Raw genomic sequence first — 57,671 nt, forward strand, 5'->3', positions numbered from 1 at the left:
TGCGGCGCTCACGGACGGGGCTGCGGCGATCACGGACGGGGCTGCGGCGATCACGGACGGGGCTGCGGCGATCACGGACGGGGCTGCGGCGATCACGGACGGGGCTGCGGCGATCACGGACGGGGCTGCGGCGATCACGGACGGGGCTGCGGCGATCACGAATGAGGCTACGACGGCCCCGAACGAGGCTACGGCGATGCCGAACGGGCCTGCGGTGATCCCGGACGGGGGTATGGCGGCCCACGGCAGGGGCGTGCCGGATCCGGAGCGGCTTCGCGCTCTGGTGGCGGCGGTGCTGCCCGACTACATGGTCCCGGCCGCCGTGGTCGTCCTGGAGTCGTTGCCGTTGCTGTCCAATGGCAAGCTCGATCGGGCCGCGCTCCCCGTTCCGTATATTTCCGGAAATGTCGGGCGGAAGCCTGAGGGGGCGCTGGAGGAGCGACTGGCGGCGGTGGTCGCCGACGTGCTCGGGATGGACGAGATCGGGGCCGACGACGACTTCTTCGCCCACGGCGGGGACAGCCTGCTCGCGATGCGCCTGGTCAGCCGGGCTCGGACGGCCGGGCTCACGCTGACCCCCCGGGAGATCTTCCAGCACCGCACGGTCGCCGCGCTGGCCCGCGCGATCACCACCGAGGGGAGGAGCTCCGCCACGTCCAACCGCGCAGCCGTCGCGCAGGCTCACGAGGCCACCGGCGAGGAACTCGTCCCGCTCACGCCGATCATGCACGACCTGCGCGAACGCGGCGGCCCGATCGACGGTTACCACCAGTCCGCCCTGCTCCAGACCCCGCCCGGCCTGGACGAACCCACCCTGACCACCATCCTGCGCACCCTGGCCGAGCGTCACCTCATGCTCCGCGCCCGCCTCGACCGATCGGACAACTGGTCCCTCCTGGCTCCGTCCGGCCCTGACGCGGCGACCTGGTTGACCCGGGTCGAAGCGGCTCCGGACCCTGCCATATCCGGCCCCGACGCGGCGACCTGGCTGACCCGGGTCGAAGCGGCCCCGGACTCTGCCCTGATCCGGCAGTGGGGCGAGCGGGCGCAGGCCGAACTCGACCCCGAAGCCGGGCGCATGGTCCGGGCGGTCTGGTTCGACGCCGGACCCGGCACGCCCGGCCGGCTGCTCCTGGTGATCCATCACCTGGTCGTGGACGGGGTCTCCTGGCGGGCGCTGCTCCCGGATCTCGCGGCGGCCTGGCGGGGCGAGCCGCTGGCCCCCGTGGAGGTGCCGTTCTCACGCTGGTCGCGGGCGCTGGCCACCAGGGCTGTCGATCCGGCGACCGTGGACGAGTTGCCGTACTGGACCTCGGTCCTGGCGGGCAGGACCACGCTCGCCGTCGATCCCGCGAGGGACGTGTCGGCGACGGCTCGTGAGGTGAGCGTGAAGCTCGGAGCGCGGGAGACCGAGGCCCTGCTCACCCGGGTGCCCGCCGCCTTCGCGGCGAGCGTCAACGACATCCTGCTGACCGCCCTCGCGCGGGCGATGGGCGACGGCGTCCTGGTCGACCTGGAGGGCCACGGCCGCGTGGGCGAGCTGCTCGGCGACGCCGACCTGTCCCGTACGGTCGGCTGGTTCACCAGCGTGGTCCCGGTCCGGCTGGACACCGGGCAGGGCACCCTGCCAGAGGCGGTCGCCCGCATCAGGACCCAGCTCGCCGCGCCACCTGCGAGCGGCATCGGATACGGCCTGCTCCGCCACCTCAACCCGGCCACAGCGCCGGCGCTGGCCGCGCTGCCCCGCCCCGGCGTGCAGTTCAACTACCTGGGCCGGTTCGGGGTCCCCGAGGCCACCGACTGGTCCTACGCGCCGGAAGCGGCGGACCTCCCCGACCACCCCGACCTGCCGCTCTCCCACGCGCTGACCCTGACCGCCCTCACCGAGGACGGTTGCCAAGGCCCCCGGCTCACCGCCACCTGGTCCTACGCCTCCCGCCTGCTCACCGAGGAGGAGGTACGGACCCTGGCGGACCGGTGGCTCCAGACCTTGCACGCCCTCGTGGACCTAACCGACAAGAGAGGAAATTCCGCATGAGCACCAACCCCTTCGAGGACCCCGACGGCGTCTACACCGTCCTCGTCAACGACGAGGGCCAGCACAGCCTCTGGCCCGAGTTCGTCGCCGTCCCACCCGGTTGGACGGTGGCGCACGGCCCGGGCGCACGCCAGGACTGCCTCGACTACATCGAGACGAACTGGACCGACCTCCGCCCGAAGAGCCTCCGCACCTGACCACACGCGCACCGGTGCCGGACGACACTTGTCCGGCACCACACAAAAGGGCCAGGCGGCAACCGCCTGGCCCTCTTAATATGCCGAAAAATCAGGATGTGGGCTGCTCGACCTCGGTGGACTTGTCCCCGTCCACCGCCTTGGCCAGCTGGGGCACCAAACGCTCGATCACATAAGGCAGGCTCAGCACCGTCACGAACGAGAACGCGATCCCGTACGGCGTGGACTCGCCCACGAACACCTCACGCCCCTCGGTGACCACCTTCATGTCGCCGTAGAGCTTGTCCTTGTGCAGGGCCGCCGGATCGGCGGTCAGGTCGGGCACAGTCCACACGACGGCATCCTGGTCCAGCAGATCGGCCCGCTCCCGGCTGATGCTGGTCCCGAACTTGTTCCCGATCACCTCGTCCAGGTCGGCGGGCATCACGAAGCCCAGCGAGGTCAACGTCCGGGAACGCGCGTCCTGGCTCCCGTACACGAAGAAGCCCTCATAGGGGGTCGCCACCACCGCGGTCTTCCCGGCGAACTCCGGGTGCTCGGTCCGGGCCGCGGCGAACTTGGCGTCCACCTCGTCGACCAGCGCCTTCGCCTCGGCCTGCTTGCCCAGCGCCTTCCCGGTGATCAACGTGGAGTCCTGCCAGGGAATGCCGTAGTCGTCGTACTGGGCCGGCTGCGCCACCACGGGCGCGAACTTGGAGAGGGTGTCGTACTGCTCCTTGGTGAGCCCGGAGTACAGGGCGAGGATCAGATCCGGCTTGAGCGTGGCGATCTTCTCCACCTGCGGGCCGTTGCCGGTGTCCTTGAGCAGGGTCGGCACCGGCGCGCCGTTCAGCTTGGGTGTGGCCCACGGCCCGATGGCCCCGGGGAAGTCGCCGAACCAGTCGGTCGTCCCGACCGGTACGGTGCCCAGCGCGAGCACCGCGTCCTGGTCGGTGAGCCCGACCGTGAACACCCGCTGGGGGGCGGCCGCGATCGTGGTGCTGCCGTACTTGTGCTCGATGGTCACCGGGAAGGCGCTGGGCGCGGCCGTCTCCGCGGGGGGTGCCGAGGAGGCGGCCGGGGCGGCCGTGTCGGGCGTGGTGCCGCAGGCGGCGAGCATGACCAGGGCGGTCGCGAGCACGGTGGCCCGGCCGCCTCTCAAGGAGCGGAACATGAAGGATCCTTCGATAGGGGATTGTCGGGGTCGGATGGTCTGAGACCGGCCCAAGCCGCCCACAGGGTGGCGTACCGGCCGCCGGAGGCGCGCAGGTCGTCGTGGTGGCCGCTCTCCACGACCCGGCCGCCGTCCAGCACGACGACCCGGTCGGTGGCGGCGGCCTGGGCGAGCCGGTGCGCCACGACCAGCGCGGTCCGGCCGTCCACGGCCCGGTCGATGGCCTTCTCCAGCACCCGCGCCCCGGCGCTGCCCGCCTCCGCGGTGGCCTCGTCCAGTACGGCGACCGCCGGGTCGGCCAGGATCAGCCGGGCCAGGGCCAGCTGCTGCGCCTGGGTCGCGGTGAGCCGGTGGCCGCCCTCGCCCACCACGGTGTCCAGGCCGAGCGTCTCGGCCCAGCCCAGCGCGTCCACCTGGTCGAGCGCGGCGCGCAGCTCCGCGTCGGTGGCCTCGGGCCGGGCCAGCCGCAGGTCGTCGGCGAGGGTCCCGGCGAACACGTGCACGTCCTGGGTGACCATGGCCACCGGTCCCGCGACCTGGACGGCGCCGGTGGCGGGCTGGTGCACCCCGGCGACCAGCCGGGCCAGCGTGGTCTTCCCGGCGCCGCTGGCGCCGACCAGCGCCACCCGTTCGCCGCGCCGTACGGTCAGGTCCACGCCGTGCAGCACCGGCCGCCCCGGCTGGTAGGCGTGCGCCAGCCCGGACACCCGCACCGCGTCGCCGGAGTCGGCGGGCGCCTCGGCGGCGCGCGGGGCGGACGCGGGCAGGTCGATCACGCCCACCAGCCGGGCCAGGCTCGCGGCGGCCGACTGCGCGTCGTCGATCAGCACCAGCGCGGTGTTGACCGGGCCGAACAACCCGTGGAAGTACAGCGCGGCGGCGGTCGCGGCGCCGATCGACACCGTGCCCGAGCGCACCATGAAGAACCCGGCCACCAGCACGGCCGCCAGGCCGGCGTACTCGGCCACGTGCAGGCGGCTGTAGAAGCGGAGCACCAGCCGCACGCCGCGCAGCGTCAGCTCGACCGCGTGCGCGGAGCGTTCGGTGACCTCGGCCAGGTGCTCGTCCTCCAGCCGGAAGGCCCGCACGGTCGCGGCCCCGCCGATGCTCTCCAGCAGTTGCTGCTGCTGGGCGCCCCCGGCGATTCGCTGCCGCGCGTACAGGGGGACCGCGTTCCGCACGTACCAGCGCGCGGTGTAGGCCTGGATCGGCACCGCCACCAGCGCGGCCAGCAGGAACCGCCAGTCCACCACGGCCAGCGCGACCAGGGTGAGCACGATCACCAGCACCGACCTGGCCAGCTCGGGCAGCGCGGTGCGCATGGCCTCCGCGACCTGGGACACGTCCCCGGTCACCCGTGCGGTGAGATCCCCGGACCCGGCCTTCTCCACCTGCTCAAGCGGAAGCCGTACGGCACGGGCGACGAAACGCTCCCGCAGCCGGGCCAGCATGGTCTCCCCGAGCCGGGCGATCAGCGTGAGACCGTACCCGGTGGCCAGGCCCTGCGCCAGCGCGACCACCGCCAGGGCCAGCACCGGCGGGGTGAGCGCCTCGGCCGGGTTTCGCTCGGCCACCAGGTCCACGATGTGACCCAGCAGCGGCTGGGTGAGCAGCCCGGCGGCGGTGCCGGCGACCAGCACCGCGAAGCCGGACAGGCCGAGGGCGCGCTGCGGCCGGAGCAGGCCGAGCACGACCGTCCAGGTACGCCGGGGGCTCGCGGTGGGGAGCAGTTCGCTCATGTCAGCACCGCCGCCCGGTAGCCGGGGTTGCGCCCGCACAGTTCGGCATGGGTCCCGGCGTCGGCCACCCGCCCGCCCTCCACCAGCACCACCCGGTCGGTCACGGCGAGCAGCGCCGGGCTGGTGGTGACCAGAACGGTGGTCCGCCCCGCCCGTACCGCGCGGATCCCCGCCGCGATCCGGCCCTCGGTGACCGTGTCCACGGCCGTGGTCGGCTCGTGTACGGCGAGTACCGCGCGATCGGCGGCCAGCGCCCGGGCCAGCGCCACCCGCTGCCGCTGCCCGCCGGACAGCGACCGCCCCTGCTCGATCACCGGCGCGTCGACGCCCTCGGCGAGACCGCGCGCCACCTCGTCCACCCCGGCGGCCACCAGCACCCGCTCGTCGCCGCCGCCGATGTTGCTCCGCAGGGTGCCCGTGAACAGGTCGGCGTCGTGTTCGGCGACCAGCACCGCCGTCCGCAGCGCCGCCGGGTCGAGCTCGCGGAGCGGGACGCCGTCCAGCTCGACGGTCCCGGCCTCCGGGTCGGCCTGCCGGTTCAGGCAGCGCAGCAGCGCGGTGGCCTGGGCCGGCTCGGGGACGACCACACCGAGCAACTCGCCCGGCGAGATGTCCAGATCCAGATCGCGGAGCCCGTCGTGGGTGACCCCGCGTAAGCGCATCTCCCCGCGCGGATCCGCGGGCGGCGCACCCCCGGTGACCAGCGGCGGCATGGCCAGCACGCCCGCGATCCTGGCCGCCGACGCCCGCCCCTGGGCCAGCTCGGCGTTGACCCAGGAGAACACCTCGAGTGGGCCGAGCAGGAAGGCCGCCAGCCCGACCGCCGAGACCAGCTGTCCCAGCGTGATGTCGCCCTGCGCGGCCAGCCGCCCGCCGACCAGCGCCACCACCGCGATGAAGACGCCGGTCAGCGCCAGCACCAGGCCGTACTGCCAGGCCTGGGCGCGGGCCGCGCGCAGGGTGGCGGCCAGGGAGGCGCGGCTGGTCCGCTCGTACCGGGTCACCGCCGCGGCCTCGGCGCCGATGCCCTTCAGCACCCGTAAACCGGCGACCAGGTCGGCCGCCACCCCGGAGGCGTGCGCGGCGCGTTCCTGCTGGGCCTCGCTCCGGCGCTCCAGCGGTCGGCTCAGCAGGTGCCCGGCCCAGAGCAGCAGGGGAGTGCCGAGCAGGACCAGCAGGCCGAGCGACCAGGAGACGCGGAGTAGCACCACGGCCGTGACCAGCACTCCGGCCAGCGCCGACACCCCCGACATCACGGCCATGTTGACCGCGCCCACCCGTTTGGCGTCCTCGGTGGCGATGGTGGCCAGTGCGCCGGGCAACCTGCCCCGCTCGGCGCCGCCGCCCGGGTGCAGGACGCGGCGGACCAGTTCCAGCCTCAGCCGGTGTCCGGCCTGTTCCGCCGCCCGTTCCCCGGCGCGTGCGCCGTACCGGAAGCTGAGGGACAGGGCCAGGTAGACGGCGGCGAGCGCGGCCAGCCAGCCGATCAGGGCGGTGACGTCGCCACGGGCGACGGCCTGGTCGATCACGAGGCCGATCAGCACCGGGACCATGACCTCCCCGGCCTGGTGACCCGCCCCGAGCGCCGCCCCGAGGGCCACGTCCCGTCGCTGGCCGTTGATCGCGCGCCAGAGCACATCCCGTCCCGACGGACCCACCCTTGCCCTCCAAGATCTTAGGTAAGCCTACACTAACTTAGGTCGCCCTAATTAGGCCACCCAGGGTGGGCGTATGACTGCGCGTTACCGGCTGCGGATCACCTTTCTCCATCCGAAGATCGCCGGTGAAACGCGCTCCGTCCGATGTCATGGGCTCAATCGTTAGTAAAGTTTCCTATTGACATGGTCTGCTGGGCACGTGTTATATGCGGGTTAATTTAAGAAGTGAACTTCTTAGGGAGAACCCCCATGCGCCTCCGCCCCCGATTAGCGCTCGCCTGCACGGCCGCGCTCGCGCTCGTCGCGACGGTCCTCACCGCCAGCCCCGCCTCGGCCGCCGTCGGCCAGATCACCGGATACGGCGGCAAATGCGTGGACGTGGCCGCCGCCAACCCGGCCAACGGCACCCAGATCCAGCTCTACACCTGCAACGGCACCAACGCCCAGCAGTGGACCACCGGTACCGACGGCACCATCCGCGCCCTCGGCAAGTGCATGGACGTGGCCGCCGCCAACAGCGCCAACGGAACGCGGGTGCAGCTCTACGACTGCAACGGCACCGCGGCCCAGGTCTGGACCGCCCAGGCCGACGGCACCCTGCGCGCCCTCGGCAAGTGCCTGGACGCCACCGGTCCCAGCTCCGCCGACGGCACCCCGCTCCAGATCTGGGACTGCTACGCCAGCGCCAACCAGCGGTGGACGCTCCCGGCCGGGAGCAACCCGCCGCCCCCGGCCGGGAAGATGCCGGGCGCGCCGTACCTGTACATGGGCTGGGGCAGCCCGCCCAGCGCCACCTCGGTGATGAGCTCCACCGGCGTCAAGTCCTTCACCATGGCGTTCATCCTGTCCAGCGGCGGGTGCAACCCGGCCTGGGACGGTAACCGGTCGCTCACCGGGGGTGTGGACCAGCAGACCATCAACGCCGTCAAGGCGGCCGGGGGCAGCGTGCAGGTCTCCTTCGGCGGCTGGTCGGGCAACAAGCTCGGGCCCAACTGCTCGACCCCGACGGCGTACGCGAACGCCGTACAGCAGGTCATCAACGCGGTCGGCCCCGCCGTGGTCGACTTCGACATCGAGAACACCGACGAGTTCTCCAACTACACCGTCCAGGACCGCATCCTGAACGGGCTGAAGATCGTCAAGCAGAACAACCCGAACGTCAAGATCGCGGTCACCTTCGGCACCGGGCTCAACGGCCCCACCGGCGACGGCATCCGCCTGATCAACCAGTCCCGGGCGCTGAACGTGCCGATCGACAACTACACGATCATGCCGTTCAACTTCGGCGGCCACGGCAACATGTACCAGGCCACGGTGAACGCCTCCGAGGGCCTGAAGAACGCCCTCAAGTCCGCCTTTGGCTGGACCGACGCCCAGGCGTACGCGCGGATGGGCATCTCCGGCATGAACGGCTCCTCCGACCAGGGCGAGATCACCACCACCGGGGTCTGGACCCAGATCCGCGACTGGGCCAAGTCCAAGGGCCTGACCAGGTTCGCCTTCTGGTCGGTCAACCGGGACCGCCCCTGCTCCGGCGGCCTGAACGACACCTGTAGCGGAACCCCCCAGGCCAACTGGGACTTCACCCGAATCACCGCGGGGTTCTGACCCATGGCCACCAGGCACATTCTCGCCGCCCTGGTGGTGGTCGCGGGGTCGCTGACCGGGCTCGCCGCCCCGGCCGCGGCGGCCCCGCCGACCGGTTTCACCACCGTGGTCAACCGCGGCAGCGGCAAATGCGTGGACGCCCGCGCCGCCGCCTCCGCCAACGGCACCGCCGTGCAGCAGTACACCTGCAACGGCACGGCGGCGCAGAGCTGGCAGTTCCAGGCCACCAGCGGTGGCTACTACCGGGTCAACAGCGCGCTCAACGCCGGCCAGGTCTGGGACGTCACCAACGTCTCGACCGCCGACAGCGCGCCGATCCAGCTCTGGCTGTACGGCGGCGGCAACAACCAGCAGTGGCAGGCGGTGGAGGAACCCGGCGGTTTCTACCATTTCGTCAACCGGCACAGCGGCAAATGCCTCGACATGCCGGGTGCCGCCACGGGAGACAGCGTGCAGTTCCAGCAGTACACCTGCAACGGCACCGCGGCCCAGTCCTTCAGCCTGGGCACGCCGCCGCCGACCGGGTCCAACCCCGACCTCGGGCCGAACGTGAGCATCTTCGATCCGTCGATGCCCGCCTCGACCATCCAGTCGGGGCTGAACACGGTCTTCAGCCAGCAGCAGACCAACCAGTTCGGCGGCAACCGCTTCGCGTTGCTGTTCAAGCCGGGCGCCTACAGCGTGGACGTGAACGTCGGGTTCTACACCCAGGTGCTGGGGCTCGGGCTACTGCCCGACCAGGTCACCATCAACGGGCCCGTACACGCGGAGGCCGACTGGTTCCAGGGCAACGCCACCCAGAACTTCTGGCGCGGCGCCGAGAACCTGTCGGTCACCCCGCCCGGGGGCAACGACCGGTGGGCGGTGTCGCAGGCGGCGCCGTACCGGCGGATGCACCTGCGCGGGAACATCCAGCTGGACGACGGCGGCTGGTCCAGCGGCGGGCTCTTCGCCGACACCAAGATCGACGGGCAGGTACGATCCGGCTCCCAGCAGCAGTGGCTGACCCGCAACACCGAGATGGGCAGCTGGACCGGCTCCAACTGGAACATGGTCTTCGTCGGGGCCACCAACGCCCCGGCCGGGAACTTCCCCAGCCCGCCGTACACGCGGGTGGCCACCGCCCCGGTGGTCCGGGAGAAGCCCTTCCTGTACGTCGACCAGGCCGGCAACTACCAGGTCTTCGTACCGGGCGTACGCACGAACTCCACCGGCACCAGCTGGTCCGGCGGCAACCCGGCCGGGGCCTCGCTGCCCCTCAGCCAGTTCTTCATCGTCAAACCCGGCCACACGGCCGCCAACATCAACGCCGCCCTGGCCGCCGGGCAGGACCTCCTGGTCACCCCGGGCGTGTACCACCTGAACGACACGATCAGGGTGACCCGGGCCAACACCGTCGTGCTCGGGCTCGGCCTGGCCACCTTCATCCCCGACAACGGCGTCACCGCGATGACCGTCGCCGACGTGGACGGAGTCAAGATCGCCGGAGTGCTCTTCGACGCCGGCACCGTCAACTCGGCGATGCTCCTGCAGGTCGGCCCGTCCGGTTCCACCGCCTCCCACGCGGCCAACCCCACCTCCCTCCACGACGTCTACTTCCGCGTCGGCGGGGCGGCGGTCGGCAAGGCCACCCAGAGCCTGGTCGTCAACAGCAACAACGTGATCGGCGACCACCTCTGGATCTGGCGCGGCGACCACGGCACCGGCATCGGCTGGAACTCCAACACGGCGGCCAACGGCCTCACCGTCAACGGCAACGACGTCACCATGTACGGCCTGTTCGTCGAGCACTACCAGCAGTACCAGACGGTCTGGAACGGCAACGGCGGCCGCACGTACTTCTACCAGAACGAGATGCCCTACGACCCGCCCAACCAGGCCGCCTGGATGAACGGCACCACCCAGGGCTACGCCGCCTACAAGGTCGCCCCCTCGGTCACCACCCACGAGGCCTGGGGCCTGGGCAGCTACTGCTACTTCAACGTCAACCCCGGCGTGGTGGCCGCCCGCGCCTTCGAGGTCCCCAACACCCCCGGCGTCCGCTTCCACAACATGGTCACCGTCTCCCTCGGCGGCGTCGGCACCATCCGCAACATCATCAACACCACCGGAGGCCCCTCCAACTCCACCACCAACGTCGCAAACCTCGTCAACTACCCCTGATCACCACCAAACACATCCTGCCCGCCGCCCGAGCGATCCTCGCGCGACGGGCAGGATGCCCAGATGAAAGACTGGTCGGTAGCGGCGCGCCCTGGCATCGGTGGCGGCCGGGGCCGTGGGCGCGGTCGGTGAGCTTCGGTCGCGCGGAACGAGGTCCTTCAAATGGATCGGATCAATGACGAGGTCGCCGGGCTGCTACAGGAGTACGCCGACCTGATCGCGATCACCGGGGGTGACGCGTTCAAGGTCCGGGTGTACGAGAAGGCGGCACGGTCGGTCGGCGGATACGCGCAGGACATCGCGCACTTCGATGAGGGGGAGTTGCGCCGGATACCCAACGTCGGCGCGTCGATCGCGGGCAAGATCGAGGAGTTCCTGCACACGGGCGTGATCCATCAGCTTGAGGAACTCCGGTTGAAGGTGCCGGCCGGGGTCCGGCGGCTGACCACGATTCCCACACTCGGGCCGAAAAGGGCGATGGTCCTGTACGAGGAACTCGGGATCGGCTCGATCGGCGCCCTCGCGGAGGCGATCCGGGCCGGGAAGCTGCAGGGCCTGCGCGGCTTCGGCGCGAAGACCGAGGAGAACCTGCTGCACGGGATCGACCTGATGCAGAAGACCGGCCAGCGGGTCCACACGGACGTCGCGATGGGCGTCGCCGAGGAGATCGTCGCGGAACTGTCGACGGTGGGCGGCTGCGCGCGGTGCACGTTCGCCGGATCGCTGCGCCGGATGAAGGACACGATCGGCGATGTCGACATCCTGGCGACGGCCGAGAACTCGGCGGCGTTGATGGCGGCGTTCAGCGGTTCATCGCTCGCGGCCGAAGTGATCGCCGGCGGCGGCACCAAGAGTTCGATCCGCACCGCCGGTGGCCTGCAGGTCGACCTCCGCGTGGTCCGTCAGGACGCGTGGGGGGCGGCGCTGCAGTACTTCACCGGTTCCAAGGCGCACAACATCCGCACGCGCGAGATCGCGGTGCACCAGAAGCTGAAACTCTCCGAGTACGGCCTGTTCGAGGTGGAGACCGGAGAGAAGATCGTTTCCGCCGACGAGGCGGAGGTGTACGGCAGGCTCGGCCTGCCCTGGATCGCCCCGACGCTACGCGAGGACAGCGGCGAAATCGAGGCCGCGCTGCGCGGCGAACTGCCGGAGCCGGTGACCGAAGCCGACCTCCGCGGCGACCTGCACACCCACACCGATCTCACCGACGGGCTGGCGCCGCTGGAGGAGATGGTCGCGGCGGCGGCCAAGCGCGGGTACCGCTACTACGCGGTGACCGACCACGCCCCCAACCTCTACATGCAGCGGATGACCGATGAGAAGGCGCTCGCCCAGCGGGAGAGGATCGACCGGCTGCAGGACTCCTACCCGGGGCTGCGGCTGCTGCACGGCACCGAGCTGAACATCGATCCGGAGGGGAACGTCGACTGGCCGCCGGAGTTCCTGACGGGCTTCGAGCTGTGTCTCGCTTCGGTTCACTCCCACTTCGGCCTGCCACGGGCGGAGATGACCCGGCGTATCGTCCGGGCCTGCGAGAATCCGCACGTCAAGATCATCGCCCATCCGACCGCCAGGATCATCGGCAGGCGTGAGCCGGTCGACGCCGACTGGGACGAGGTGTTCCGGGCGTGTGCCCGCACCGGCACGGCGCTGGAGATAGACGCCTTCCCGGACAGGCTCGACCTGCCCGCCGCGCTGGTCCGGCGAGCCCTCGGGTTCGGCGTGCTGTTCTCGATCGGCAGCGACGCGCACGCCGTACCGCATCTGGACAACATGCGGTACGGCATCGGCACCGCGCAGCGCGGCTGGCTCACGGCCGATCGGGTCATCAACACCTGGCCGATCGACCAGCTGACGGATTTCCTGCGGCGGTGACCACGAACTTTTGCTGTGGCTTTGCCCCGATTCGGGCAGGAGGTTCGCACAGGGAAGTCCGCTAGCGGGAGGCGCGACCATGAACGACGTCATCGTCGTGGGGACCGACGGCTCGCCGGACGCCGATGCCGCCATCGCGTGGGCAGCCGCCGACGCGGCGCGCAAGGAGCTCCGGCTTGAGCTCGTGCATGTGATCGAACGTGGCCCCTACGACCTGCCGCGTTACCCGGTCCCCGGCCTGCTGGAGGTACTCGGTGAGGCGGCCGAGGCGATGCTGGCGGAGAAGGTCAGCAGGGTCATGGCCGGCTGGCCCAGCGTCGAGGTCGCCACCAGAGTGATGGCAGGGTCGGCGGTGGCGGAGTTGCGGAAACAGGCGGAGTCGGCCACCGAGCTGGTGGTCGGCTCGCGCGGCCGGGGCGGATTCGCCAGTGCGCTGCTCGGCTCGGTGAGCCTGGGAGTGGCGGGTCACGCCCACGGCACGGTCGTCGTGGTCCGGTCGGCGCCGGTCGAACGCGGGCAGCTCGTGGTGGGCCTGAGCGAGAGCGATTCCTCCGAACCCGCCCTGGCCCACGCCTTCGCCGAGGCGTCCCTGCGCCGGGTGCCGTTGCGCGCGGTCTACGCCTACGCCGTCCCCATCCACGTGGTCTCGCTCGACCCGGACCGGCTACGACGGGCCCAGCGCGAGTTCGCCCGCGACCGACTCGCCCCTTGGTGGGAGAAGCATCCCGAGGTCAACGTGATCGTGGACGTCACCTCCGTGCATCCGGTGGCGGCGCTCACCGAGGCGTCCAGGGACGCGGACCTGCTCGTGGTGGGCAACCGAGGGCATGGCGGCATGGCGGCCGCGGTGCTGGGCTCGGTCAGCCACGGCGTCCTGCACCACGCTTACTGCCCGGTCGCCGTGGTCCGCTGCCAATGATCGATTCGCTCGGCCTGTGGCCTCATATCCGGCGACGCCCCTTTCAGGCCGCCCGGCCGAAAGCGGCGAGCAGTTGGGTTTGGTGGTCGGCGTCCGGTGGGACGTCGACGCGGTCGCCGATCACGCCCGATGAGCGGTAGGCGTCCTCCTCCTCGGGGAACCAGGTCAGGCAGGCGTCCACCAGGGCCGGGTCGAGGTGGGTGTCGCCGCCGGTCGCCTTCGCCAGGTCCCAGGTGTGGATCAGGAAGTCGGCGGAGAGCTGCATGGCGTACTCGGTGCCGGGGACGTCGCCGAAGGACAGGTGAACGGTGTGGTCCAGCACACCGGGTTGCCGGGCGGCGGCCAGGGCTTCCTCGGCCGAGTCGTCGAAGGCGCGGACGGGATCGTCGCCGAGCAGGTCGCCGTCGAGGGCGTGGCCCACGTCGGCGATGGTCATGCCGGCCAGTATGGGGGGAATCCAGCGGTTCTCGCCGGTGAGGTGGTTGACCAGGTCGCGGACGTTCCATTCGGTGCAGGGGGTGGGCAGCGACCACTGCTCGGACCCGACCTCGTGGACTCGGTCGGCGAAGCCGTGCAACGCCCGCGCGTACATCTCCTGCGCGTCCATCGGAGTGTCTTTTGCATCCATAGGGGTGGCGCTCCCCGGGAGAAACCCCCGCTTATCCCCGCAAGCGGGCAAGACTGCGCAATCGACGTAAGCAGGAGTGATTCGATCTTGGGAGTTGCGCGATCGGGACCGGGATGGAAGGGTCGTCACCACGAGTACTTGTCAGGCTCCAGAAGGTAGGCACCCCCATGCAGGCTTTCACGCTGCCCGACTTCTATCTGCCCTACCCGGCGCGACTCAGCCCCCATGTGGAACGTTCCCGCGCGCACAGCATGGCCTGGGCCAGGGAGATGGGCATGCTCGACGCCGCCACTCCGGACGGCGGCCTGATCTGGGACGAGGAAGCGCTGGCCCGGATGGACTATGCGCTGATGTGCGGCTACACGCACCCGGACTGCGACGGGCCCACCCTCGACCTGATCACCGACTGGTACGTCTGGGTCTTCTTCTTCGACGACCACTTCCTGGAGACGTTCAAGTACTCCCGCGACCTGGCGGGCGCCCAGGCCTACCTGGACCGGCTGGAACTGTTCATGTCGGACACCCCGCCGGAGGTCACCAGCCCCGCCGAGGCGGGTCTCAAGGACCTCTGGGAGCGGACCGTGCCCGCCATGTCGGAGGACTGGAAACGCCGGTTCATCGTCAGCACCCACAACCTGATGGTCGAATCCATGTGGGAGCTGGAGAACATCGACCGGGGCCGGATCGCCAACCCCATCGAATACATCCAGATGCGCCGCCGGGTGGGCGGCGCGCCCTGGTCGGCCAACCTGGTGGAGTGCGTGTCGGCCGAGATCCCGCCCGGCCTGGCGGGGGAGCGGCCGATCACCGTGCTCACCGACACCTTCTCCGACGCCGTGCACCTGCGCAACGACCTGTTCTCCTACCAGCGCGAGGTGCGCGAGGAGGGCGAGAACTCCAACGCCGTGCTGGTCTTCGAACACTTCCTCGACTGCTCCACCCAGGAGGCCGCCGACCTGGTCAACGAGCTGCTCACCTCCCGGTTGCAGCAGTTCGAGAACACCGCGCTGACGGAGGTCCCGGCCCTGCTGGCCAAGCACGGCAGTCCGCCGGACGAACAGCTCGCGGTCGGGGCCTACGTCAAGGGGTTGCAGGACTGGCAGTCCGGCGGCCACGAGTGGCACGCGCGGTCCAGCCGGTACATGAACGAGGGGGCGGTCACCCCCGCGCTGAAGCTGGCCCCCAGCGGGCTGGGCACCACGGGTTTCCTCACGCCCGGCCGGCTCGGGCTGCGGCGCAGGGTCAGCCAGCACTCGCATGTTCCCCACCGCCCCGTGGGCCATCTGCCGCTGCCCGACTTCACCATGCCGTACGAGGTGCGTACCAGCCCGCACCTTGAGGCGGCGCGGCAGCACTCGGTGGACTGGTGCCGCGCGATGGGCTTCTACGACTCGCTGCCGGGGGTGGAGGCCGGCGGCGTCTGGGACGAGCGACGCCTGCGCGGCATCGACCTCGCGCACTGCGCGTCCATGATCAACGCGGACGCCACCCCGGAGGAGCTGAACGTCTCCACCGACTGGCTGGCCTGGGGCACCTACGGCGACGACTACTACCCGATGATCTTCGGGACCGTGCACGACCTGGTCGGCGCCCACCTGTGCGGCGAGCGCCTCTCCCTCTTCATGCCGATCGAGGACGGCACGCCGGTGCCCGTCCCGGCCAACCCCCTGGAGCGCGGCCTGCTGGACGTCTGGCTCCGCACGGTCGCGCCGATGACCATCGAGGCGCGGCAGCTCTTCCGCGCCGGGATCGAGCGGATGGTCGCCAGCTGGGAGTGGGAGCTGGCCAACCAGGCCCAGAACCGCATCCCCGATCCGGTGGACTACGTCGAGATGCGCCGCCGCACCTTCGGCTCGGACCTGACCACCGCCCTGGCCAAGCTCAAGACCCTCGACGTGGTTCCCGGCGACATCTACCAGACGCGGGTCTTCCGCGAACTGGAGACCGCCGCGTACGACTACGGCTGCTTCACCAACGACCTGTTCTCCTACCAGAAGGAGATCGAGTACGAGGGCGAGGTGCACAACATGGTCCTGGTCGTGGAGAACTTCCTCGGCGTGGACCGCATGACCGCGCGCGACTTCGTGGCCGACCTGATGACCGCCCGCATGGAACAGTTCCAGCACCTGGCCGACCACGAGCTCCCCGCCCTGCTGACGGCCGCCGACCTCTCCGACGAGGCCCGCGCCGCCATCACCCGGCAGGTCGACAACCTGAAGGAATGGATGTCCGGCGTCCTCGAATGGCACCGCCGCTGCGTCCGCTACACCGAACCCGAACTCCGCCGCCTCCGCGCGGCCCCCGACCACCTCCCCACCGGCCTGGGCACCTCCGCCCTGCGCGTCCTGCTCGGCTGAGCCGGGGCCTGGGCACCTCCGCGCTGCACGTCCTTCTCGGCTGAGCCGGGGCCTGGACCACCTCCCCGGTGCCGGAACCAGCGGCACCGGGGAGATCGTCCGGCATACTGGCGGGCACTATGCGATGGATAATCTTCGACTTCGCGGGCGTCGTCGGCCGGCACCAGCCCCAGGCCGCCCGCGACGCGATGGTAACGATCTCCGGCGCCGGCGCCGACCCCTTCTGGACCGCCTACTGGACCCACCGCGACCCCTACGACCGCGGCCTCGTCACCGCCGAGGACTTCTGGGCCAGTACCGCCAAGACGCTGGAAACCGACTTCCCCGCCGAGGTGATCCGTGAGCTGATCCGCCTCGACATCACCAGCTGGCTGCACCCCGACCCCGCCACCCTCGACCTGATCAGCCGCCTCAAGGCCCATGGCCACGGCCTGGCCCTGCTCTCCAACGCGCCCCACGAACTGGCCGACGCCCTCGACGACGTCCCCTGGATGGAGCCGTTCCGGCACCGCTTCTTCAGCAGCCGCCTCGCCTGCTCCAAACCCAGCCCGGAGATCTATCAGAGCGCGCTGGCCGCCCTTGGTGCCACTCCGGAGGAGTGCGTCTTCATCGACGACCGGCAGCCGAACGTCGCCGCCGCCGAGGAGCTGGGCCTGCGGGGGCTGGTGTTCACCGGTGCCGGGCGGCTGGCGGCCGAGCTGGACGGGCTGCTCGGCTGAGGCGTCCTGCGGTGGTCGCTGCCCGGTCAGGGTGTGGGGCAGGTGCCGAGCATGGCATAGAGGGCGGATTTCTCGCGACTGGTGACGGTTAGCCGGTAGTGGTGCTTGACCGTGATCCAAGCCCGTGCGTAGGTGCACCAGTACTCGCGGCGTGGGGGCCGCCAGTTCGCCGGGCTGTGCCCGCCTTTGTCCAGATTGGCGGTTTCGCTAACGGCGACCAGCTCAGGCCGGGTCAGGTCATTGGCGAAGGCATGGCGCTTGGCCGCACTCCAGGTGTTGGCTCCCGAGATCCACGCATTGGCCAGCGGCACCAAGTGGTCCACGTCGATCTGACTCGCGTTGGTGAGTCGGCGCCCGTCGTACGGGCTGTACCAGATCCCGGTCGTGACGCGGCAGTCGGCGTTGGGGCGGACCCTTCGCGCGTCGCGTAGCAGCACGATCTCGCGCGTATCGCACGGGTTGTCACCGTGCCCCCACTCGGTCATGAACTTGTCGCGTTCGTAGGTGGAGAGAGGGCGCGGCGTGGCCACTCTCAGTTGCCGCAGTTCCGCGCGGGCGAGGGCGAGGGGGTTCGGGGTGGGCAGCTGGGCGGGTGCGGCGTTCGCCGGCAACGGGTACGCGACACCCGGCAGCAAGAAGATGGTCGCCAGTACGGAGGCCGTGCTCCGTGGCCAGATGGGGGTCATGGCACGGGCATACCCGATTGTCACTTAGTGTAGTCAAACAACTTCGTAAAGTGATATCGGGAAGGTGTGCGGGTGGTCGGCGCGCGGAAGCTCGCCGATGATCTCGCGGGACGTCCGGGCTACCGCATGGCGCAGGACTCGGCTTCCGTCCAGCGGTCCCCGCGCTGCCCCGTGCTGACCAACCGTATCGGAATGCTGCCGGATGGTTATCCACAGGGTGGATCCGGGAGGGGCGGGGGTTGCGTAGGGTGGGCGCGTGATTTCCCCCGAGGGCGGGCCGGTGGACGAGGCCGAGGAGTCGGCGACCACGGGCAGTGCCGCTACCCAGGTGTTGCGCAGGATCTTCGGCTACGACACGTTCCGGGAGGGACAAGGCGAGATCATCGAGCATGTCGTCGACGGCGGCGACGCGCTCGTCCTGATGCCCACCGGTGGTGGCAAGTCGCTCTGCTACCAGATCCCGTCGCTGGTCAGACCGGGTGTCGGCGTGGTGATCTCGCCGCTCATCGCGCTCATGCAGGACCAGGTGGACGCGCTCACCGCGCTCGGCGTGCGGGCCGGCTTCCTCAACTCGACCCAGGGCATCGACGAGCGCCAGGCGGTCGAGGCGTGCTTCGTGGCCGGGGAGATCGACCTGCTCTACCTGGCGCCCGAGCGGCTCCGGGTGGAGTCCACCCTGCGGCTGCTGGACCGGGGGAAGATCTCGCTGTTCGCCATCGACGAGGCGCACTGCGTCGCCCAGTGGGGGCACGACTTCCGGCCCGACTACCTGGCCCTGTCCACGCTGCACGAACGCTGGCCCGAGGTGCCCCGGGTGGCGCTGACCGCGACCGCCACCCCGGCCACCCACGCCGAGATCGCCTCCCGGCTCAACCTGGAGAACGCCCGCCACTTCGTGGCCAGCTTCGACCGGCCCAACATTCAGTACCGGATCGTCCCCAAGAACGAGCCCAAACGTCAGCTGCTCGACCTGCTCCGCAACGAGCATCGCGGAGACGCGGGCATCGTCTACTGCCTCTCCCGGTCCTCGGTGGAGAAGATCGCGGACTTCCTGACCCAGAACGACATCCCCGCCCTGCCGTATCACGCGGGCCTTGACGCGGGCACTCGCGCCGCCAACCAGTCCCGGTTCCTCCGGGAGGACGGCCTGGTCATGGTGGCCACCATCGCCTTCGGCATGGGCATCGACAAGCCCGACGTGCGCTTCGTCGCCCACCTCGACCTGCCCAAATCCGTCGAGGGTTACTACCAGGAAACAGGCCGCGCCGGCCGCGACGGCCTGCCCTCCACCGCCTGGCTCGCCTACGGCCTACAGGACGTGGTCCAGCAGCGGCGGTTGATCGAGACCTCCGAGGGCGACGACACCCACCGCCGTCGCCTCGGCACTCACCTGGACGCCATGCTCGCCCTCTGCGAGACCATCGACTGCCGCCGCGTGCGCTTGCTCGACTACTTCGGCCAGCGCGCCCGCCCCTGCGGCAACTGCGACACCTGCCTGACCCCGCCGGAGTCCTGGGACGGCACCATCCCCGCCCAGAAACTCCTCTCCACCGTCTTCCGCCTGCACCGCGAACGCCGCCAGAAGTTCGGCGCCGGCCAGGTCGTCGACATCCTGCTCGGCCGCAAGACCGACAAGGTCCTCCAGCACGACCACGCCTCCCTCACCGTCTTCGGCATCGGCACCGACCTCCGCGAGGCCGAATGGCGCGGCATCGTCCGCCAACTCCTGGCCCAGGGCCTCCTCACCGTGGAAGGCGACTACGGCACCCTCGTCCTCACCGACGCCAGCGCCGACGTCCTCCGCGGCCAACGGCAGGTCCTCTTCCGCCGCGAACCCGAACGCAAGCCCAAACCCTCAGCCAAGTCCACCGCCAAGTCCGCTGCCACTTCCACCACCCCCCGCACTGCCCCCACCGCAGCCGATCTCTCCCCAGCCGCCCTAGCCACCTTCGAACGCCTCCGCACCTGGCGCGCCACCACCGCCAAGGAACAGGGCGTCCCCGCCTACGTCATCTTCCACGACTCCACCCTCCGCGAAATAGCCACCCGCACCCCCACCTCCCTAACAGAACTAAGCCAAATAAACGGCATAGGCGAAAACAAACTAACCAAATACGGCCAACCCGTCCTAGACGTCCTCCACTCCTAGCACCTCCCATCCCAAATCCCGGCGGCGGACAAACCAATCCGCCGCCCACACCCTCCAGAGGCGCCCACAACAGCCCACAGAACTCCGGACTTTTAATCCGTAGGTTCAGGGTTCGAATCCCTGGCGCCCCACCACCTTTGCCCCGATTTGACCTGTCGATTCCTCCCGTTTTGAGCCCTCGACACCGAGGCGAGATCACAAGGTGTTGCTCGTTGGTTGCTCATGGGCACGATGTGGGCACGCGAGGGGCCGATCGTGAGTGGCAAAATGCCCGGATTGTCGGCCCGCGATCAGGCTCCCGGGACCCGGAATGGGGTTCAGGCCACGTTCATCCCATGCGACAGTCAAGGATCATGCAACCCCAAGCGTCGCGAGGCGATGGTGTCAAGCCTGTGCCGTGCCAAAACTCGCGCACCGGCTCCAACCTGGTGTTTTACAAGATCCCTAGGCTGCTCTCCGGTACTCGTTTATCAACCCTCCGACAGCCTGTCTGCGCTGGATCGGAGCGGTCAGGTCGATCACCAGGCCGACTTCATTCATCGGCGGCTTCTGGTCCAGGGCCTGATGAGGGCGATGATCGTTATAGTGCCGCGCATACTCGGCCAGTACAGCGCGCAGGTGCCGTTCTCCGTAGATCAGCAGTCGGTCGAGGCACTCACGGCGTAGTGTTCCCACGAACCTCTCCGCGTAGGAATTCGCACGCGGTGAGCGGGGCGGGGTCTTGATGATCCTTATGCCACTGCCGGTGAACACCTCGTCGAAGATCCGGGCGAACTTGCCATCCCGGTCTCGGATGAGGAACTTGAATCGGCCGGCTCGCTCGGCCAGGTCCATCACCAGATTCCTGACCTGCTGGGCGGCCCATGCCGCGGTCGGGTTGGCGGTGACACCGAGGATGTGGACCCGGCGTGTTTCGATCTCCATCACGAAGAAGACGTACAGCCGCTTGAGGAACACGGTGTCCACGTGCACGAAATCGCACGCCAGCAGGCCAGGGGCCTGGGAGACCAGGAACTGTCGCCAGGTCGGTGAGTCCCTGCGTGGCGCCGGGCCGACCCCGGCCGCGGCCAGGATCCGGCGGATCGTCCCCTCTCCTATGCGATGTCCCAGCCCGGCCAGTTCACCCTGAATTCTTCGATAGCCCCAGCGTGGATTCTCCTTCGTCAAACGTATGACCAGTTCACGCACATCGTCAGGTACCGGCGGCCGACCCGTTGGGTTCGGATATCTCCAATGTCGGCGGACCAGTCTGCGATGCCAGGCAAGAAAAGTGCCCGGCGTCACGATCCGATGCGCCCGGAGCCGACGTGGAAGGTGTCGCGCGAGCGCTGCCAGGATCGCTCGGTCGGCCCAGTCGAGCCTGGGACGAGCGACCTGACGGCGCAGTACCGACACCTCATGCCGAAGGACAAGGATTTCCGCTTCCTTGGAGGCGTCGCTGCGAGCCAGCAACATCAGCCAGCCCGCACCCCGAACAAAGATCAGATACAGCAAGCGGAAGCACACGAGAAGCGAGGATAAGCCGCAGGTCAACAGGCCTGTGCCGAGTATTGGCACAGCACAGGCTACCTCGACCAGCACGGCCGCTGCCACCGCACGGACGTGATCCCGCCCATCGACTTCTGGACCGCGGCCGCCGTCCACGCCCACCCGGGCGATCTGGCGGCGCTCGGGCGCGCCACCTGGGACCGCGGCCTGTACCGCGATGGCGCCCAGCTGCACAAACATGCCACCGCATACGGAGACGCCCACGCCGCCTTCGACAACCCGTCCGCCGTGGCCAGTCTGCTGGAAAGCCTGCGGAGGGTCGGGGCGCATGGCCAGCACACTGCACTGCTCGGCCGACTTCCTGGCGCGGGGCATCCAGGGCCCCGAAGGCGTCCCTTGCTAGGTAATGACTGTTCTTGTAGTTTATTAAGCTAATCAGAGCAGAAATCTGCATGGAGGTGTCAAGTGTCGTTCGTGGCTGAGGAGATCGAGAGTCAGCCTGTCTGCTGGGAGCAAGCCGTCTCGTTGGCAGACGCTGTGGAGGTGCTGCCCGAGACCGGTGAGCGGGTGGCGGTGGTCGGCTGCGGGACGTCGTTGTACATGGCGATGGCTTACGCTGCGCTGCGGGAGGAGGCCGGGCTCGGGGAGACCGACGCGTTCGCCGCGTCAGAATTCCCCTATCACCGGAAATACGAAAAGGTAGTGGCGATCTGCCGGTCCGGCACCACGACCGAGGTCCTCACGCTGCTCCAGCGGATCGACGCGCCGAGCGTTGCGGTGATCGGCAGCTCAGGCACACCCATCGTCGATATTGCCGACGCGGTGGTCTGCCTGGACTTCGCCGATGAGAAGTCGGTCGTGCAGACGCGGTTCGCCACGACCGCGTTGACGATGCTCCGTGCCCACCTCGCTCGCAGCGTGCCGTCGGTTCTGCCCGCCGATCTCGTGGCGCAGTCCGAGGCCGCAGTCGTGGCGCCGTTGCCTCCGGGGGCGGTGCTGCGGTCTCAGTTCACGTTCCTCGGCGCGGGTTGGACCAACGGCATCGCCCACGAGGCGGCGCTGAAGGTGCGCGAGGCGGCGGGAGCGTGGACCGAGGCGTACCCGGCGATGGAGTACCGTCACGGCCCGATCAGTGTGACCGACGAGCGGAGCTTGACCTGGTTCTTCGGGACGCCGCCCGGAGGTCTGGACGAGGAGGTCGCCGCTACCGGTGCCCTCGTGTCGGTGTCTGGGCTCGACCCCGTCGCCGACCTGATCCGTGCCCAACGGCTGGCTGCGGCGATAGCCGAGGCCAAGGGCCTCAACCCCGACGAGCCTCGCAACCTCACCCGATCGATCATCCTGTCGTGAGGACGGCATCCGGGATCGAGGCCGACCGATGATCCTTACGGTGACGCTCAACACGGCCCTCGACGTCACCTACACCGTCGACAAGCTCGCGCCGCACACCTCGCACCGGGTCCGGTCGGTTCGGCGCAGGGCAGGCGGCAAGGGCGTCAACGTGGCGAGCGTACTGCAGCGGCTCGGCACAGAGGTCCTGGCCACCGGCCTGTGCGGCGGATCAGCGGGAATTCACTTCCTCGCCGACCTCCACGAACGTGGCATCCCCAGCGCTTTCCTGCGGACGGCGGGAGACACTCGGCAGTCCATCGCCGTCATCGACGGTGATGCCACGGTGTTCAACGAGCCCGGCCCCGAGGTGACGCCTGCGGAATGGGCGGCCTTCCAGGATCACTTCCGTGAGCTATGCGCCGGTGCGGACGTGGCCGTGCTTTCGGGTAGCCTCCCGCCCGGGCTAGGCGGGGACGCCTACGCCGTACTCATCGCGCACGCGCACGCCGCCGGGGCCGCAACCGTCCTCGACGCGAGCGGCGCGGCATTGCGCCTCGGGGCCGCGGCCGGGCCCTCCGTCGTCAAGCCGAACGCTGCCGAACTCGCCGGCTCCGGACTCGACCCGCGCACGGTCACCGGCCTGCTCGCCGTCTCTCGCGGCGCCGCCGGCCTGACGGCGGTAACACCGGCAGGCTGCTGGCTGGCACGCCCCCCGGAAGTCGTCGAAGGCAACCCCACCGGTGCCGGCGACGCTGCCGCGGCAGCGCTCGCGCTGGCCCTGGCCTCGAAGACCTCGTGGCCTGATGCACTGTCCGACGCAGTGGCGCTGTCGGCGTCCGCGGTTGCCACGCCCGTCGCCGGCGAGATCGACCTCCCCCTGTACCAGCGGCTCAGGCCGCACGTCATCGTGAGGGAAACTCCATGCCCCTGGTGAAGACCGCTTCCCTCATCGCCCCCGGCCGAGGGGTCGCCGCCTTCAACGTCATCACCCTCGAGCACGCCGTGGCCGTCATCTCCGGCGCTGAAGCGGCGGGCGTCCCGGTCATCTGCCAGATCAGCGAGAACGCCGTGGCGTTCCACGGCGGACGCCTGGCCCCGATCGCGGCCGCCACCGCGGCCGTCGCGCAGGCCTCCACCGCCCGCGTCGCGCTTCACCTCGACCACGTGATGGACCTCGATCTTCTCCACCAGGCCGCCGACCACGGCTTCAGCTCTGTCATGTACGACGGCTCCCGCCACCCCTACGACAAGAACCTCGCACGGACCGCCGAAGCGGTCTCGTGGGCCCACGCCCACGGTTTGTGGCTGGAGGCCGAACTGGGCGAGGTCGGCGGTAAGGACGGCGCCCACGCTCCCGGAGTCCGTACCGACCCCGCCGAGGCGCGTGCCTTCGTCGAGGCCACAGGGGTTGACGGCCTTGCCGTGGCCGTCGGCAACTCCCACGCCATGACCGACCGCTCCGCGACACTCGACCATGACCTGATCTGCCGACTACGCGACGCGCTCTCCGTCCCTTTGGTCCTGCATGGCTCCTCCGGCGTGCCCGACGACGAGCTGCGCCGGGCCGTCCGCTCCGGCATGACGAAGATCAACATTGGAACCGCTCTCAACATCGCCTTCACCACCGCCGTCCGCACCCACGCTCCCACACACGTCGACCCGCGCGCCTACCTGGCGCCTGCACGCGATGCGATGGCCGCGACCGTCGCCCACCTGCAGACCGTGATCGCAGGCGCATGAGGGGCGCAATGCGACATTCGAACGTCTCAATTCTGAGCCGTCGCGATCCTCGCTGCCCAGCGCTTCACCGACCCCCCGTCGGCAGAACCACTACCGCGCGATCGGCGGTCGCTCCGGCGGCGCGCACCCCTTAGAGCAGAGGTCGCGCCATCACGCGCGAACCACGTTGACGCCCGCGTTGGCGAAGGGCTTGATCTGCTCGGGGGTCGCGGTCTGGTCGGTGACGAGGGTGTCGATGTCGCCGACGGGGCAGATCCGGAAGAGCGCCCGCTTTTCGAGCTTGGAGCTGTCGGCAACGATGATCAACCTTTTGGCGCGGCGGGCCATGAGAGCGTTGATGGCGGCTTCGCCGTCATTGTGGGCGCTGGCGCCGTGATGGGTATCGATCGCGTCGACGCCGAGGATGGCGACGTCGAGGGCGATGGCCTCCAGGCTGGCGGCGGCGATGGGTCCGACGAGCTCGTATGACTGGGTGCGGGTCATGCCGCCGGTGGTGACGAGCCGGATGTGCTGCCGGACGACCAGTTCGGAAGCGATGTTGAGGGCATTCGTGACGATGGTGACGGCGGCGCGGGGGTCGTCGTTGAGATCCGCGCGAGTGGCCAGCGCCCGGGCGACCTCGGTGGTCGTGGTGCCGCCGTTGAGGCCGACGATGACTCCCGAGTCGACGAGTGCCGCCGCCGCGGCGGCGATGCGCTGCTTCTCCGGCGCATGTCGGGCGACCTTGAAACGCAGAGGGAGGTCGTAGGCGACGCTGTGGGCGCAGGCGCCGCCGCGAGTCCGGGTGACGAGCTGCTGGCTGGCGAGTTCGTCAAAGTCGCGGCGAATGGTGGCGGTGGAGACTCCGAGGACCTCAGCGGTGGGTTCGATCTCGAGCTGGCCGTCTTCGGCGATCATTTCTAGCAGCTTGGTCCACCGCTCGTACCTGTTCACGCCACTCCCGAGCACGCTCGTGTCATCTTCTGCTCATTACTCTCCCCTATCATGCACTATCTGCACTGATTCCTGACACTGGGCGCAGTATTGAGATGTCGCGGAATGATTCGGCCACGTCAATGGGCGTGGACATCGGTCCAGATGGTGCTCCGCCAGGCGTCCAATGCGCGAAGCCGTTGTTCGTGCCCCGCCAGGCGCCGGGTGAAGTCAGTGTAGGCGGCCGGACTGCCCGACCAGGCACGTTCGGCGAGTGCGCACAGCCGCGGATAGGCCTGGTGGAGGACGTGATCGGTAGTCGGCGCGTGTTCGGTCCAGAGGGAGGCCTGGGTGCCCAGCACACCTGGGGCTTCGCCGCCAGGTTCGACGGCGGGCAGACCGCCGGCGAGCGGGTCCCAGCGGTACACGTCTTCCAGGGTGGTGACAAAGCCGGGATGGCCGCGGTGCTCGTGGGCGTTGTTCGTCTGCGGGTAGTCCAGATAGGTGGTCAGGTGCGGGGTCATGAGCACCTGACGGCCGCGGCGTACGGCGGCCACACCGTGCTCGGCGTCGCGCCAGGCCGCCACGATCGCGCCCTTGGGCGCTTCGCTTGCCGAGTGGCCCGTCTCATCCCAACAGATGGCGCGGCGGCCGAGTTTCGCAAGGTGCCCGCACATCTGCTCCAGAAACCAGCCGTGCAGCTGCTCGGGACGTTGCAAGCCGAGCTCCCGTACCCGCTCGGCGGCGGCCGGACTGGTCGACCACCGACCGGTGGGGCACTCGTCGCCACCGATATGAATCACGGGCGAGGCGAACACGCCGACGGTCTGCTCGAGCACGTCACGGCAGAACTCCAGGGCCTGGTCGTGCACCCCGAGGATGTCGGCGCTGACGCCCCACCGGTTCCACACGGTCAGCGGCCGGGCGGGATCGTTGCCGAGCTCTGGGTAGGCGGCGATCGCGGCGCGCATGTGGCCGGGCATGTCGATCTCGGGGATCAGGGTGACACCCCGGGCTGCGGCGAAACGGTCGAGTGCCCGCAACTCCTCCTGCGTGTAGAAGCCTCCGTGCGGAATGTCGTCGATCCATCCGGTGTCGGGGTGGCCGTGCATGGAGCCGACGCGCCAGGCGCCGATCTCGGTCAGCCGGGGACGGCCGTCGATCTCAATCCGCCAGCCCTGGTCATCGGTCAGGTGCAGGTGCACCACGTTCAGTTTGTGGAACGCGGCCTGGTCGATGAACCGGTAGAGGAAGTCCAGCGGCATGAAATGGCGTGCGACGTCCAGCAGGACACCGCGCCAGCCGAGCAGCGGTCCGTCGGTGATGCTCACCGCGGGCCAGCGCCAGGTGTGATCGGCGGCGGCTCCATCGGAAAGGGCGTGGGCGGGCAGCAGTTGGCGGAGCGTCTGGACACCGCGCAGCAGGCCGCCGAGCTTCCCCGCCACCAGGTCGACGCGCTCGGGGGCGATCTCCAGCTGGTAGGACTCCGGGCCGGTGATCTCCGCGGAAAAGGCCAGTCGGATCTGGGGTCCATCAGTGGTGCGAGGTCGGCGCAGGTAGAGCGCGAGCAGTTCGGCGGCCGGTTCAGCGCCGGGATCGGCGGTCAGGTGGACGGCCGAGGGCAGAGCGAACTCCCCTGGCCGCCGGATGCAGACCGCGGGTGCGGGAATGATCACGCGTTGCCTTTCCGAGGCGGGAGGGTCAGCCTTTGACGGCGCCGGCGGTCATTCCGGCGACCAGCCGCCGCTGGATGATCATGAAGAAGATGATGACTGGTGCGGAGAACAGCGCGGATCCGGCGATGAGGCCTCCGTAGTCGGTGCCGGTGGAGGTGGAGAACGTGCCGAGCCAGACCGGGAGGGTGTATTTACTCTGGTCCTTCATGAGCACGTAGGCGTAGACGTAGTCGTTCCAGGCGGTGATGAAGGCGAACACGCTGGTCGCGATGATGCCGGGTGTGATCAGCGGGAGCAGGATCCGGCGTATGACCGTTGCCCGGGATGCGCCGTCGACCATCGCGGCCTCCTCCAGTTCGACCGGGATGCCGACCATGAAGCCACGCAGCGTCCAGATCGCGAACGGCAGGACGAAGCCGACGTAGGTCAGGCAGAGGCCGACCAGAGTGTTGAGCATGCCGAGCGACTTGAGGCTGAGGAAAAGCGGGATAAGCAACGCCGGACCCGGAATCATCTGGACGACGAGGATGCCGATGAGGACGGCCCGCCGCCCGGCGAACCGGAATCGGGTGACAGCGGTGGCCGCGAGCACCGCGATCAGGAGCGACACGACCACTGCCACCCCGGTGACGATCAGGCTGTTCCACAGGTAGGTGCCGAACAGAGGCTTGCCGATCGCGGAGCGGAAGTTGTCGAGACTCAGCGGGAACGGCAGGAACCGGGGTGTGGTGGTGAGGATGTCGCCATACGGCTTGAACGCGGTGTTCACCATCCAGTACACGGGGAACAGCCACAGGGCGCAGAAGGCGATCGCAACGGTGTTGAGCGCCGCTCGGCGTGTTGTCTTGTTCTTCACAGCGCTTCTCCCGCGCGGATGAGCCGCCGTACGTAGTAGCCGGTCATGGTCATGAGGAGCAGGACCGAGGCGATCGCGATCGCCGCGCCCTGCCCGTAGTCCTGGGCGGCGAACGCCCGCTGGAACGACCAGATGCCGATGGTCGTGGTGGCGTCGCCGGGGCCGCCGCCGGTGAGCAGCCAGATCTGGTTGAACACGTTGAAGTCCCAGATCACCGACAGGATCCCCACCAGCAGCAGGATCGGCCGTAGGCACGGAAAGGTGATCACTCGTAGCCGTTGAAGGGCGTTGGCGCCGTCGCAGGCCGCCGCCTCGTAGTACTCACGCGGGATCTGCGAGATCCCGGCGTAGAGCGTCAGCGCGACGAACGGGACCGCCTGCCACACCACCAGCAGCCAGATCACCGCGAACGCCTCATTCGGGTCGCTGAACCAGGAGTGCTGCTGGTAGTCGCCGATCCCCACCGCGGTCAGCAGCCAGTTCACCACTCCGTAGGTCGGCTGGAACAGCCACTGCCATACCAGCGTCGAGGCGACGTTGGGCATCGCCCAGGCCGAGATCAGGCTCAGCGTGACCGCGGTCCGCATCCGAGGCCCAACCGCCGCCATCAGGTGGGCGACGGCCAGACCGATGAGCAGGGTCCCGGCTGCCAGGCTTCCGGCGAACACCAGCGTCCTGACCAGCGTGGAGACCAGCGCCGGGTTGAGCCAAAGCTCCTGGTAGTTCGCCGCCCCGACACTTTCGGGACGGCCGGTGAACAGGGCCCGCAGCCCGTAGCCCTGTGTGGAGATGACACCGAGCCGCACCAGCGGGTATCCGACGACCAATGCCAGGACCAGCAGCGCCGGCACCAGCAGCGCGTAGGGCAGGGCGCTGGGCCGCCGCCCTCGCCGCACCTTTCGCGGAGCGGAACTGTCCGGTGGGACTGACGGCACGGTGCGGTGTTTCGCGTGGACCATCGACATGGGCCGTTCCTCACAACATCGGGAGTCATCGGTCCGGGTGCGGGCCGCGGCGAATCGCGGTCTCGCACCCGGCGGCGGACAGACCTACGGCGCGGCGTTGAGCACCCGGTCCAGGTGGGCGTCGAAGTCCTCAGCCGCATCTCGCGGGGTCTTGCGCCCGGTGGCAATGTCGGCGAAGAACTGGCTGAGCGACTTGTCGCCCTCGATCGTCGACCAGCCGGGCGCCGCCGGCGTCGACATGGAGATCTTGGCGGCTTGGGCGAAGCCCTGCTGGAGCGGCGAGATCGAACCGGCGGTCTGGTCGATCAGCTCGGTGGACACGGGTGTCCAGCCGTCGACCCCGACGACGAACTGCTTCTGGACTTCGGGGCTGGCGGCGGCCTTCAAGTAGGCGAGCGCGAGGCCGAGATTCTTGCTCTTGGCGGGGATCACCAGGTCGGAGCCACCGAGGAAGACCGGCTGGGCCTTACCGGACTTGCCGGGCAAGGGGAAGGTGCCGAGCTCGTCCTTCAGCGCGGGGTTGGCCTTGAGGATCGGGCCGACCGAAGTGGTGAGGATCGAGGCCGCCTTGCCCGAGGCGAACAGCGCCGCCGAGTTCGGTGTGAGGTTGTCGGTGTCCTGTGATGCCGGGACCGAGTAGGCGTTCTGGAAATCCTTGAAGTCCTGCAGGCCCTTGATCGCCTCAGGTGACTCCAGGGCCCCGGCCCATTTGCCGTCGCTCTGCGTGGCGATCTGGCCACCGGCATCCCAGAGGAACTGCAGCGGCTGGTGCCAGTCCTTGGCGGGCAAGTAGAAGGCCGAGAAGTCGGGGGCCTTGTTCTTGGCCTTGATCTTGTCGAGGGCGGCGGTGAACTCCTCGTAGGACTTCGGCGGGGCGGTGACACCGGCGGCGGACCAGATCTTCTTGTTGTAGACCACCGCCCGGTTGCCGGCGAAGAGCGGGGCGCCGTACAGCTTCCCGCCGATGGTGGCCGGACCTGCCAGGCCGTCCAGCCAGGTCTGTCCCGCCGACAGCTCCTGCTTGTAGGCGGTGATGTCGACCAGGCCGCCGGACGCGGCGAACAACGGCACATTCGAGTTGCCCATGTCGATGACATCTGGCGGGTTGTCCTGCGCGAGCGTGGTGGACAGCTTGGTGTTGATGCCGTCCCACTGCTGGATCTCCACCTTCACCTTGGCGCCGGTCGCCTTCTCGAAGGCGGTGTTGATCCCGGTGACGGTGTCGTCGGTCAGGTCGCCCTCCATGTACCAGACGGTGATCGTCTTGCCCGTCCCGGTGCCAGGACCGGCGATGCCGGTGGCAGCCGACGGCGTATCGGAGGAGTCGGAACCGCCGCACGCCGTCGCGGTGACGGCCAGTGTCAGGCCGGCCGCAGCGGCGGCTAAGGGGATACGGATTCTCATGTAAGGACCTCTCGGAGGGGAGTCGCGCCCTGATCACCTGTGATGTCTGGTGATGAAGGCTCAGTTTCATAAGCGATATTGCAACTGTCAACACATCGATGCGGAAATGTTGCATCTTCTGGGGAGTGGTGCCAGGAGGCGAGATAGGAGCTGATTTACCTGTTCAGCTGGATGCTCAACCGCCTTACCGCTGCGCCGCAAACGGGGCCGGGCGTTCGGAGAATGCCGATTTCAGGATCAAACTCTGGCTGTTTGCTCAATAAGTTGCATGATCGTGCATATCTGGGAGCTTGGTTGGTGGCCGGGGCCAGCGGTGGGTCCGCCGGCCCCGGCCGTGCGTGGAAGGTCACCTCGTCCAGGATGCGGCGTGGACGGTGTCCAGGCTGTACGCCCAGTAGTAGCCGGGAGCGAGGATCTTCTCCGGCACGAAGATGACGGTGTAGGGCGCGGTCAGCGACTCTGTCGCGGCTGTGGCCGTGCCCGCCGAACCGGTGATCTTGCTGAACTTGTTGCCGGCCGCGCCTTCCCAGTGCCCGAGCACTCGCGCTCCGGCGACGGGAACGCCGGTCACAGCATTGACGACCTTGACCGTCGCGGAAGTGGAGGAGCTGCCGTCGGCGAAGGTGATCGAGGTGATCCGCAACGGCGTCAGACCGGCGCCTGCGGGCGTGGTCGCCGATACCTGCGGGGAGGCCAGGCTACGGTTGCCGGAGCCGTCGACGGCAACGACCTTCCAGTGGTAGCTGGTCGCGGGCCGCAAGCCCCAGTCCTGGGCCCAGTTGAACGGCGTGGAGCTCACCATGGTGGAGGGACTCGGAGTGAAGCCGGAGGTCGCCGAGCGGTGGACCTCGTAATGGTCCACAGTCGTGTCGTCAGGGCTTCTGGTCCAGTGCAGGTCCACGCGCTGCCAATCGAAGACCGCGGCGGAGGGATCGCCGGGCGCACCCGGGGCGGAGTCGTCGGAGACCGCGGGTTGCCAGTGCGTACCGCCCGGTGCCCAGACGGTGGGCAGCTTCCGGTAGGCGTCGTAGTGGTGTACCGCGACGCCGAGGAAGGCGGGCGATCCTGCGAACGCGGCGTACACCTGGCCGAGTTCGGATTCCATCGCGGTGCGGCCTTCCTCCTGGAAGGAGATCTTCTCCGGGTCCCCGGTCGCCGAGATCTGGTCGGTCTCAATTCCGATCATGACCTTCTTGCCGGTGGAAGCCGCGTAACCGATCTCGTCTTCGGCATGCGCGATGATCCCTGACGGGCCGGTGGCGACGTCGCGGTAGTCCATCAGCGATATGTAGTCGGTGGTGTCGATGACATGCCGTGCGCAGTTCTGGGTCTTGCCATGCCAGGTGATGTTGGAGCATTCACTGTTGGAGTCCAGCCAGCGGGGGATCGCAGGACCGATGTTGAGGTTCTGCCCGGATATCTCCTTGCGGCCCATCATCGACGCCAGCATGTCGAGGTACTGCGTCTGCACTGTGGGCTTGGTCGGCCATTCGGGCAGCCCGTGCGGCTCGATGTCCACGTTGACTCCGTCGAACCGCTCGTCCGGCGCTGATGCCAGGTTGTAGTTCAGAACGGTCTCAACCAGTTGTACGGCCTTGCCGTGGTAGCGGCTGTAGGCCCACATCGGCGCCATGTACAGGCTCGACCCCAGGAGGGCGTGTACGCGATAGCCGCGGCTGTGCGCCCACAGGATCAGTGATCGGTAGCGGGCCGGGTTGTCGGCCAGCGCGAAGGCGCCGTCGTACCGGTCGGCGTAAAGATAGATCGTGGATCGGCGCTGCGGAGACAGGGTGGTGTCGTCCATGAACTGCCCGAGAACCGTGCGGGCACCGGGGTTTTCCAGCAGCTGGTAGGCCGCGGGCTCCCAGATCCACAGGGCGCGGTCGGACTGGAGGACCGCTGGAGGTTCGCTGGTGCCCGCGCCGGTCTTCACGTAAGTCGTCGGGGTCGTGGTGATGTTTCCGTCGGTATCGGTCGCCCGGGCCTCGATCGCGTGGGTCTTGTCCTGGCTCGGCACCGGCCAGGGGTACACGTAGGCACCCGGTCCCGATGGTGTGGCGGTCTGCCAGGCGCCCCAGTCCACGCGCACCTGCACCGAGGCAAGACCTTGAGGATCAGTGGCGGCAACGGTCACCGGAACGGTGCCCGAAGCAGTGGTGCCCTCCCCAGGCGAGGTTACCGCCACGGTGGGCGGCTGGTTGGTGGGGATGTCGACGTTGACGGTCACCGGGGCGCCCCACCGGTAGTAGCGGTCGTCTACGGAAAAGCACCGCACCGTCACCTCGACCTGCCCCGATAGCCGGGGTGAGGACGGGTCGAGGGTGTAGGTCCAAGTGCCGGCGTCGTCGCCGTCCGGGTCGGCCATGCGTGTGTCGAAGATCGTGCCGGCGTTGAACGCCACCTGCACCTTGTATGCCTTGCTGTAGGCGCCGGTGATGGTGATCGGTCCTGTGACCGTGGCGCCGGGAGCCGGGCCGGTCACCGAGCAGCTCCCGCCGGCCGGAGGGACCGCCGCGGCCGGGGAGTGTCCCAAGACGAGAGCGGCCAGGACGAGAAGAAGGGTGATCAGGGGGTGTGATCGCCTGCTGTGGCGGCGAATGAGCATGGCCTCTCCAAGGCGAAGGTGGACGATGAAACTCCCCGATGGCTCCCCCGAGCGGCCGTCCGGTCGGGTGTGTCGGCCCCCTCCTGGCGGCACGCCCGATCGGACGAATCCGTGAGACCGCGGTCGGTCAGGGCTGGGTGGCGTTGGAGGCGTGGGTGTTCTTCACGCCGCGGGCCGGAGTGATCCGGAGCTTTAGACCGGTGTTCTCATCCGGTTTCGTTCATGCGGTAGTCGTAGCGGCACGGCAGGGGGTGCTCACGACGGATGCGGACGCGAGCGGCGGGGTCAAGGACACCCCTGCCAGCTGCGGCACGTTTCTCGTGGTAGGTCCACCACAAGGTGTCGAAAATTTCCTCGCCCTCGCGCAGGTCGTCGACAACGATGCCGGTGTCGAGCAGGATCTTGGCTCGGCGGAGGTCTCCGAGGTCAAGGGCGGCGCGGCATTCCAGAAGCCGGATCCTTCCGTGTCGGCGGTCGTCGAGGTCGAGGCGGTCGATCAGGGCGAGGGCGTCGGCGGGCCGGTCGGCGGCCAGCAGCGCCACGAGGGCTTCCACCGTGAGGGGCCGCAGCCTGGGTGCTAGCCGGTGAGCGCGGTGCATGCGGTCGGCCGCAGTGGCGTGGTCGTCGGCCAGCTGGTCGAGCACGGCGAGGTTGCGCAGCGCCCAGGCGTTGGGTACCGCCTGAACGGAACGTTCCCAAGCCTCGCGTGCACCGGGCAGGTCCTCGGCGTGGTACCGGTTGACTCCCAGGTGCAGCCAGGTGAACCAGGTGCCGCCCTCGGTGGCGATGTGCCTTTCGAGTAGGTCGCGCCAGCTCGCCCCTACCGTGTAGGAGGACGGCGGCAGGCTCGGCGCGGGAGTGGCCATGGCACCGGTGGTGAGCAGGCTCAGCCAGGAGTTCTGGTCTCGGCCGATGGTCGAATCGTCGAAAGGCGTGCCCGACAGGTCGAGCGAGGTGTCACCATCGCGTTCGCGCATCCGGCGGGCCAGCGCGCCCCAGCCGCTGCCGCGGTGCAGGTGCCTGGCAGGAGGAGTGACTGCCCACTCCTGTGCCCCCGCGAGCTCGGCGTCCAATGCGGCGCGCGGAACCATGTCCGCCAAGGTGTCCGCGACGGAGCGGATGGCCGCGGCCCAGTCGCGGCCGTGCACGGCCGCTTTCTCCGCGGTGCATGCCCCATAGGCTTCGATCCACGACCACACCGCGCCGGGCGGCATGCGGAGGTGCTCCAGCTGGGTGCGGGCCAGCCCAGCCTGGATCTCCAGGTAGGGATGGGCGTGGCCGGAGAGCCAGTCCTGCCAGTTGGTGCCGCCGGTGCTGGTGCCCCAGCGGAAGAGCTTGCGGCCTCGCTGGCCGTCGGTCGAGGTCTGGACGATGCCGAACCCGTCGTCATCGAGGGCGGCGATGAACCTCCTGCTGCCGTCGGGGATGTCGTAGAAGAGGTCGGCGGCCGTGTCCACCCGGCCGGGATAGGTATCGTCGACGCCGCCGCGTTCGGGTACTCCGACATATCGGAGGGTGCCGTCATATCCGAAGTGATAGGCGTGGTCGGCCGGCACGATGACGCGAGTGCCGGGCGTCTGCGGCACGGCGATGTTCGACCACCAGTACAGCGGCGTATCGGTGGTGTTCGGATTCACCACGCGGACGTGGACCAGCAAGGCGCTTGCGTCCGCGGGCAGCCACGCGTCGATCTGAAAGACCAGCTCCCGCAGTCGCTCGAATTCCCACATCCGCAACATCGGCGTGCCGTCGGGGCGTTCCACGACAGCGGCGTGCAGCGGGGCACAGGTCAGCGGCGAGTGGCCGATCGTGCCGATGTTCCACTCGATCCCACCGGCGAACCAGGCGTTGCGGAGTCCCAAGTTGGCGGGCTGCAGGATCGGATTGCAGTGCAAGAGCTCACGGCCAGACGGCTTGTGCACGAGTGACCACAGCCGCCCCCCGAAGTCGAGCAAGAACTCCGCCCGAAGGACTTCGTTCTCCACGACCGCGGTCTTCACCGGCTGTGGCGCCCGGTCTCGGCCGTAGCCGTCCTGCAGCGTGTACGGCAGCAGTGACCCGGCGTGGCCGTACACGAGATTTTCGGCCATCTCCGCGTCGGCAATCGCGGCGTCGAGCCCGGCATGGAAGTCACGCAGCGGCAGCAACGGCGGCAGCGGGTTCTCCCGCCCGACCGGCGCGGCCTCGACAATACGGCTCGACACGAACACCGAGGTCATCCGGATCCTTACCACCCCTCCGTGATCTGGCAGGAGGGCACGAGGCCCCTGCCTCGCTAGCCACCCGGCCGGCTGGCTGCTAATGACTGCATAGCCTGTGGGGCAATCTTGCAAAAGTCAACACTCTTTAGCAGAAGTTGCGGATTTGGGCGCCAGCCGGTTCAGGCGCGTACGACCTTGACGCCCGCTTCCACGAAAGGGCGGGTCTGTTCCTCGGTGACGGTGCTGTCGGTGGCCAGGGTGTCGACCCGGCCGACCGGGCAAATCCGGGCAAATCCGGGCAAAGGCACGTTAGCCCAGCTTGGAACCGCTCATCGAAGTCGCGCCGGATCGTGGCCGTGCTGACCCCTGGCGTGGCGGCGGTCTCATCGATGTGGAGCTGCCCGGTCTCCGCAACCATCTCCAGGAGCCTGGTCCCACGTTCATACCGCTTCATGCCCGCCTCTTCACTTGCACATGACCGTCCAGTGGAACTACCTGTTCGCGGCCTCGGTGGTCGCCATCCTCCCGGTGATCGTCCTGTTCTCGTTCATCGAACGGCACGTCGTCTCCGCTGACCGCGGGTTCCGCCAAGCAGCAGAGCGCACATCACGCGACTGCCTGTTAAATTCTGTATGAAACCTTGTAATTAAGAGCATCTTCTCTCAAACTTGGCGCAACCCGGACGAGCCGGTCCGGACGCAAGGCTCCAGTGAGAAGGACTCGTATGAACCAGAAGAGAAAGCCTCGGCGCGTGTCGCTGCGGCGGATCGCGGCCACCGTGGTCCTCGGCCTCTGCTCGTCGTTCACGGTCGCCATGTCCGCCACGACCCCTGCCTCCGCGGAAACCGTCCTTTTCTTCGACGACTTCAACGGCACCTCGATCGACACCACGAAGTGGGTTCCGGGCCTGCACCAGTGGGGCGGCGCCAACAACGGCGTCGTGCCGGAGAACCTGTCGGTACGGACGGTCGATGACAACGGCACGAACATTTCGGTGCTGCGCGCTCAGGCGAATGGCAACCAGTACACCGGCTCGATCCGCGGTGTGAAGAGCACCGACGCCTCCTACCCGATCGGCGACCCTGCCCGCTACACCCGACAGAGCACCGGCCAGCTGACCGGGGGCCTGGTGTGGACCAAGAACCGCTTCGGCGCCGGCCGCTACGAAGTGCGGATGAAGAACCTGCCGCAGCCGGGCGGCTGCTCCTGTATCTGGAACTACTACGAGCCCGGCGGCAGTGACTACACCGAGATCGACATCGAGATGCCGGCCAACGGCACCGCGAGCCGCTCGGACTGGTCCCGCTGGGCGGGCCTGAACAGCTACACCGGCCCTGATGACGCCCACGCCACCTACCAGAACGTAGACCTCGGCTTCAACAACAACGACGGCAACTTCCACACCTACCGGTGGGACTGGTACGACGGCACCAACGGCGCCAAGCGCATCGAGTACTACGTCGACGGCGTCCTGCGGGCCACCCAAACCGCCACCATCCCGGTCTCCGCCGCCCAGCTGTGGGTCGGAAACTGGCCGGCCTCCTGGTCGGGCAACTTCAACTACGCGACCCAGTACCAGTACATCGACTGGGTGAAGATCAGCACCCTGGGAGGCGGCGGCTCCGACACCCAGGCGCCCACCGCGCCGACGGGCCTGACCTCAACGGGTAGGACCTCGACCAGCATCGACCTCGCCTGGAACGCCTCCACCGACAACGTGGGCGTCACCGGCTACGACGTCTACCAGGGCTCCACCAAGCTGACCTCCGTCACCGGCACCACCGCGACCGTCAGCGGCCTCACCCCCAACACCGCCTACACCCTCACCGTCAGGGCACACGACGCCGCGAACAACACCTCCGCCGCCAGCAACGCCGTCACAGTCACCACCGACGCCTCCGGCGGCGGCACCAACAAGGTCGTCAACGGCGACTTCGAGGGCGCGACCCTGTCTCCGTGGAACTGCGTCGGTACCACCGCCAAGATCGCTGGCCAGGGCGTCGGCGGCAGCGCCGCGGTCCGGCTCACTCCGACGCAGTCGACGACGGCGCGCTGCCAGCAGACCGTCTCCGGCCTCACACCGGGCCAGACCTACACCCTGAAGGGCCAGCTTCACGGCGACGGCTCGAACTACATCTACCTCGGCCAGACCGTGAACGGTGTCACCACCGAGCGGGGCGGCAACCTCGCGTCCTACACCGCGGTCACCGTGCCTTCGTTCACGGCGCCGGCCAGCGGCACCGTCACGATCTACGTTTCGGCGTGGAGGCAGCAGACCGGGGCCACGTTCGCCGACAACGTGACTCTGTCCTGACGCTTCGGCTCCCAGAACTCGGCTGCCGGGAACGGCCCTCCCCGTCCCCGGCAGCCGGACCCTGTGGAGCATGAGGCGGTTCTGCCAGGAAAGACATCGAGTTTCTCAAGACAAGGGATGGCATGAGCGCACCGGTCGTCGCGATGGACGTCGGCGGCACCTTCATCAAGGGAGCGGTCGTCACGGGGATGATCACGGCCGGGCGGCCGCCTGCCGTCCGCCGGTGGGCGACCGGCGCGGACGGAGGGGTCACCGGCGAGGAACTACTGGGCCGGATCGCGGCCGTCGCCCGTGAGCTCATCGGCCGGTGCCGAGAAGAGGAGGGGGCGGCACCGGCCGCGGTGGGCGTCGCGATCCCCGGACTGGTGGAAGAAGAACGCGGCCGCTCCGTGCGTTCGGTGAACCTCGGCTGGCGCGACCTCGAGGTGAGGCAGCGCCTGGAGAAGGATCTTGGCATACCGGTACGGGTCTGCCACGACGTCCGGGCCGGCGGCGTTGCCGAGGCCCGTGCGGGCGCGGCCACCGGCCGCGGCACGGCCGCTTTCGTCCCCGTCGGGACGGGGATCGCCGCCGCGCTCCTTACCGGAGGTCGGCCGATGCCCGGCGCACATTTTGCAGCGGGTGAGATCGGCCACCTCCCGGTGCGTGCCGGCACGATCCCCTGCCCATGCGGAAGGAAGGGATGCATCGAGGCCGTCGCCTCCGCGTCGGCGATCGCCCGCCGCTACCGGGAGATGACCGGGACCGACGCGACCGCCGCCCAGGTCGCGGATCTTGCCGCGGGCGGCTCCGATCCCGCCCGGCGGATCTGGGATGACGCCGTCCAGGCTCTGGCGGACGGGCTGTCGTTCCTGACCCACACCTTCGACCCCGAGGTCGTCGTCATCGGAGGCGGCCTCGCGAAGGCCGGCCCGCGGCTGCTGGCGCCGCTGCGTGAGGCGATGCGGGCCCGCGCGCTCGACGAGCACCACTTGCCGCAGGTGGTCCCAGCCGCGTTCTCCGACCACGCCGGCTGCGCAGGAGCGGCGCTCCTCGCCAGGGAGACCATCTGAATCATGCGTGGCGTGAGCAACTTTCATGCGCTACGCGACATGAGTGTGCACGACGAGCCGTCGTGCCGGTGAAGACGGGTTCTCTGTCAAGTGTTGCGTGTTGAGTTCCGAAGCAACCGAGAGACCCAGGAGACGGTCTTGCTTCTGTCCGCGGCTATCCGCGCGGCCCCGCGGATCTCTGCCGGCAGATCCGGGTTGTCGGCCAGGGGCCGCGGTCGCGGTGTGCAGCACCGCGCCGAGGGTGATCATCGCTGCGGCGATCGGCTCGATGTCCTCGGGTGTGGAAGCGAGCAACTCGTTCTCGACGAGGTCGGCCAACTCGATCAAGTCGGCATCGCTGGCCCGGCCGAGTAACGGCGCATTATGTGCGGGCCGAGCACCTTGCGGAGCATCGCCTGGGTCCGCGCGCAGTACTCCACGCATACGGCGAAGTTGTCGCGGCGGGGCAGCGCGTACCGGTCCAGCAGATCGCTGACCACCCCGCCGACCGCGAACCCTCGTCCGGCGTGGACGAGCAGGACAGGAGCTGGCGGCGGCGGGTCACCACCGTGCTGGCCGGCGGATGAGGTGGCGGGCGGCGACGTCGGTGGCCAGGCTATGGAGCCGGGCGGCCAGCCCGCCGTGTTCCCGCCGTCTGCCGGGGGGCGTCTGGGCCATGGTTTGACGGTACGCCGGGCCGGGACATCCACGACTGCAGAGTCGGTACGTCCTGGTCTGGGCTGTCAGGTTGCTTGGTCGGCGAGGTGGTCTTGGAAGTTGGCGTGGCGGAATTGGTAGATGGGGCCGACAGCGCGGAGTAGGCCGAGCCGGTGAGTGTCATCGAGAAATACCATCAGGTTGCGGGGCAGGAGCCCCGGCCGAGCCGGACCCGTTCCTGCCAGACCGAGCCAAGTAGGTCGCCTCGTGGTGAGGACTCGGGGATGGGGAGTCACCGCAGATCCGTCGGGTGAATCGATTGTGGTTCGTCAGGAGACCGGTGCCGTGATCGCGATCGTGTCCGAGGTCAGTGATCAACTACCCTCAGCGCTTGAGAGTCGATCTTGTGTTGGCGTGCGAGCAGCACCGGTGCCGATCAGTTCGTCCGCGGGGAGCCCGACTTCGTCGAGGATTTCGATCGTGTGTTCGCCGGGTAGCGGGGATGGGCCCGGTACGCCGTGGGCGGTCGCGGGGAACCGCGGGGCGAGGCATGGCTGGATGTGGCCGTCGTTGACCAGGACCGTGCGGCGTGCGAGCAGGTGGCTGTGCGCCATGCCTTCTCGCAGGGTCACTACCGGTGCCACGCACGCGTCGGTGGTGGCGAAGTGTTCAGCCCAATGGTCACGGCTCTTGGTTCGGAAGGTGGCGGCGAGCAGGTCCCGCAGGCGCGGCCACTGCGATCGGTCATGCTGGTCGGCAGCGTCGTACACGTCGGGCCCGATCTGAAGTTCCCTCAGCAGGGTGGCGAAGAACTTATTTTCGAGGGCTCCGACGGATATCCACTTCCCGTCTGCAGTCTCGTACACGGTGTAGAACGGGCTCGCGCCGTCGAGCAGGTTGGTGCCGCGCTGGTCGTTCCATCGGCCAGCGGCCAGCATCGAGTAGATGGCGGCCATCAAGTGTGCCGTCCCGTCGACCATTGCGGCGTCGACGACCTGCCCGCGGCCGGTGCGAGCCGCTTCCACCAGCCCGGCCAGCGCGCCGATGACCGCATAGGCGCCGCTCGCGGCGTAGTCGCCGATGAGCGGCGGCGGAACCTGCGGCGGGCCGTCGGCAGCTCCGAGCGACGCGAGCAGCCCGGTGACGGCGAGGTAGTTGACCTCGTGTCCGGCCGTTGGCGCGAGGGGTCCGTCCTGGCCCCAACCGGTCATGCGGATGAAGACCAGGCGGGGGTTGCGCTCGAGCAGCGTGCCGGGCCCGAGTCCGAGCCGTTCCATCACGCCCGGCCGGAACCCTTCGACGAGCACGTCGGCTGTGTCGATCAACCGCAGCAGCGCTTGGTGGCCGTCCGGATGCTTGAGGTCCAGCACGACGGAACGCTTGCCGCGGTTGAGCACGTCGCGTTCCGGCGGTGCGGTGGAGATCTCGGCCGGGACGGGGCGATCAATCCGGATGACATCCGCGCCCAGGTCGGCCAAGCTCATCGCGGCGAACGGCGCGGGGCCGATCCCTGCCATCTCGATGACGCGGATTCCGGCGAGCGGTCCGTGAGTGGCCGGCCGGTCATTCGCGGTTCCTGACGGAACGGTGGGAGTCATGTGTCGGTCCTCGGAGTATCGGACGGGGGGCAGCCCGCGTCAGCGCGGTGGCGTTGGGTGGGTGATCAGAGCCAGGACGAGGTGTTCGAGGATGCGCGGCAAGTCCGGAACAGCGCGCAGATGCGGGGTCCGGGCCAGGTCGTTGACGACGGTCAGCGCGGCTTCGACCCGGATCCGTCCCGCCGTAGGATCGGTCGACGTGCCGGACCGGCCGATTCCCTCGGCCAGGCTGACACACCCGTCGACGTACTCCTTGTGCGCCTGGCCGGCGGCGGCGCGTTGCGCTGCGGGCAGGTGCGCGGTCTCCCCGACCACGACATCGATCAGGTCGCCGTTCGTCAACGCGAACCCGACGTAGGAGCGGACGACGAGTTCGAGCGCGGTACGCTCGTCGGCTGCCTGCGTGCAGGCGCGCGCCATCTCGAAACGCAGCACCTCGATGCAGCGGACAGACGCGGCGGCGAGGATCTCATCCTTGCTCGTGTAATGGTTGTAGATACTCGGGCCCGCGATCCCGACGCCGGCGCCGATGTCGTCGATGCTGACGGCTCCATAGCCGCGCTGCGCGAACAGGCGGACGGCGGCGCGCAGGATGGCTTCGCGCCGCGACCGCATGCCGATCCCGGGTGGTTCCTTCGAATCCGGCTCGCCTCCCGCGTCGTCTGCGGAGGCGCCACCGACGACGGGGAGGCCGACCACGGTTTCCACCAGCTCGGCAAGCAACCCGACGTGGTCCGGGCGGGGCAGCTGTAGCCGGTGATACGAGCTGCTGTGCAGGACGGAGAACACCGACCAGGCGAGCAGCTCGACCATCGGTTCCGGCAGCCCGGGCCGAAGCGCTGACACGGTTCGCCCGAACCTCGTCACCGTATCGACCAGCTGCGCACGCAACTGCGCCCGTTGCTCTTCGCCGAGGTTGCGGCATTCCCGTTGCCAGAGCACCCCCAGCTCGCGCGAATCCAGGCTCGCGGCGGCGAGCGTCTCGAACAACTGCGCCGCCGGACCGCCGTCGCCGGCAGCGACCACGTCGGCGAAGACGCCGAACTGGCGCGCGGTGGCCGCCGCCAGCAGGGCGTTCTTGCTGGGGTAGTACCGGTACAGGGCCGACGGGCGGATGCCCACCTCGTCGGCGATGGCGCTCATCGCGACGCTGGCGAAGCCCCGCGCATGAAACTGCTTGATGCTCGCTGCCAGAATCTGCGCCTGCCGCACGTGGGACGGCTGCCTGCTCCGCGGCCGGACAACTGCCCCCTGTTCGCCGCCCATCGAAACTCCCTCCGGCCACGCTCGCCAGTATGAAACTAGTTGCCGTTCACATATTGCACCTAGGCATAGGTTAACTTACTCTCCTTCTCTATCGACTACTAGTGAATAGTCACTAGTTGGGGTCAGCCACGGTGTGGAACCCGCCGGTCACCGCCGGGAACGCTGTCGGCCCCGAAGGAGAGGTCAGCCATGACAGGTGACAGTAATGAGAGCACGAAAGAAGCCTTTGTGGGGGTGGACGTCGGCGGGACGCATACTGACGTCCAGGTCGTCCTCGGCGGGAAGCAGGCCCGAGGAAAAGCACTGACCACGTATGACGACTTCAGCCGCGGAGTGCTTGAGGCGGTCGGCGTCGCGGGGGAGGGGCTGGGGCTTTCGGCTCCGGAACTCCTGTCGCAGACCAGGATGTTCGTCAACGCGACGACGGTGGTCACCAACACGATCACGCAGTTGAAGGGCGCGAAGGTCGGCGTGCTGGTGACGAAGGGATTCAAGGACGAGTTCCGGTTCGCGGGCGGCCCGCGGCTGCGGCTGGTCGACGACCACCTGCAAACCAACGTCCCGGACCTGTTCGAGCGGCGCGACGTGCTGGAGATCGACGAGCGGATCGACTACCAGGGCACCACGCTGGTGGAGCTGAACCGCGAGCAGGTCGCCGCCGCCGCCCGGCAGCTAGTGGAGTCGAGCCAGGTCGACGCGATCGCGATCTGTTTCCTGTCCAGCTACGCCAATCCGGCGCACGAGCAGGCGGCCGCCGAGATCGTCCGCTCGATGTACCCCGACCTGTTCATCACCACGTCCGCTGCGGTCAGCGCGGTCCGCGGCGAGTATCGCCGCTGGATCACCACCGTCCTCAACTGCTTCGTCCACGAGCACGCCGAACGGTTCATCCACACGCTGCGGGCCAAGCTGCGTGAAGCGGGCCTCTCCGGAGCAGTGGCGTTCTTCCAGGGCCTCGGCGGCGCGATCAGTGGTGAACGCGCCGAGCAACTCCCCCTTTCCCTGCTCGGCGCCGGCCCCGCCGGCGGGGCCATCAGCGCCAACGAACTCGCGAGGCGCATGGGCTACAAGAACGTGCTCCTCGGCGACATGGGCGGCACGAGCTTCGACACCGGCATCATCTACGACAACGAGATCCACATCGAAAAGGCCATCCGGATCAACCGGTTCCGCACCGTGCTGCCCATGGTCGACGTGGTCTCGGTCGGCGCGGGCGGCGGCAGCATCGCCTGGATCAGCGAACGCGGCGGGCCGCAGGTGGGCCCGCAGAGCGCGGGATCGACACCGGGGCCAGCGGCGTACGGGCGCGGCGGCACGGAGCCCACGGTCACCGACGCGATGGTCTCGATCGGGCTCGTCGACCCCGACAACTACTTGGGCGGACGAGTCCAGCTCTCGGCCGAACTCGCCCAGGGGGCGCTCCGCAAGCGCATCGCCGAGCCGATGGGCTGGAGCCTCGACGAGGCGTCCGGCGCCGTTCATGACCTGGTCGTCGCCAACATGGCCACCGCGGTCCGCGAGGTCAGCGTCAACAAGGGCCACGACCCGCGGGACTTCGTCTTCCTCGCCTATGGAGGCACGCTGCCGGGCTTCGCCTGGCAGATCGCCGCCGCCCTGGGGATCTCCACGGTCGTCATCCCGGACAACAGCCCGGTGTTCTGCGCGCGCGGGGTACTCATCTCCGACTTCGTCCTACGAGCCGACCGGACCGTCGAGTCGCCGATGCTGACCGAGGAGCAGGTCCAGCAGGTAAACGACGCCGCCCGCGAGCTGACGGCCGACGTCGTCGCCCAGATGCGCGAGGAGGGCTTCACCGACGACCAGCTCGAGATCGCGCACAGTGGAGACTTCCAGTACATCGGGCAGGTCCACGCACTGCCCATGTCCCTTCCGGAGAAGACGAAGCTCGAGGACGTCCCCCGGCTGCAGGAGCGGTTCACCGAGCTCTACGAGCGCACCTACGGCCCCGGGACGGCTTGGCCGACCCCGCCGCAGCTGCTCAACTACACGGTGACGGTGACCGCGAAGGTTCCGCACCCCGAAGTGGCGCCGCATCCCCTGCAGCCCACCGGGATCGACGGAATGCGTAAGGCCGATCGGGAAATCTACCTGCCCGACCTGCGCGAGCGACGCACCGTCCCGATCCTCGACGAGGCCCGGTTCACGCCCGGCAGCCGCGTCAAGGGGCCGTGTGTCATCGAAGCGGTGGACACCACCGTATACGTCCCGGCCGGGGTCCGCGCAACCCGAGACGAGCACCGCAACATCGTGATGACGGCGAGGTAGAACTGACATGGCCGCGAGTTCCTACGACCCGGTTGCGGTCGAAATCAACCGGCGCGCGCTTGAGGACATCACCAACGAGATGGCCACGACCCTGACCAAAACCTCGGGCTCCCCCGTAATCTACGACGTGCAGGACTTCGCCACCTCCCTGCTGGACACCGACGGGGAGCAGTTGAGCTTGTCAGCCACCGCGCTGTTCCACTCCGGCTCCTCGCTCATGGGCACCCGGTCGATCATCGAGGCGAACGGCGAGGACGAGGTGCGACCCGGCGACGGCTGGATCGTCAACGACCCGTACGCGGGCGGGGCGATGCACCAGGCGGACGTCGCGATCATCACGCCGCTCTTCGCCGGAGGCAAACACATCGCCTGGGCCTTCTCGAATGTGCACGTGGTCGACATCGGCGGTTCTGGGATCTCCGGATTCGCACCGAGCGCGCACTCGATCTTCGAGGAGACGCTGCGGTTCCCGCCGACCAAGATCATCCAGGACGGCCGGATCGAGCGGGGGTGGGAGCGCTACATCGCCGCGAACGTGCGCATGCCGGACCTGGTCCTCAACGACATCCGCAGCATGATGGCCGCCAACAACGTCAGCCAGATGAAGCTCGTCAAGATCATCGATGAGATCGGGCTGGAGCGGTTCACCGAGTACTCCTCAATCAACAAGGCGCTGAGTGAGAAGACCTTGCGCGACCGGATCGCGCACATCCCGGACGGTGTCTACGAGACCGCGGACTGGGTCGAGTTCGACGGCCACGGCGAGGAGTTGCTGCTGGAGCTGAACTGCCGGATGACCGTCGACGGCACGCAGCTGAATTTCGATTTCGCCGGCAGCCCGCAAGTCGACGCCTCGGTCAACGGCACGCCGGGACTCGTGCACGGCTCGCTCATGGCCACGATCCTGACCTCGCTGGCCTACGGCGACATCTCGTTCAACTCCGGGCTGTGGCGCCCGATCACGGTCGGTCTCGACGCGGCGGGCAGCATCGTGAACGCCACCGCGCCGGCTCCCGTCAGCGGCGGCCACACCATAGTCGGCACCCGGGTGAGCAAGGCCGCCAAGGACGTGCTCACCCAGGCATTCTCGCTTAGCGACAACGCCCGGCTCCGGGGCCGCGTCGCCGGGCAGACCTGGGACGCGACCGGGGCGAGCCCCCTGGCCGGCACGGGGCACGGGGGGCAGCCCACCGTGGTGTTCTTCATGGACCACGTCAGCGGCGCTGGCGGCGGGGCGCAGTCCGAGTTCGACGGCATGGACCTGTACGGCATGACCATCAGCCCGGGCGTCGGGTTGCCGAGCGTCGAGATCAACGAGAGCCAGCAGCCCGCGCTCTACCTGTGGCGCACCCTCAACAAGAACTCCGGCGGACCAGGCATCCACCGCGGCGGCCTGTCGATGGAGAGCGCCTGGGCCGTGTACGGCAGCGATGGGCTCGGCGGGGCCGTGACGCTGGGCTGCGCCGAGGTGCCCGCCCGCGGAGCGGGGGGCGGCGCCCCCGGGTCGGCCGGGACCTGGAGCACCGTGCACGGCACCAACCTGGACGACCTGCTGGCGGACGCGCAGAGCCCGGTCGCCGAACGGCTGGAGGGCGAATACCCCTTCCGCCCGTCCCACATGGGCGGCCTTCGCCTCGGGAGCGGCGACGTGCTGCGAATGAGCAGCGGCGGCGGCGGCGGTCTCGGCGACCCGCTGCTGCGATCGGCCGATGCCATCGCGCACGACCTCCGGAACGGCTACATCACGGCAGCGCACGCCACGGCCGTCTACGGCGTCGTCCTCGACGCCCAGGGCGAGATCGACTGCCAGCGGACCACCCAGGCACGGGCACGGATCCGGTCCGAGCGGCTCGGCGCACCACCCGCGCGGGTCCAGGAACGGCCGGAAGACATCGGCATCTCGGTGACGATCGACTGGTCGGACGCTGTCCCCCAGTGGCGGTGCGCCTACTGCACGGCCTGCCTGGGGCCGACCGACCGGAACTGGCGCGAGCCCGCCGTCAGCCACGAGGTGCCGGCCGCCGACTACTACGCCGTCCGCGGCATGTTCGTCCGCGTACGGCGTGACCCCCCGCGGATCATGGTGCGTGAGCACTACTGCCCGGAGTGCGCGGGGATGCTCTGCGTGGACGTCTATCCCGAAACGTTCGGCGGGTTCCCCGCACCAGCGCTGAGGAAGACGGCCGGCGGTACCGGTGGCTGATGGAGCCCCGGCGCCGGCGACGACCTCCGGCGAGCCGATGAGCATTCTGGGATTCCGCACAGGCAGGGGAGAAAGATCGTGGCTAGGACGCTTGAGATGTCGGAACGGGCGCGTATCCTGCGCGGCCGCGTCCGCGAGTTCGTCGACAATGAGGTAATCCCGCTGGAGCCGCTCCTCGGTTCGCACTGGGTCGGCCGCGGCTCGCCCGAGGCGGCCCGCGCGATGGAAGAGCTGCGCGCGTCGGCGAAGCGCCAAGGCCTGTTCGCCCTCGGCCACCCCGAGGAGCTTGAGGGCGGCGGGCTGTCGTTCAGCGAGTACGCGTACATCAACGAGGTCATCGGCCGTTCGCTGCACGCGATCCACGCGCTGGGCACGCTGACGCTCCAGGACTCGATCATGCTCAGCAAGTACGCCACGCAGGAGCAGAAGGACCGCTGGCTCAAGCCGCTGGCGCGCGGTGAGATCCTCATGTCGGTCGGGCTGACCGAGCCGGAGGCCGCCGGCTCCGACCCGACCCAGATGCGCAGCCAGGGACGCCTCGAGAACGGCGAGTGGGTCATCAACGCGCACAAGTGGTTCACCACGCTGGCCCGGCACGCCGCGTTCACCACAGTCTGGGTGAAGACCGATCCGGACGCGCCGCCGCACAGGCAGTTCTCGACGTTCATCGTGCCGACCGACAGCTCCGGCTACGAAGTCGTGCGCGTCATCCCCTCGATGGGCGATACGGGCGGCGAGCACGCCGAGATCCGGCTGACCGATGTGCGGGTACCCGAATCGGCGCTGCTGGGTCGGCGTGGGGATGGCTTCCTGCTAGCCCAGACCCGGCTGGCGCCAGGCCGGATCTTCCACTCCATGCGCTGGCTGGGCCAATGTCAGCGCGCGTTCGAGATGATGTGCGAGTACTCGAAAAACCGTTGGTCCCACGGGTCGCTGCTGCGCGACAAGGGAGAGATCCAGCGCTACATCGCCGAGTCCGCGGCGGAAATCCAGGCCGCCCGGCTGATGACACTTGACGCGGCGCGGGCGATCGACGAGGGTTCTCGCGCCCGCATCGAGATCTCCATGATCAAGTTCTACGGCGCCCGGGTCCTGCACAACGTCATCGACCGGGCTCTGCAAGTGCACGGGGCACTGGGCCTGACCAGTGACACGCCGCTGGAACTGATGTACCGGGAAGCCCGGTACGCCCGGATCTACGACGGGCCCGACGAGGTGCACCGGATGGTGGTGGCCCGCGAAATCCTCAAGGACGCGGAGAACGCACCGTGGACGTCGTGACCGCCGCCGGCCCGGCCGACGAGGAGGGGCAGGAGCGGATCGTCGGGATCCTCGACTGGGAGTTCGCCCGTCCCGCAGACCCGAAGCTCGACATCGCATGGGTGCTGGCCAAGTCCAAACAGCTTTCCGACGACTATCGGCGGTCGGTCCTCATCGCCAGCACCGTCGGCGGCTCCGGTCGAACGCATGACACATGACACGAGAACACAAGGAGGTCGGTCCATGACAGGGCGAGTGATTGTGGCCGGAGTCGGCATGGTGCCGTTCTCTACACCGGGCCGGAGTCAGACCTATGACGTGATGGCCGGGGACGCCATTCGCAATGCACTGAGTGATGCCGGCGTGGACCTGTCCGCGGTCCAGCAGGCCTACGCCGGGTATGTGTACGGCGACTCGACGAGCGGTCAGCGGGCACTGTATGGCGTCGGGATGCCGGGGATCCCGGTGGTCAATGTCAACAACAACTGCTCGACCGGTTCAAGTGCGCTGTGGCTGGCCCGTCAGGCCATTGCCAGCGGTGCCGCGCAGTGCGTGCTGGCGTTCGGGTTCGAGCAGATGGAGCGCGGCGCGCTGCAGATGAAATGGCCCGACCGTCCCAGCCCCTTCACCGACTTCATGGCGGCCGTCGAAGACAAGCACGGGGCCAGTGACGCCCCGTTCGCGGTCCAGATGTTCGGGGCCGCGGGCGCGGCCTATGCCGAAGAGCACGGCACCGACCCGGCTACGTTCGCGATGATCTCGGTCAAGGCCCGCCGGCACGCGAAGAACAACCCGTACGCGGTCTTCCGTGACGAGGTGACCGTGGAACAGGTGCTCGAATCGCCCCATATCTTCGGGCCCCTCACCCGGCTCCAGTGCTGCCCTCCGACCTGCGGCGCGGCGGCGGCGATCATCACCAGTGAGGACTTCGCGCGGCGCCACGGCTTGCGAACCGACGTCGTGATTGCTGCCCAGGCGATGACCACCGACCAGCCCGACACGTTCGAGAGCATGCCGAAACTCGTCGGTTTCGAGATGGCCCGCCGTGCGGCCGACCAGGTCTACGAGGCCTCCGGCGTGTCGCCGGAGGACATTCGGGTCGCCGAACTCCATGACTGCTTCACCGCGAATGAACTGCTCAGCTACGAAGCGCTTCGGCTGACTCCCGACGGCACGGCGGAGAAGTTCATCCGCGACGGCGACAACACCTATGGCGGACGCGTGGTGACCAACCCGTCCGGTGGCTTGCTGTCCAAGGGGCACCCGCTCGGCGCCACCGGGCTCGCGCAGTGCGTCGAGCTCACCTGGCAGTTGCGCGGACAGGCAGGCGCGCGCCAGGTCGAGAACGTCTCCTTGGCGCTCCAGCACAACATCGGCCTGGGCGGCGCCGCAGTGGTCACGTTGTACGAGAAGGCGGGCTGATGGCCGTCGACGTGGAGCGTGCGCTGGCGCTGGAACTACCGAGCTTCGAGGTCACCGTCGAACGGGGACGGTTGCGGTTCTTCGCACAGTCGATCGGCGAGACCGACCCGATCTACATCGACGTGGACGCTGCGCGAGCGGTCGGCCATCCGGACCTACCGGTCCCGCCGACGTTCATGTTCAGCCTTTCCTTGGAAGCGCCGGCGCCGTTCGGTTACCTCGAAGAACTCGGCGTTGATCTACGCACCGTGCTGCACGGTGAGCAGCGGTTCGACTATGCGACGCTCTCCTTCGCCGGGGACACCCTCGCTCTCAGTGAACGGATCGCGGAGGTCACCTCCAAGCGTGGGGGTGCGATGGAGTTTCTAACCAAGGAAACCGTCATCACGCGGGGGAACGAGTACATCGCACGCGCCACCTCGGTTGTCGTCGTACGCAATTCGGTGGTGAGCGCATGAACGCCCAGACACTGCGTGTGGGCACGACACTGCCACCACTACCGCTCGCACCTATTTCCCGGACGACGCTCGCGCTGTTCGCCGGCGCCAGCGGGGACCACAACCCCATCCATATCGACCTCGACAACGCCCGCTCGGCCGGGTTCGAGGACGTCTTCGCTCACGGCATGTTGAGCATGGCCTACCTCGGGCGGTTGCTGACCGGCTGGGTCGACCAGAGCCGGATCCAATCGTTCTCCGTCCGGTTCGTGGCGATCACGCCCGTCCATGCCCAGCCGACCTGTACAGGTGTCGTCACGTCCCTCACTGAGGACAGCGTGACCGTCGACGTCGCGGTCACGCTGGCTGATGGCACCACGACTCTCGAGGGCCAGGCCGTGATCACCCTGCCCGCCCCCGCTGAACAGGACACAGACTCATGAATAAGCTTGCTCACAAGGTCGCGATCGTGACCGGCTCCGGACGCGGCATCGGGCGCGAGATCGCCCTGAAGCTTGCCGCTGATGGTGCCGCGGTCGTGGTGAATGATCTCGACGCGACCCCGGCCACCGAGACCGTCAGCGAGATCGTCGCCGCCGGCGGACGCGCCGTGGCCTGCCCGGGCAGCGTTACCGAGGACGGCTTCGCCGAGCGCTTCGTGCAGACCGCCGTAAACACCTTCGGCGGGCTCGACATCATCGTCAACAACGCCGGTTACACCTGGGACTCGGTCATCCAGAAGATGACCGACGAGCAGTGGGACGCGATCCTGGATGTCCACCTCAAGGCCCCGTTCCGGATCCTGCGTGCTGCTCAGCCGGTCATCTCTGCGGCGGTCAAGCAGGCTCGCGCGGCAGGGGAGCCGGTGCCGTGCCGCAAGGTCGTCAACATTTCCTCGATTGCCGGTCTCGGCGGGAACGCCGGCCAGGCCAATTACGCCGCAGCCAAGGCCGGCGTCACCGGCCTGACCAAGGCACTCGCCAAGGAGTGGGGAAGGCTCAACGTCACCGTCAACACCGTCGGCTTCGGGCTGATCAAGACCCGGCTCACCGAAGCGGTCGCTGACGGCTCCAGCACCATCGACGTCGCTGGCCGTGAGATCAAGGTCGGGGTCAGCAGCGAGCTGATGGATGCGATGCAGGCCAATATCCCGCTCGGCCGCGGTGGCACCCCGGCCGAAGCGGCGGGCGCGGTTTACCTGTTCTGCATCCCAGAGTCGGACTACATCAGTGCCCAGACCGTGGTCTGTGGCGGCGGCTTCATCATGTGAGGGAGCGATGGAGCGTACCTCGTTGTCCTATTTCGGACGGGCAGTCGGTAGAAAGGATACGTCGTGGACTTCGCGATTGAACGGGCGGCGCACGAGCCCGGTACGGATCCACTGTGGCGTGAGAGCTACTACTTCGAGTTCTTCGATGACGATGCCGGCATCGGACTTTTCCACTCCATGGGAGAGCGGCCTGCGAAGAACCACTCTGGCGTCTTCAGTGGAGTCTGGGGAGACCAGCGCGCTGTTCTCGTCGACTGGGACAAGGTCGGACGTTACGACGACGGAACTGTCCATCGGTCGGCTGGCTTTGAGTACAAACAGGACCCGCTCACGGGCATCTGGCATATGACGTTCTCTGGCGCCATGGTGCGGGTTCCCAACACGGCCGGCGACACGCCTGGAACGCGTGTTCCTCACGAGTTGATGCTCCCGCCGCGCAAGCAGGTCGAGAGCGGCATGGAACCCGACCTGGTCCCGGCGAATTGGGACATTGCGTTCACCCCATGCTCACCGGCTTACCGCTACGAGCCGGTGAGCCCTCTCTGGTCGACGGTCTTCGACGTTCACTACGACCAGTTCGGCATCTTCTCGGGGCACCTCACCATCGGCGACAAGACTTATGAGGTCAACGCGAAGGGGATGCGCGACCACTCGTGGGGAGTGCGTGACTGGGCCAAGGTTGACGAATGGCAGTTCGGATGGTTTCACCATGCGCCCGGCCAGTCGGTGGCATGGTGGGAGCTCACGATCGGTGACACCACGGTGTGGGATGGTGCCGTCCACCGAGGTGACGCGAAGGGTGCCAGCGTTGTCAGCGTTGACCGCACCATTCGCTTCCGCGGTGACCGCGCTGAGTCCGAGCCGACGACCGCAGAGTTCGTCGTGCACACCTCCGATGGCGAGGACATTCGGATCGAGACCCAGATCGTCGACGTCGTGCCCGCGAGATTTGTCAAGACGGACCACGAATCCCAAGAAGTGAACACCACGATCGTTGACCACTGCCTTGCTCGGCATCTCGACATCGTCGGCGTCACGCGACACGGGCAGTACGAAATCACCCGTACATCCAGATCACCTCTCGCTCGTGAAAGGAGCGGGGAATGAAACCAAATCTCCTCGGGCAGCGGACGACCATCAATCGCGTCCTCGATGGCGAGTGGAAGCGTGATCGCACAGCTATCGACTTCGGCGGGGCCAGCCTCACCTACGGCGAGGTTCGGAGGTGGGCCGAACGGATCGGTGACTTCCTAGTCGCTGCGGGTGTCAAGCCGGGGGATCGGGTCGGAATTCTTAGCCTGAACTCCTTGGAGTGGCTCCCGACCTACTTCGCCATCGCACGCATCGGCGCGATTGTCGTCCCCCTCAACATCATGCTGCCGCTCGCCGAGCAATCCGAGATCGTGCGACGGAGTTGCCCGCGGTTGATCTTCGTCGACGAACGGGATCCGAAGTTGAGCTCGCAGGCAAAGGATTTGGGCGCGGTCGTCGGCCGGGACCTTCCCGTGGCGTGTGCGCGGATCGACCTCGATGAGGTTCGCTTCCTCACCGAACAGCCCACGCAGCTTCAAAGGCGTGAGGATGACCGGTCGGCGTTGGGAGCCGTGCGCTCTGGAGACGTCCTGCAGATCATGTACACGTCGGGAACCACCGGCCTCCCGAAGGGCGTCGTCTACACCCACGAGTCCGCGCTGTGGAACGCCGCCTTGCAAGCGATCGACGTTTCCATCACGGCTGCGGACACCTACATGCTCACACCTTCCGTGTGTTGGGCTGGTGGTCTGCACGACTTCGGGTTCCCCGTCCTCAGCCAAGGCGGCACGGTTCTGGTTATGCCCAGCGGCGCCACGATCACCGAGCTCCTGGACACGATCGAGCGGCGTCGTCCGACGATTACGTTGCTGGTCCCGACGCTCATGAAGCGCCTTGTTTCGCAGACAAACATCGAGACTCGAGACCTCTCTTCTCTCCGGGCGATCATCTCGGGCGGCGAGGTGCTGCCTGTCCCCGTCATCGAGCAGTTCGTCGCACTGTTCCCCTCGATTCCGCTGTGTCAGGGATGGGGAATGTCCGAAGGCCCGACCATCGCAACCCTGCAGGAGATCGGCGGACCGCGGAAGTTGGGATCGGTCGGACATCCCCTCCCCTTCGTCGAGATTGCCGTCGTGGATGCCTCCGGAACCCATTGTGCGCCGGGTATTGAGGGCCACATCCTGCTGCGCAGTCCAGCTGCCGCAATCGGGTACTGGGAGGACGAGGACGCAACGACGCAGGCGCTCTCAACGGACAGGGCTTGGTTCAATACCGGAGATACCGGTTATCTTGATGAAGACGGGGAGCTCTTCTTCCTCGGCCGAGCAAAGGATATGTTCGTCAGCGGCGGACTGAACGTCTATCCGGCCGAGATCGAGACCGCGCTGCTCGCGCATCCCGACATTCGCGAAGTGGCCGTCGTCGGGGAGGCCGACGAGAAGTGGGGCTTGGTCGGCCACGCGCATCTGGTGTTGCGCGACGAAGCAGCCGACGCACGGAATGCTCTGGATCTCTCCGAATGGCTCAGCGGCCGAATCGCCAAATACAAGATCCCGAAGAAGTGGACCGTTCGAGACACAGGGCTGCCACGTAACGCGTCCGGAAAGGTCGTGAAGACGGAGCTCGCGCGTGGGTGACCCCGATACCGGCTCGCAGCAGTCCGCGTGCCGATTTGATATCCAGGAGATCGGGGGGTACCTTGCTGATCTCCTCAGCATGGAAAAGGCCCCGAATGAGGTCACTCAGTTCGGCGGAGGTTGGTCCGATGTCACCATTCGCGCCGCATGGGATGAGGTTGCGGTAGCAGCCAGGTTTCAGCGATCGGCCGGCCTGTTCCGGAACAATGTCCTGGACCTCGAAGGACAAGGCGAAGTGTTGCGGATCCTTGCCGAACGGCAGATCCCCTCGCCCCGAGTGCGCACCTTCGCTAGGACGACGCCGATCGCGGGAATGCCCGTGTTGGTGACCGACTGGCTCAGTGGCTATTCCCCCGTGGTGTGGTCGCCTGAGGGTCAGGCGTTCTATGCAGCAGTCGGAGACGGACGCGGCGGTGAAGATTTCGTCGACGTGCTCGCCGCCATCCATGCCATCAATGAGTCTCATCTCGACCCCGAATCGCACTTGGCGCGCACCATGGCGAGCAGGACGACTGCCCAGGAACTCAGCGAGTTCCGACGGATCATCGAATCTGGTGCGGGAGGTGCGCACGAGCCCTTGTTTCGCGACGCGCTGCGATGGCTGGAGTCCAACGTTCCCGTGGAGACGGAGGATGGCCGGTCACTCGTCCATGGCGACTATCAACCTGGGAACCTGATCGTCGACAAGAGCAGCGGCCGGATCCTTGCCGTTCTGGACTGGGAGATGGCCCGGCTCGCTGACTACCACTACGACCTCGGCTGGATAGCAAGTCGGTTCAACCGGGTCGGTAGCGATCGGTTCGCGTTCATTGTGCGGCCGGAGATGTTCTTCGAGTCGTATGAGAGACGCTCGGGGCGCGTCATCGACATGGCACGCCTCGAATATTGGAAGTCTTTTCAGCACCTCCGGCACATCATGATGTTTCTCTCGACCCGCGACAGTGGCGAGACGAGCGGCATGACCGCGGACATAAGGCTGACGCGAGGGTTGTCGAACATCTCCAACCTCGCGGTGATGCTCGCCGAGCAGTTCGGCTACTAGGAATGAGAGGCGCGATCCAGTGAGTGGCGAACAGGTGACGATTGAGGACACTGGAAGGTACCTGTCCCGGCTTCTCGACAAGAAGATCGATGTCGTCGGTATCAAGCGAGCGGCGGTTGGCTGGTCCGACGACGTGTACATGATTTCCGGAGCAGACGAACTCGGCCAACCCCTCGAACTCGTCGCGCGAGTCACCCGTGAAGCGAGCGCGTACCCGCTGGTCGCGGAGCCACGAAAGCACTTCGAGACGCTCCGCGCGCTACAAGAAACGCAGGTTCCCGGCCCAATAGCCCTGGCTTTCGATGAGTCTTCGAGCCTCTTCGGGGCACCCACCATCGTGATGCGGCGCTCGAACGGGGTAGCGCCCATACCGTGGTCGCCCGAAGGAAGCGCATTCCTCCGTCGAGCGCGTACTGGCGTCGAGGGGCGTCAGTTTGCCGCTGTTGTGGCCGCCGTGCACAACGTCGACGCGACCGCCGTTGGCCTCCGCGATCTGCTGGCTGACGTTGAGCAAGAGCACCCGCGAGGGGAGCTGGCGGGCATGGTGCGCGTCTATGGCGAGGTCGCAAACGTCTTTCGCTCGCCCATCGTCGAAGATGCTCTCCACTGGCTCGACCAAGAGGTGCCGGCGAATCTGTCGCCAGGTCTCGCGCACGGCGACTACCGGCCCTCGAACATCCTGTTCGATGGGTCGGGACTGTCGGTGTTGCTGGATTGGGAGTTGGCGCAGTTCGCAGATCCTCACTACGACCTTGCATGGGCGATGTCACCGTTCAATCGCACCGTTCCCGGCACCGTGGCCGACATCGTCGATGTCACAACGTTCCGCGAGGTCTATGAGTCGGAATGCGTAACGCGGATCGACGAGTCACTGCTGCACTACTTCACGGTGTATGTCCATGTTCGCCAAGCCATGATTTTCGCCAGCGCCTTGCAAGGGGCAGTGAAGGAATCGATGAAAGACCTGAGGATGACCCGCGCCGCCGCAGCTCTCTCGCGCACCGAGGCCCTAATCCTGGAAAGTCTCTCGGGATGATGGACAACACTTCGCGCGGCAGTGCCGGAACACTACGTGAGGGGACGCTCGGTCTGAGCTTGTACTGCTCGTATGAGGACATCGCGGAGATCGCGGTGGCCGCAGAGCGGCGCGGCTTCGAAGCGCTGTGGGTCAGCGAAGCCGGTGAGAGCGCGATCATTCGGGCGAGTGCAGCGATCCATGCATCTTCGCGAATCGAGGTCGGCACGAACGTCGCACTGGCCTTTCCGCGCTCGCCAACCGCCATGGCCATGGATGCGTGGGACCTTTCCGGGTTGTCCGGTGGACGATTCTCGCTTGGCCTGGGCAGCCAGGTGCGCCGGATCATCGAGGACCGCTACTCGTCGAGCTTCAGCTCACCCGCCGCCCGCATGGCGGAGTACCTACAGGTTCTGCGGTCGGCTTGGGCGATGGAACGCGGTGATTCGTCGACGTTCACCGGGCAGCACTATCGTCTCCTTTTGCCCAGCGTCGCTGGTCTTGGCTCCTCCGACCGGAAAGATCCGCAGGTCTACGTGGCCGCGGTTGGCCCGCTGATGACCAAAACCGCCGTGCGGTACGCCGATGGGATTCTCGGACATCCCTTCACCTCGGATCGGTTTCTGCGTGACACCTTCGTCCCGCGAATCGAGTCCCTCTTGGAGCAGGAGGGCCGACCGTCAGCCGGCTTCCGTTTCTGTCAGGGTTTCATCGTGTCGGCGGATGACGACGGTGATCGAGCCAGACGCGCTGCCAAGCTCCAGATCGCCTTTTACGGAACCACCCCGAACTATGCCGGCGTATTCGCCTCCTACGGAGATGAGGATCTGTGCGGCCGGCTCCGCGGTGTCTGGAAGAGCGCTGACGGCTCAGACCTCTGCCGCGCGCTCGTCGATGCAGTGCCGGATGAGGCGCTTGATCGCTATGCGATCGCCGGCGAACCCGCGGAGGTGCGAACCCGTGTCGACCGGGTTCGGCCGCTGTGCGATCAGTTGATCGTCTCACCACCGTGGTTCGCCGCAGGGCCGAAGGAGATGCGTGAGCGAACACTCAAACTTATCGAGGCCCTGGGGCCGGATCGCCAAATCAGCTGAGTCAGCACGGGCGACCAGATCGCTGAGATACGAGCACTAGTAGTAGCCGGGCCGAATAACTGTGGAGGATCTGTGGATATCACGCCAATGGATGAATACATGCTGCACCAGACGATCGAACCGGTGGCGCATGTCTCCCAGAACGACCCTTCGTGGGCAGAGCGACTCTTCGTCGGCTTCCATGAGCCAGGCAACTTTGCACTGCACACCGGTCTGTCGCTCTATCCCAACAACGACACCGTTGAGGCATACGCGTGCTTCATCGACTGGCGTGACCTTGGCAAGCAGCATTCACTCCGCATGAGCACAGATCTTGCCAACGGGCGCCATCCGCTGGGCGCCGGGTCCATCCGGGTTGATGTGCTCGAACCCATGAAGCGGTTCAAGATGACCTCGACCGACAACGACCTGGGCCTGGCATACGAACTCGATGTCGTCGCAAGAGGAGAGCCGCACGCTGCAGAGTCGGTCAAGCGATATCGCAAGGGCCGTCTCGCATACGACAACATCGTCGTGTTCCAGCCGGTCACGGTAAGTGGCACGGTCGAATTCAACGGGCACTCATTCGTGGCCCACGACATCCTCGGCCACCGGGACCGAAGTTGGGGAATCCGCACGAGCGGTGAGGGACGGATTCCCCGTGGGCTCTACCTCTTCGCGGGCGGTGAATTCGAGGACTACTCGATCATGGTGTTCCTTCAGGAGCGATTCAACGGCGACATCGTCCGTCATACGGGTGCGGTGACCTACGCCGACAGCGGTCGAACTGTTGAGTTTGTGGAGATCACGCACGAACTGGACATCGACGCGGATGCCAGGGCCCTCCGATCGGGCAGGCTCACGATGCTTGATGCCGAGGGCAAGTCCTGGATCATGGATGTTCAGCCGGAAGCGATTTTGTATATGGCTGGCGCTGGCTACACCTCAATGCCCGACCGCCGCGGCAAGCTCGGCCGTCCGTCGTGGCACGCAACGTGGGACCTCAACGATCGAGAGACAGTCCGGAAGATCGATGGTCTCAACGACCACCTCTGTT

At 67.9% G+C, this 57,671-nt stretch carries 47 protein-coding genes and 1 pseudogene (1 of these 48 only partly in view); 29 read left to right on the forward strand and 19 right to left on the reverse strand.

What is annotated here, in order from left to right; translation table 11 throughout:
• Together KIP79_RS21225 and KIP79_RS21230 are read left to right on the forward strand one after the other, a co-directional pair.
• A partial coding sequence (locus KIP79_RS21225; protein ID WP_250213576.1) for a condensation domain-containing protein occupies window positions 1-2,038 on the forward strand: 2,038 nt, incomplete at its 5' end.
• Window positions 2,035-2,235 (forward strand): MbtH family protein, encoded by a 201-nt coding sequence (locus tag KIP79_RS21230; protein WP_214106625.1) that lies wholly within the window; start codon window positions 2,035-2,037, stop codon window positions 2,233-2,235. The genes KIP79_RS21225 and KIP79_RS21230, both read left to right, overlap by 4 nt.
• Before the next feature lie 91 nt (window positions 2,236-2,326).
• On the opposite strand, the gene KIP79_RS21235 is transcribed toward KIP79_RS21230, so the two are convergent.
• The 3 genes from KIP79_RS21235 to KIP79_RS49545 are packed head-to-tail and all read right to left on the reverse strand — an operon-like array spanning window position 2,327 to window position 6,785.
• The gene (locus KIP79_RS21235; RefSeq protein ID WP_214106626.1) at window positions 2,327-3,388 is read right to left on the reverse strand and encodes an iron-siderophore ABC transporter substrate-binding protein; all 1,062 of its coding nucleotides are present in this window, start codon (window positions 3,386-3,388) and stop codon (window positions 2,327-2,329) included.
• The gene (locus KIP79_RS21240) at window positions 3,373-5,127 is read right to left on the reverse strand and encodes an ABC transporter ATP-binding protein (RefSeq protein ID WP_214106627.1); all 1,755 of its coding nucleotides are present in this window, start codon (window positions 5,125-5,127) and stop codon (window positions 3,373-3,375) included. Before KIP79_RS21240 ends, KIP79_RS21235 begins: the two co-directional genes overlap by 16 nt.
• Window positions 5,124-6,785 carry an ABC transporter ATP-binding protein gene (locus KIP79_RS49545; protein WP_308169821.1) on the reverse strand — a complete coding sequence of 554 codons (1,662 nt, stop codon included), beginning with the start codon at window positions 6,783-6,785 and terminating at the stop codon, window positions 5,124-5,126. Before KIP79_RS49545 ends, KIP79_RS21240 begins: the two co-directional genes overlap by 4 nt.
• A 249-nt stretch (window positions 6,786-7,034) precedes the next feature.
• Here KIP79_RS49545 and KIP79_RS47155 point away from each other — a divergent pair, with 249 nt between their 5' ends.
• The 4 genes from KIP79_RS47155 (at window position 7,035) to KIP79_RS21270 (ending at window position 13,353) form a co-directional block, all read left to right on the forward strand.
• The gene (locus KIP79_RS47155; protein WP_250213577.1) at window positions 7,035-8,393 is read left to right on the forward strand and encodes a ricin-type beta-trefoil lectin domain protein; all 1,359 of its coding nucleotides are present in this window, start codon (window positions 7,035-7,037) and stop codon (window positions 8,391-8,393) included.
• Window positions 8,394-8,396: 3 nt separating this feature from the next.
• Complete coding sequence (locus tag KIP79_RS21260) at window positions 8,397-10,556, forward strand: RICIN domain-containing protein (protein ID WP_214106628.1); 2,160 nt, start codon at window positions 8,397-8,399, stop codon at window positions 10,554-10,556.
• Window positions 10,557-10,718: 162 nt separating this feature from the next.
• Entirely contained in the window at window positions 10,719-12,434 is a 1,716-nt protein-coding gene (gene polX / locus KIP79_RS21265; RefSeq protein WP_214106629.1) for a DNA polymerase/3'-5' exonuclease PolX, read from the forward strand.
• A gap of 79 nt (window positions 12,435-12,513) precedes the next feature.
• A complete protein-coding gene (locus tag KIP79_RS21270; protein ID WP_214106630.1) occupies window positions 12,514-13,353 on the forward strand; it encodes a universal stress protein in 840 nt (279 codons plus the stop codon).
• Between the two features lie 43 nt (window positions 13,354-13,396).
• On the opposite strand, the gene KIP79_RS21275 is transcribed toward KIP79_RS21270, so the two are convergent.
• Window positions 13,397-13,981, reverse strand: a complete 585-nt coding sequence (locus KIP79_RS21275; RefSeq protein ID WP_250213578.1) for a TIGR03086 family metal-binding protein — start codon at window positions 13,979-13,981, stop codon at window positions 13,397-13,399.
• A gap of 167 nt (window positions 13,982-14,148) precedes the next feature.
• On the opposite strand from KIP79_RS21275, the gene KIP79_RS21280 reads away from it, so the two are divergent.
• Both KIP79_RS21280 and KIP79_RS21285 read left to right on the forward strand, forming a co-directional pair.
• On the forward strand, window positions 14,149-16,338 hold the full coding sequence (locus KIP79_RS21280) for a terpene synthase family protein (protein ID WP_214106631.1): 2,190 nt from the start codon (window positions 14,149-14,151) through the stop codon (window positions 16,336-16,338).
• 119 nt (window positions 16,339-16,457) lie between these two features.
• Entirely contained in the window at window positions 16,458-17,057 is a 600-nt protein-coding gene (locus KIP79_RS21285) for an HAD family hydrolase (protein ID WP_214106632.1), read from the forward strand.
• A 26-nt stretch (window positions 17,058-17,083) separates the two neighbouring features.
• Here the strand turns inward: KIP79_RS21285 and KIP79_RS21290 are convergent, their stop codons facing one another.
• Window positions 17,084-17,743, reverse strand: coding sequence for an HNH endonuclease family protein (locus tag KIP79_RS21290; RefSeq protein WP_214106633.1), 660 nt, complete (start codon window positions 17,741-17,743; stop codon window positions 17,084-17,086).
• A gap of 256 nt (window positions 17,744-17,999) precedes the next feature.
• On the opposite strand from KIP79_RS21290, the gene recQ reads away from it, so the two are divergent.
• Window positions 18,000-19,892: a DNA helicase RecQ gene (gene recQ, locus KIP79_RS21295; RefSeq protein ID WP_308169822.1), complete on the forward strand. Its 1,893-nt coding sequence runs from the start codon at window positions 18,000-18,002 to the stop codon at window positions 19,890-19,892.
• 444 nt (window positions 19,893-20,336) lie between these two features.
• Here the strand turns inward: recQ and KIP79_RS21300 are convergent, their stop codons facing one another.
• Window positions 20,337-21,710: an integrase core domain-containing protein gene (locus KIP79_RS21300; protein ID WP_250213592.1), complete on the reverse strand. Its 1,374-nt coding sequence runs from the start codon at window positions 21,708-21,710 to the stop codon at window positions 20,337-20,339.
• 144 nt (window positions 21,711-21,854) lie between these two features.
• Here KIP79_RS21300 and KIP79_RS21305 point away from each other — a divergent pair, with 144 nt between their 5' ends.
• The 3 genes from KIP79_RS21305 to KIP79_RS21315 are packed head-to-tail and all read left to right on the forward strand — an operon-like array spanning window position 21,855 to window position 24,452.
• A complete protein-coding gene (locus KIP79_RS21305; protein WP_308169823.1) occupies window positions 21,855-22,730 on the forward strand; it encodes an SIS domain-containing protein in 876 nt (291 codons plus the stop codon).
• A gap of 40 nt (window positions 22,731-22,770) precedes the next feature.
• Window positions 22,771-23,646 carry a 1-phosphofructokinase family hexose kinase gene (locus tag KIP79_RS21310; protein WP_308169824.1) on the forward strand — a complete coding sequence of 292 codons (876 nt, stop codon included), beginning with the start codon at window positions 22,771-22,773 and terminating at the stop codon, window positions 23,644-23,646.
• A complete protein-coding gene (locus KIP79_RS21315) occupies window positions 23,634-24,452 on the forward strand; it encodes a class II fructose-bisphosphate aldolase (protein ID WP_214106637.1) in 819 nt (272 codons plus the stop codon). The genes KIP79_RS21310 and KIP79_RS21315 overlap by 13 nt, the downstream gene beginning before the upstream one ends.
• Window positions 24,453-24,602: 150 nt before the next feature.
• Here KIP79_RS21315 and KIP79_RS21320 read toward each other — a convergent pair whose 3' ends face one another.
• The 9 genes and pseudogenes from KIP79_RS21320 to KIP79_RS50110 all read right to left on the reverse strand — a co-directional run.
• On the reverse strand, window positions 24,603-25,400 hold the full coding sequence (locus KIP79_RS21320) for a DeoR/GlpR family DNA-binding transcription regulator (RefSeq protein ID WP_308169825.1): 798 nt from the start codon (window positions 25,398-25,400) through the stop codon (window positions 24,603-24,605).
• A 104-nt stretch (window positions 25,401-25,504) separates the two neighbouring features.
• Window positions 25,505-27,040 carry a beta-N-acetylhexosaminidase gene (locus KIP79_RS21325; RefSeq protein WP_214106639.1) on the reverse strand — a complete coding sequence of 512 codons (1,536 nt, stop codon included), beginning with the start codon at window positions 27,038-27,040 and terminating at the stop codon, window positions 25,505-25,507.
• Between the two features lie 25 nt (window positions 27,041-27,065).
• Window positions 27,066-27,896 carry a carbohydrate ABC transporter permease gene (locus KIP79_RS21330; RefSeq protein WP_214106640.1) on the reverse strand — a complete coding sequence of 277 codons (831 nt, stop codon included), beginning with the start codon at window positions 27,894-27,896 and terminating at the stop codon, window positions 27,066-27,068.
• A complete protein-coding gene (locus KIP79_RS21335) occupies window positions 27,893-28,861 on the reverse strand; it encodes a carbohydrate ABC transporter permease (RefSeq protein WP_214106641.1) in 969 nt (322 codons plus the stop codon). The genes KIP79_RS21330 and KIP79_RS21335 overlap by 4 nt, the downstream gene beginning before the upstream one ends.
• An 84-nt stretch (window positions 28,862-28,945) precedes the next feature.
• Complete coding sequence (locus tag KIP79_RS21340) at window positions 28,946-30,265, reverse strand: extracellular solute-binding protein (protein WP_214106642.1); 1,320 nt, start codon at window positions 30,263-30,265, stop codon at window positions 28,946-28,948.
• A 346-nt stretch (window positions 30,266-30,611) separates the two neighbouring features.
• Entirely contained in the window at window positions 30,612-32,870 is a 2,259-nt protein-coding gene (locus KIP79_RS21345) for an Ig-like domain-containing protein (protein WP_214106643.1), read from the reverse strand.
• A 206-nt stretch (window positions 32,871-33,076) separates the two neighbouring features.
• Complete coding sequence (locus tag KIP79_RS21350; RefSeq protein WP_214106644.1) at window positions 33,077-35,089, reverse strand: DUF5107 domain-containing protein; 2,013 nt, start codon at window positions 35,087-35,089, stop codon at window positions 33,077-33,079.
• A 161-nt stretch (window positions 35,090-35,250) separates the two neighbouring features.
• Window positions 35,251-35,379 (reverse strand): hypothetical protein, encoded by a 129-nt coding sequence (locus KIP79_RS48500; protein ID WP_256447378.1) that lies wholly within the window; start codon window positions 35,377-35,379, stop codon window positions 35,251-35,253.
• A gap of 32 nt (window positions 35,380-35,411) precedes the next feature.
• Window positions 35,412-35,525 (reverse strand): annotated as a pseudogene (locus tag KIP79_RS50110) (DeoR family transcriptional regulator); the annotation flags it as partial.
• Window positions 35,526-35,545: 20 nt separating this feature from the next.
• Between KIP79_RS50110 and KIP79_RS21360 the strand changes: the two are divergent.
• From KIP79_RS21360 to KIP79_RS21370, 3 genes are all read left to right on the forward strand, one after another.
• Window positions 35,546-35,707, forward strand: coding sequence for a hypothetical protein (locus KIP79_RS21360; protein WP_214106646.1), 162 nt, complete (start codon window positions 35,546-35,548; stop codon window positions 35,705-35,707).
• A gap of 115 nt (window positions 35,708-35,822) precedes the next feature.
• Entirely contained in the window at window positions 35,823-37,385 is a 1,563-nt protein-coding gene (locus KIP79_RS49550; RefSeq protein WP_308169826.1) for a fibronectin type III domain-containing protein, read from the forward strand.
• 122 nt (window positions 37,386-37,507) lie between these two features.
• On the forward strand, window positions 37,508-38,437 hold the full coding sequence (locus tag KIP79_RS21370) for an ROK family protein (protein WP_214106648.1): 930 nt from the start codon (window positions 37,508-37,510) through the stop codon (window positions 38,435-38,437).
• Between the two features lie 30 nt (window positions 38,438-38,467).
• On the opposite strand, the gene KIP79_RS21375 is transcribed toward KIP79_RS21370, so the two are convergent.
• The 4 genes from KIP79_RS21375 to KIP79_RS21390 form a co-directional block, all read right to left on the reverse strand.
• On the reverse strand, window positions 38,468-38,764 hold the full coding sequence (locus tag KIP79_RS21375) for a hypothetical protein (RefSeq protein ID WP_214106649.1): 297 nt from the start codon (window positions 38,762-38,764) through the stop codon (window positions 38,468-38,470).
• Window positions 38,761-39,126, reverse strand: coding sequence for a hypothetical protein (locus KIP79_RS21380; protein WP_214106650.1), 366 nt, complete (start codon window positions 39,124-39,126; stop codon window positions 38,761-38,763). The genes KIP79_RS21375 and KIP79_RS21380 overlap by 4 nt, the downstream gene beginning before the upstream one ends.
• A 321-nt stretch (window positions 39,127-39,447) precedes the next feature.
• Window positions 39,448-40,671: a CaiB/BaiF CoA transferase family protein gene (locus KIP79_RS21385; RefSeq protein ID WP_214106651.1), complete on the reverse strand. Its 1,224-nt coding sequence runs from the start codon at window positions 40,669-40,671 to the stop codon at window positions 39,448-39,450.
• 39 nt (window positions 40,672-40,710) lie between these two features.
• Window positions 40,711-41,937, reverse strand: a complete 1,227-nt coding sequence (locus tag KIP79_RS21390) for a TetR/AcrR family transcriptional regulator (RefSeq protein WP_214106652.1) — start codon at window positions 41,935-41,937, stop codon at window positions 40,711-40,713.
• 189 nt (window positions 41,938-42,126) lie between these two features.
• Here KIP79_RS21390 and KIP79_RS21395 point away from each other — a divergent pair, with 189 nt between their 5' ends.
• From KIP79_RS21395 to KIP79_RS21460, 14 genes are all read left to right on the forward strand, one after another.
• Window positions 42,127-44,223, forward strand: coding sequence for a hydantoinase/oxoprolinase family protein (locus KIP79_RS21395; protein WP_214106653.1), 2,097 nt, complete (start codon window positions 42,127-42,129; stop codon window positions 44,221-44,223).
• A gap of 7 nt (window positions 44,224-44,230) precedes the next feature.
• Window positions 44,231-46,426 (forward strand): hydantoinase B/oxoprolinase family protein, encoded by a 2,196-nt coding sequence (locus KIP79_RS21400; protein ID WP_214106654.1) that lies wholly within the window; start codon window positions 44,231-44,233, stop codon window positions 46,424-46,426.
• A gap of 78 nt (window positions 46,427-46,504) precedes the next feature.
• Window positions 46,505-47,707, forward strand: a complete 1,203-nt coding sequence (locus tag KIP79_RS21405; RefSeq protein WP_308169827.1) for an acyl-CoA dehydrogenase family protein — start codon at window positions 46,505-46,507, stop codon at window positions 47,705-47,707.
• Window positions 47,695-47,904, forward strand: coding sequence for a phosphotransferase (locus KIP79_RS47170; RefSeq protein ID WP_214106655.1), 210 nt, complete (start codon window positions 47,695-47,697; stop codon window positions 47,902-47,904). The genes KIP79_RS21405 and KIP79_RS47170 overlap by 13 nt, the downstream gene beginning before the upstream one ends.
• Window positions 47,905-47,929: 25 nt before the next feature.
• On the forward strand, window positions 47,930-49,108 hold the full coding sequence (locus KIP79_RS21415) for a lipid-transfer protein (protein WP_214106656.1): 1,179 nt from the start codon (window positions 47,930-47,932) through the stop codon (window positions 49,106-49,108).
• Window positions 49,108-49,566, forward strand: a complete 459-nt coding sequence (locus KIP79_RS21420) for a MaoC family dehydratase N-terminal domain-containing protein (RefSeq protein WP_214106657.1) — start codon at window positions 49,108-49,110, stop codon at window positions 49,564-49,566. Before KIP79_RS21415 ends, KIP79_RS21420 begins: the two co-directional genes overlap by 1 nt.
• Entirely contained in the window at window positions 49,563-49,988 is a 426-nt protein-coding gene (locus KIP79_RS21425) for a MaoC/PaaZ C-terminal domain-containing protein (protein ID WP_214106658.1), read from the forward strand. The genes KIP79_RS21420 and KIP79_RS21425 overlap by 4 nt, the downstream gene beginning before the upstream one ends.
• The gene (locus KIP79_RS21430; protein WP_214106659.1) at window positions 49,985-50,815 is read left to right on the forward strand and encodes an SDR family NAD(P)-dependent oxidoreductase; all 831 of its coding nucleotides are present in this window, start codon (window positions 49,985-49,987) and stop codon (window positions 50,813-50,815) included. Before KIP79_RS21425 ends, KIP79_RS21430 begins: the two co-directional genes overlap by 4 nt.
• Before the next feature lie 63 nt (window positions 50,816-50,878).
• Window positions 50,879-51,922: a DUF7064 domain-containing protein gene (locus KIP79_RS21435; protein ID WP_214106660.1), complete on the forward strand. Its 1,044-nt coding sequence runs from the start codon at window positions 50,879-50,881 to the stop codon at window positions 51,920-51,922.
• A complete protein-coding gene (locus KIP79_RS21440; protein WP_214106661.1) occupies window positions 51,919-53,484 on the forward strand; it encodes a class I adenylate-forming enzyme family protein in 1,566 nt (521 codons plus the stop codon). Before KIP79_RS21435 ends, KIP79_RS21440 begins: the two co-directional genes overlap by 4 nt.
• Window positions 53,477-54,526, forward strand: a complete 1,050-nt coding sequence (locus tag KIP79_RS21445) for a phosphotransferase family protein (protein WP_214106662.1) — start codon at window positions 53,477-53,479, stop codon at window positions 54,524-54,526. The genes KIP79_RS21440 and KIP79_RS21445 overlap by 8 nt, the downstream gene beginning before the upstream one ends.
• Window positions 54,527-54,545: 19 nt before the next feature.
• On the forward strand, window positions 54,546-55,562 hold the full coding sequence (locus KIP79_RS21450) for a phosphotransferase family protein (protein ID WP_214106663.1): 1,017 nt from the start codon (window positions 54,546-54,548) through the stop codon (window positions 55,560-55,562).
• Window positions 55,559-56,635: an LLM class flavin-dependent oxidoreductase gene (locus KIP79_RS21455; protein ID WP_214106664.1), complete on the forward strand. Its 1,077-nt coding sequence runs from the start codon at window positions 55,559-55,561 to the stop codon at window positions 56,633-56,635. The genes KIP79_RS21450 and KIP79_RS21455 overlap by 4 nt, the downstream gene beginning before the upstream one ends.
• A 72-nt stretch (window positions 56,636-56,707) precedes the next feature.
• Window positions 56,708-57,671, forward strand: partial view of an Rv3169 family protein gene (locus KIP79_RS21460; protein ID WP_214106665.1) — the 5' portion only. The gene runs 113 nt beyond the window's last position; 964 of the gene's 1,077 nt are visible here — the first part of the coding sequence; its start codon is at window positions 56,708-56,710; its stop codon lies beyond the right edge, outside the window.

It is taken from the genome of Acrocarpospora catenulata (genome assembly GCF_018476525.1).
Classification (GTDB): Bacteria; Actinomycetota; Actinomycetes; order Streptosporangiales; family Streptosporangiaceae; genus Acrocarpospora; species Acrocarpospora catenulata.

Bases quoted from the DNA above. Each gene is read 5' to 3' on its own strand.
- KIP79_RS21230 (WP_214106625.1), top strand. From the start codon at position 2,035: ATGAGCACCAACCCCTTCGAGGACCCCGACGGCGTCTACACCGTCCTC.
- KIP79_RS21235 (WP_214106626.1), bottom strand. From the start codon at position 3,388: ATGTTCCGCTCCTTGAGAGGCGGCCGGGCCACCGTGCTCGCGACCGCC.
- KIP79_RS21240 (WP_214106627.1), bottom strand. From the start codon at position 5,127: ATGAGCGAACTGCTCCCCACCGCGAGCCCCCGGCGTACCTGGACGGTC.
- KIP79_RS47155 (WP_250213577.1), top strand. From the start codon at position 7,035: ATGCGCCTCCGCCCCCGATTAGCGCTCGCCTGCACGGCCGCGCTCGCG.
- KIP79_RS21260 (WP_214106628.1), top strand. From the start codon at position 8,397: ATGGCCACCAGGCACATTCTCGCCGCCCTGGTGGTGGTCGCGGGGTCG.
- polX (WP_214106629.1), top strand. From the start codon at position 10,719: ATGGATCGGATCAATGACGAGGTCGCCGGGCTGCTACAGGAGTACGCC.
- KIP79_RS21270 (WP_214106630.1), top strand. From the start codon at position 12,514: ATGAACGACGTCATCGTCGTGGGGACCGACGGCTCGCCGGACGCCGAT.
- KIP79_RS21275 (WP_250213578.1), bottom strand. From the start codon at position 13,981: ATGGATGCAAAAGACACTCCGATGGACGCGCAGGAGATGTACGCGCGG.
- KIP79_RS21280 (WP_214106631.1), top strand. From the start codon at position 14,149: ATGCAGGCTTTCACGCTGCCCGACTTCTATCTGCCCTACCCGGCGCGA.
- KIP79_RS21285 (WP_214106632.1), top strand. From the start codon at position 16,458: ATGCGATGGATAATCTTCGACTTCGCGGGCGTCGTCGGCCGGCACCAG.
- KIP79_RS21290 (WP_214106633.1), bottom strand. From the start codon at position 17,743: ATGACCCCCATCTGGCCACGGAGCACGGCCTCCGTACTGGCGACCATC.
- KIP79_RS21300 (WP_250213592.1), bottom strand. From the start codon at position 21,710: ATGCGCCCCGACCCTCCGCAGGCTTTCCAGCAGACTGGCCACGGCGGA.
- KIP79_RS21315 (WP_214106637.1), top strand. From the start codon at position 23,634: ATGCCCCTGGTGAAGACCGCTTCCCTCATCGCCCCCGGCCGAGGGGTC.
- KIP79_RS21335 (WP_214106641.1), bottom strand. From the start codon at position 28,861: ATGTCGATGGTCCACGCGAAACACCGCACCGTGCCGTCAGTCCCACCG.
- KIP79_RS21340 (WP_214106642.1), bottom strand. From the start codon at position 30,265: ATGAGAATCCGTATCCCCTTAGCCGCCGCTGCGGCCGGCCTGACACTG.
- KIP79_RS21345 (WP_214106643.1), bottom strand. From the start codon at position 32,870: ATGCTCATTCGCCGCCACAGCAGGCGATCACACCCCCTGATCACCCTT.
- KIP79_RS21350 (WP_214106644.1), bottom strand. From the start codon at position 35,089: ATGACCTCGGTGTTCGTGTCGAGCCGTATTGTCGAGGCCGCGCCGGTC.
- KIP79_RS21360 (WP_214106646.1), top strand. From the start codon at position 35,546: ATGACCGTCCAGTGGAACTACCTGTTCGCGGCCTCGGTGGTCGCCATC.
- KIP79_RS21370 (WP_214106648.1), top strand. From the start codon at position 37,508: ATGAGCGCACCGGTCGTCGCGATGGACGTCGGCGGCACCTTCATCAAG.
- KIP79_RS21385 (WP_214106651.1), bottom strand. From the start codon at position 40,671: ATGACTCCCACCGTTCCGTCAGGAACCGCGAATGACCGGCCGGCCACT.
- KIP79_RS21390 (WP_214106652.1), bottom strand. From the start codon at position 41,937: ATGGGCGGCGAACAGGGGGCAGTTGTCCGGCCGCGGAGCAGGCAGCCG.
- KIP79_RS21395 (WP_214106653.1), top strand. From the start codon at position 42,127: ATGACAGGTGACAGTAATGAGAGCACGAAAGAAGCCTTTGTGGGGGTG.
- KIP79_RS21400 (WP_214106654.1), top strand. From the start codon at position 44,231: ATGGCCGCGAGTTCCTACGACCCGGTTGCGGTCGAAATCAACCGGCGC.
- KIP79_RS21415 (WP_214106656.1), top strand. From the start codon at position 47,930: ATGACAGGGCGAGTGATTGTGGCCGGAGTCGGCATGGTGCCGTTCTCT.
- KIP79_RS21420 (WP_214106657.1), top strand. From the start codon at position 49,108: ATGGCCGTCGACGTGGAGCGTGCGCTGGCGCTGGAACTACCGAGCTTC.
- KIP79_RS21425 (WP_214106658.1), top strand. From the start codon at position 49,563: ATGAACGCCCAGACACTGCGTGTGGGCACGACACTGCCACCACTACCG.
- KIP79_RS21430 (WP_214106659.1), top strand. From the start codon at position 49,985: ATGAATAAGCTTGCTCACAAGGTCGCGATCGTGACCGGCTCCGGACGC.
- KIP79_RS21440 (WP_214106661.1), top strand. From the start codon at position 51,919: ATGAAACCAAATCTCCTCGGGCAGCGGACGACCATCAATCGCGTCCTC.
- KIP79_RS21455 (WP_214106664.1), top strand. From the start codon at position 55,559: ATGATGGACAACACTTCGCGCGGCAGTGCCGGAACACTACGTGAGGGG.